Below are 51682 nucleotides of genomic sequence, written 5' to 3'. Positions count from 1 at the left end.
TCGCCGACGGGATCACCCAGCTTCAGGGGGTCAAAATTGGACGCCGATAAGGGGTCAAACTTCCGCGCCGATTGACAGCCATCGCCCGCACGGTCGTGCGCCTGGTCAACGAGAAGTCGGACGAGCCGCTCACCGTCGGCGTGCACGGCGATTGGGGTGCCGGAAAATCGAGCGTGCTGATGATGGTGGAGGAGGCGTTCGCGACGAATGATCGTGTCCTCTGCGTTCGATTCAACGGATGGCTGTTCCAGGGTTTCGAGGACGCCAAGGCGGTCCTGATCGAAACAATCGTCGAGGAACTACTCCGCAGCCGCTCCACTTCGACCAAAGTCGTCGACCAGGCGAAGGCGGTCTTGCGCCGGGTGGACTGGATGAAGCTGGCGCGCAAAGTGGGAGGCTTGACCTTCACGGCAACGGCGGGCATCCCGCACCCGGACACCCTCAAGGACCTCTATGACGCGGCGTCAGGTTTGCTGGGCAAGTCCGCAGAGGCGATCACGCAGGCTGACCTGCAGTCCGTTGCCGCGCAAGCCGGACAGTACCTGAAAGAGGCCGAACCGGAGACCGCCCCGGAACAGATGCATGCGTTCCGGGAGGAGTTCGAGGAGCTCTTGCGCCGTGCGGACATCGATCGTCTGGTGGTTCTGGTCGACGATCTCGATCGCTGCCTGCCAGAGACGGCGATAGAGACACTTGAGGCGATCCGTCTGTTCCTGTTCGTGCCGAAGGCGGCTTTTGTGATCGCTGCCGACGAGGGCATGACGGCCCGTTCGTGGAACGGTCTGGCCAGCCCCTTGGTCCGGGAGAGGTTCTGCCAGTCCTGGGCGAGATCGCGAACATGTGGGGCGTCGACTCTGAGACTGTGCGGAAACGGGTCGTCCGGAGTTTGGGGCGTCTGCTGACGAATAGCGCGGATGGCTAGTTGTGGGCCTGTCCATATGCCCCCGGGGCAGGCGTGATGATTGCTAGGTCGGAGGGCTGGCGGTTTCGGCTCGGAGGATGTCGATAGGTACTTTGTAAGACTCCTCATTGATCCACGGCGGCGAACGTTCCTCGATGCATTGCCAAATTGCGAGATCGTCCGCCGTTCGGATCCCGTGCGCCACATTCCTGAAGAAGTAATCCTCATTGCGGTCGCACTGATCGGCCCACGCGTTGGAGACTGCGCGGACTGTGGGGCGCCGAACCTCGGGTTTCGTCGCCGTGGCCAGTACGACGTCAAAGTCGGCGGGCACGCCATTGAGGCCGTTTGGCCAGCCGATGTTGAGAAGGCCGTCGGCATTGACGATTGAGACCGGCTGGGCGTTGACCTTTCGAAAATGACGGGACCAGTTGGCCGAGAGTTTCGCGTGCCTTTCGGTCTGGCCAAATTGTGCGCCAACGCAACCCCAAGATTTGTGCAGCTTGCCGGCCTCTACGTTTGCATCTTCTGCTTGCCAAAGCGCCTCTGTTTCCAAAACAAGGTCGTCAACCGAGTCGATCTCTCGAACACAGGGGACCAGAACACCCTGACCGGATGCCTCACCGAGTCCGAACGCCATCGTGTAGGTGTTGCCGCGCGAGCTGGACTTGCGTCCATAATAAATGGAAACGCGCACTGGCTGCCGCTTGTTGATGTCCAATCTGTTCGTTCGCCATTCGGCTCGTCGATTCCCGACGCCGTCGTCCCAAAGTAGAGATCCGACAATCAGTATCCCACACCGCATCGCTCTCGATTCCTTGACTGGCAGCACGAAAGAGAGCATTCGCCGGCCCTCTGGTCGGCGGATTGGTCAATTCGACTGAAGCTGCCGTCAGGCGGCAGTATCGACATCTCGATTTTCCGTTTCCGGTTTGGGCGCACCGGCAAGAGCCGCCGCGATCGCGTCAGACACGGCGTCAGCTGCCGTGCGAATTGGATCCGTCTTGAGATGGGCGTAGCGGGCGGTCGTCTGCACCTGCGTGTGACCGAGTAGCTTTCCGATCATCGTCAGGTCCTGGCCGAGCTGCAGGGCGTCCGAGGCAAAGGAATGGCGCAGATCGTGAATACGTAGACCATCTAACTCCGCACGCTTTCGCAGCCGCCGCCACGGCTTCTGCATATCGGTGAGGTGCTGTCCCTCGACCCTACCGGTGATGACGTAGGGGTTGTTCTTCACCTTGGGAATAGACTTCAATACCTCGATGGCGGCCTGGCCGATCGGCACCAGCTTGGCGCCGGTTTTGGAATCGGGCAATCGAAGCACACCGGTTTTCAAATCGACATAGTCCCATTTGAGGGTCTGGATTTCCCCGAGCCGGCATCCGGTCAGCAACAGTAGGCGAATGCAGTTGGCGGCTTCGGGCTCCTCATCGGCCTCACGCAGCACTTTGCCAAGGCGGGCGAGTTCATCTGCGGTCAGATATCGCTCGCGCTTCACCTCCTTGTACCGCTTCACCTTCCAGCACGGGTTCACGCCGTCGGTTCGCACGCCCCAGGTGTGGGCGACGGTGAACATGATTGAGAGCACACCGAGGGTCCGGTTCGCTTGGTAGGGGATGTTCTTCATGGACTGATGGAGCCCGACCACATCGGCTCGCGTGATGTCGATGATGCGATGCGACCCCAGCTTGGGATTGATGAACAACTCGACGGACCGTTTGTATTCGCCATAGGTCGAGGGCTTGCAGTGAAGCGCGACATGCTCGGCGAGGAAGCGCATGCCGAACTCCTTCATCGTGGGCGACGCCTTACGGCGGTCCCGATCGTTTGCCGGGTCGCCGCCAAGGCGCACTTGCGAAAGATGCTTCATCGCCTCGGTGCGCGCGAGCTCGGGGGTGAGGGCGCCATGAAGGCCGATATTGATGCGGCGGAGCCGTCCGCCGGCTCTGAACTGCGCGAGATACATCTTGCGGCCTGACGGATAGACCCGCAGCCCGAAGCCCTTCAACTCATCATCCCAGATGAAAAATTCCTTGTCTCCAGGGACCGCGGCGTCGACGGAGCGCTTCGTGATCTTGGTCATGGAACACCTCGTGAACGCCGGAATCTCCGGAATCAAATCGGAATCATTTGGGAGAAAACCGCAGAGTTTTCAATCGTAGATAAGCGTAGACCGATTTCCAAAATACGTCAATTAAAACATTGAGTTATGCGGCATTCGGCGGTGTTAGCGGAGAGGCGGATAGTGTGGCGAAAACGGCCTGGAGCAAACTCATAACCTGAAGGTCGCAGGTTCAAATCCTGCCCCCGCAACCAGCAGATTTCAGCGCTCCCGAGGAAGCCCCTCAGGGAGTGTTTGCTTTTTGAGCACTTCCCAAGTGCTTGCCGCTCCGACCTCTCCAGAATCAGCCCCGGTTCGCAAAGCGTGACATCGATCTCGCCGCGGTTCGGGCCGGGTGTGAGGACGAGCTTCACAATCAGCATCTACAGGGCCGCGGCCGCTTCCTGGCGCTCTGCACCGCGGTTCAGCGCTTGTGTGAGCTTCGCGGACAGTAGGCTGCCGAAGCCTACCGCCGAGTCCTTGCCGCAGCAGGCATCGCATCCTCCATGAGCTACAGGGGCAACTGCCTCGACAGGGCGCCGATGGACAGCGCTTCCGCACCTTCAAAGTCGAACGTGTGCATCACCGGTTCTGGCCGACACGAGACGCCGCACGACGCGACCTGTTCCGGTTACCTTGAAGGCTTCACCGATCCCCATCGCCTTCACTCCGCCCTCGGCTGTCGATGAGCTGCCGACGCCGAGCGAACGGAGGCACAGCCTCGTTCACTTTTCGAGGCGGGATCAGCCGGACGGTTACTTCAGCGGCCAGACTTCGACGACGCCGTGTGCAACGGCGCACGGAACCCGCGAGACCTTGTCGATGGCCTCTTCCAGACTGGCGGCCTCGATCACCGCGAAACCTGCGATCGGGAGATCCGAGGTCATGAACGGGCCATTGCGTGTTTCCATGCTGGCGGCATTGGGGTTGCGCACCTGGACCGGGGCGCCGGCAATCCCGACCAGAGCGCCTTCCGAAACCAGTTTGGCGTCCTGTGCATGCGCGGCGTCCCTGACAACTTGGGGCGTGCGGTCGTAGTCGGCCGGGTCGCCGTAGCCGATGGTGATGAATTTCGCCATGACGCTAACTCCTTTCTCTATCTTGCGAGGACGATGTGGGTCGCGGCGTCGGTCGCGGCATGCCCAGTGACGGAAAAGCCGAGCGACGGCAGGTCGATCCCTGCGAAAATCGCCTCGCCGCGCCCGAGAACCACCGGCGCGATGACGAGATGCATCTCGTCGACAAGACCGGCCTGAAGATATTGCCGCACCGTCGAGACACCGCCGGCAATCTTGACGTTCCCGTCGCCCGCGGCCTCCCTTGCCCGATCGAGCGCAGCCTCAATCCCGTCCGTGACGAAGCGAAAGACTGTGCCGCCTTCCATCTCGACAGGGTCGCGCGGATGGTGGGTGAGCACGAACGTCGGTGCATGGTACGGAGGATTGCCGCCCCACTAGCCCTTCCAAGTGTCGTCGGGCCAGTCGCCGCGAATGGGGCCGAACATGTTGCGGCCCATGATGAACGCGCCGAAGCCCTCCATCGAGCGGGTCGCATACTCGTTGTCGACGCCCGACGAGCCGCCATCCTTGCCGAGCATGTCGTGGAACATGGCCGTTTGGACCATCCACTTATGCAGTTCCTCGCCACGCTTGCCGACCGGGTGTTCGGGGCTCTGATCCGGTCCGGCGCCATAGCCGTCGATCGAGAGCGAGAACCCGGAAACGATCACCTTGCTCACGATCATCTCCCCAACTGTATGCGGTTTGCAAGCAGTTGTGGAATACCAGAACCGCATGCATATTGCAAACAGTCTGCGGAGGCCCCGAGTGGACAAACCAGTTCGGTCCGGTTGCCCGATCAACCTGACGCTCGAGACGCTCGGCGATCGCTGGAGCCTGATCGTCATCCGCGACATCATGTTCGGCAATCGCCGACACTATCGCGACCTGCTCAACAATTCCGAGGAAGGCATCGCCTCGAATATCCTGGCCGACCGGCTGAAGAAGCTGACGGAAGCGGGACTGCTGTCGACTAGCCCGGACCCGGCACACAAACAGAAGACGGTCTACAGCCTGACGGAGCCGGCGATCCAACTCGTACCGCTGCTTGCCCAGATGGGCGCTTGGGGCCGGCGCTTCACGCCGGCGACGCGGGAGCTGTCGATCCGCGCGCAGCTGCTCGAAGAGGGCGGTCCGGAGATGTGGGAGGCGTTCATGGCGGAATTACGCAGCCTGCATCTCGGAGCGGAGCCGCCGGCACGCTCGGTGATTGGGGAACTGACTGAGGCCTATCGGGCGGCACTCGCCGAATGACCGGCGGGAGCTAGAGAAGGCTCGGATGGAGCGCGACATTGGCGGCACAAACCCGTCCACATATTCAGCGCACGATCATCCGCGCAGAGAACTCCGACCCGACGCGAGGGAATCTAAGACGCGAGGGAATCTAAGAGGAGCGGACCATACCGGACTAGCGGTCGTCGTCGACCTCGGCGACCGAATGGACCTTGGAGACGACGCGGACGGGAACGACGATGTTCACCGCAAACTGGTCTTCGTCGACCTGCCTTTCGATCGTTCCGCTGAAGGCGCGTTCGACGAGGAAGTCGATCAGGGTCGTTCCGAAGCCGCCGTTCTGCTGGGACGATGAGGGGGCGGGCCGTTGTCCGCCGCGCTCCAGCCACTCGACCACGAATTCCTTTTCGTCCGCGCTCCAGCGCAGCGTCACGACGCCTCCGGGCACTGCCCAGGCACCGTATTTGGTGCAGTTGGTCGCCAATTCATGAAAGATCAGTCCGAAGGACTGCGCGGCGCTCTGCGAGATCAGGAACTCGTCGCCGTCCAGTTGAATCTGCTCGTCCCGCGTAATGAAAGGGGAGAGTTGCGTGCGGGCGAGGAGTTCGAACGGGGCGGCCTCGACCGTACGGTTCGTTATGATGTCGATGGAGCGCCCGAGCGCCGTGAGGCGCCGCGTCAGGTCATCCTTGAGCTGTGTCACATCCGACGCGCCGTGGGCCGACAGGCGCAGCAGCGAAATCGTGATCGCCAACTGATTCTTCGCCCGGTGCGCGGTTTCGCGCAGAAGGAGCGCCAACTCCTGGTCCTTGGCGAGCTTTACCTCCGCAGTCCGGCGCAGGGCCGCCATGACATCGTTGATCTCGCGAATGGGTGAGGAAAGCTTCGGCGGCGGCAGTCCTGCGTCGATGGCATTTGCGACTTTCGCCGTGTCGGCGATCGAGCGGCTGATCAGATAGCCGATGACAAGCGCCGCGCCGATCACCAGGCCTGACCACAGGAGGAGAAACGAAAACGGCTCGTTCATTCCCGCGATCGAGCCGGAGGGGCGCCTGGCCCAGACGCAGACGCGCCAATCGGACAGCGTCACACTGCGTTGAAGGAGGTAGAGCCGCGGGGCATTCGCGCCGGAGGTTCCGGCGAGACTCGAGCAATCGTTCCGTGTTCCGGCGGCTTCATCGCTGAGCCGCGGCGACGGATAGACAAGCTGGCCATCGCCATCCAGAACCGCGACGTTCCAGTCGCCCGAGGCGTGCCCGCGGGTGAGGACCGCCCCAAGGTCGGTCGCATCTCTCGTCAGAATGAGGCCGCGACGCTCGCCGTTCGGCAGCTCCGACCGCGCAATGACATTGTAGACTGGAATGTTGGCGACGCCGCCGCGGAACAGGTTGGAGACCGATGGCGTGCCGGTCTCCATCACGCGCGGAAGCGTCACCTGGTCGGAGGACTTACCCAGCGGGGTGTCGAACGGAACGCGCGTGTTGAGGAGCTGCTGTCCGGTCTCGTCGACCACGATCAGATAGCGTTCCGTGCCGCGCAACGCTTCCTGTGCCCTGGCGTGAAGCCGCTCGTACAGACCCGCTCCGAGCCAGCCGCTGGAACCGAAGATCGCGAGCATGGTCTGGGCCGATTGGAATTCGCTGCTCAGCCGATGGGCGATCTCGCCCGTAAGGTCGGCACCGCTCCGCAGCACAATTTCAGTGCGTTCGCGCTCGCGAGCGTTGACGTAGAGGATGAGGGCCGTCACCGCGGGCGCCAGAAACGCCAGCGCCATGATGACCATCAGAACGCTAAACGAGATTTTTATTCGCATTCAACGAGCTAGAATAATGCAGTGACGACGGTATGGCCAACCCATTCGGTCAGGATGCATCCCGCTGCGCAACGAATAGGTCGTCGTGGGGGACGGACGTGCCGTCTTGCAGCGCCGACATCGGAGGGCAGGGGGACTCGACCAGCCGGAATTCACCATCCGCTTCGAATGCCCTGCAGGACGCCCGATCACAAGAACGATTTTCGTGGCGGTACCGCGCGGCGCCGGGGAGTGCAGGGGCACTCTTCACAGCGCGGCCTTCGGCAGCATCATGTGGCACCCCTTCTCGCCGTCGACGGTCTGCGTCACACGCAGGTCGCCCTGCAGCGAGCAGAGCATGTAGGCCTGTTCGCGGGTCAGCCCGGTCCGGCGGCAGATGTGGTCGATCATCTCGCGGACGGCGATCCGCGCCGCCTCGTCGAGGTCCTCGTCGAGGCCGATGCTGATGAGGTGGGTGGCATTCTCGGCGAACGGGTAAGTGTAGCCGAGGTCCTTGCGGACGGTGAGCCGGAACGAGCCGGAGAGGCCGGTCTCCAGCGCGGTGAGGCAGACTTCGCCATCCCCCTGGACGCCGTGACCGTCACCGGCCGAGAACAGCGCGCCGTCGACGAAGACCGGCAGGTAGAGGGTCGAGCCGGCACGCAGCTCCTTGTTGTCCATGTTGCCGCCGAACTTGCGCGGCTGGACACTGGAAAGGCGCCCCCAGTGCGGTGGCGGCGCGACGGCGATGACCCCGAAGAACGGATCCAGCGGGATCTCCCTGCCCCAGGGCAGCCGCGCCGTGCGCCGCTCGATGTCGATCTCGGGGTGGATGATCGTTGCGCTGTCGAACTCCCCGGGGAGTGTCCCGCGCAGCGGCAGCGTGCCGACATATCCCCATCGGTCGACGGGATCGACGTCGAGGATGTCGACCTGAAGGACGTCGCCCGGCTCCGCGCCCTTGACGAAGACCGGCCCGGTCAGCATGTGGCTGGCGCCGAGTTTGGCGCATCGCTCCATGGCGTGAAGGTGTTCCCGCCGGACGAGGGTCCGATCGGGCGGCAGGTCGTCCGGGTCGGCCGCGGCCCAGCTCGTCAGCGTCACCGTGTCGCCGGATGCCACATGCAGAACCGGGGGCAGGGCCGCGTCGTGAATTCCCCAGTGGATGTTCTCCGGGAGAGCATCGAGTCGGTGTTGCCGCGACATTCGCCCTCCGGCGGCTCGGGTGGATAGATCACGTCTGCAACACGATAGCATGCGCGCGGTCGCGAATTGTGATCATCTGACGAATACAGAAAATGTGCTGAGCCGTGTGTGCCTTGGCACTGTCCAGCGGTCGCACGCCGACGCGCCGATCCGCCGCGAACGGCGCGCGATGCTGCCATGGAAGGGGCATGGGTCGACCCTTCCCCTGTCGGCCTGATGGCGGCATGCTTCCCGGCCGCCGCGGTCCTGCGGTTTGATGCGCAACGCGAGGCCAGGAATGGGCGACGCTTCCCCCCATCGCTTCCGGACACCGACGGACGCCGATCTCGGCCTGCGCCATATCGCCAATGGCGCGGGGCTGAACGTCTCCGTCCTTGGAAACGGCGCCGTCTTCGCGCTGACGCGGCAGACCGGGCGGGGGCATCTCATGCTGGGCCAGATCCTCGGTTCCGGCATCGGCGGGGGCCTTCTGCGGCTGTTCGTGCGGACCGATTCCCGGCCCGGGGCGATCCCGCTCATCGGTCCCGGAGGCGCCGATCGCGTCGGCGTCCTCGAGGACCGCGTTGTCTGGGAGCGCGAGGTCGGGATCCTGCGCTGCCGCGTCACGCTCGTCCTGGCGCCATCGGAGCCGCTTTGGCTGTGGCGCGCCGTGATCACCAACCTCGGCTCCGGCCCGGTTCGCGCGGACGCCGTCCTCGTGCAGGACCTCGGCCTCGGCGAACGTCCGTTCCTGATGAACAACGAGGCCTTCGCCTGCCAGTACATGGACCATCACGTGGCCGTGCATCCGACCGCCGGCCCGGTGATCATGTCGCGGCAGAATCTGATGCAGCTGGGCGGCCATCCCTGGGCGGCCCACGGCTGTCTCGACGGTGCGGTCGCCTACGCCACCGATTTCCGGCAGGTCGCCGGTCCGGCCCATCGGGCGACGGGAGAACTCGACCTCCCGTTCGGAACGGCCCTGCCGTCTCAGCGGATGCAGGGCGAGGCCGCCTGCGCCGCGTTCCAGTCTCCGGTCCGTGACATCGCCCCGGGCGAAACGGTGCGTACGACGTTCTTCGGCGTCCTCCATGCATCCCACGCCGGCGCGTCGGACGACGGCGACCTCTCCGTCGTGGCGCTCGCCGAACGGGCCGCGTCGGAGCTCGTCGAGCGGGACGTGCCCCTTGCGCCGGTCGTGCGGAGCATCGTCGAGACCGCTCCGGCGCTCCGCGCCGAAGATGCGGCCGGAGCCGCGCTGGCGACGCGATACCCCGACCGCACGATGGTCGAGGAGGAGGACGGGGCGACGCTCTCGTTCTTCGTGCCGGACGGCTCGAAGAACCGCCATGTGGTGCTGCGCGACAAGGAGACGGCCGTCCTGCGGCGCCACGGCACCATCCTCGTCAGCGGGACCGACTGGCTGCCGGGCGACGGGACGCTCAGCCTGACCACGTGGATGCACGGGGTGTTCGCCGCGCAGCTCAGCCTCGGCAACACCTCGCTCAACAAGCTCTTCTCGGTCGCGCGGGACGGTTACGACCTGATCCGCAGCGGGGGCCTGCGCATGCTTGTCGACACCGGCGAGGGTTGGCAACGACTGGCGGTCCCGTCCGTCTACGAGATGGGCATCTGGGACTGCCGATGGGTCTATCTGCTGGCCGACCGGACCATCACCGTCTCCGTCGCGGTCTCGCCGGAGAACCGGGCCCTCGCGACGTTCTCGGTGACGGTCGATGGCGCGCCATGCCGCTTCCTCGTCTACGCCCAACTCGTCCTCGGCGAGCATGACCTCGCCCACCACGGTGAGGTGGAGGTCGATGCGGATCGCTCGCGGATCATCTTCCGCCCGGATCCCGGCAGCGCCTGGGGCGGACAATATCCCGACGCGGCGTTCCATTTCGTGGTCGGCACGCCCGGCGAGATCGACGCGATCGGCGGCGAGGAGCTCCTGTTCGATGGCGCGCCCGCGACGACGGGTGCCTTCGCCGCGATGCGGACGCGGCCCACAGGGGGCTTCCGCTTTGCCGTCGCCGGCTCGCTCGCCAGCGACGGCGAGGCGAATGAGGCGGCGGACGCCTGGCGTGCCAGACCCGACATGCCGGACGAGATGGCATTCACCGCCGCCTGGCAGCGGCTGACGAACGGGATCGCCGTCGCTGGCAGCGACGACCCGGACGCCGGGTCCGCGCTGACGCTGCTGCCGTGGATGATCCACGACGGCCGGGTGCATGTCGCGGCGCCGCACGGGCTGGAGCAGTACAGCGGGGCGGCCTGGGGGACGCGCGACGTGTGCCAGGGGCCCGTCGAGCTCCTCCTCGCCCTCCGTCAGGACGAGACGGTGAAGGCGATCCTCGCCACGGTCTTCGCCGAGCAGGACGTGAACAACGCGGACTGGCCGCAGTGGTTCATGCTCGACCCCTACGCCTGGATCCGCAGCAGCGACGCGCACGGCGACGTCATCGTCTGGCCGCTGAAGGCCCTTTGCGACTACGTCGAGGCGACCGGGGACGGGGGCATCCTCGAGCAGTCGGTGGGATGGCGCGACGGCGGGGCGAGGGCGGCGGACCGGACGGACCCCGTCGCGGTCCATGTCGACCGCCTGCTCGCAGCCGTCGAGGCGCGGTTCGTGCCCGGTACGCACCTCATCCGCTACGGCGAAGGCGACTGGAACGATTCCCTCCAGCCCGTCGACCCGGCCATGCGCGAGCGGATGGTGAGCGGCTGGACGGTGGCGCTCCTCTACCGCCAGGCCCGCCGCTACGCCGCGATCCTGGCCCGCTTCGGCCACGACAGGCGCGCGGCCGAGGTGTCGACCCTCGCGGGGGCGATCCGCGAGGACTTCCGCCGCCATCTCATGCCGGGCGGTATCGTCGCCGGATACGCCGACTTCGACGCGTCGGGTGGCGCAAAGGTACTCTTCCATCCCGACGATACCGTGAGTGGCATCCACTATTCGCTGATCGCGATGACGGAGGCGATGCACGCCGGCCTCCTCAGCCCGGAGGAGACGGAGCGCCACCTCGACCTGATCCGCGAGCACCTGTCCTTCCCGGACGGGGTGCGGCTGATGGAGCGGCCGCTCCCGTACCATGGCGGGATCGAGCGGATCTTCCGCCGCGCCGAGTCCGCCGCATACTTCGGCCGCGAGATCGGCCTCATGTACACCCATGCGCATTTGCGGATCGCCGAGGTGCTGGCCGCCACCGGCGACGCCGCCGCGTTCTGGGACGCCCTCGCCCAGGTCAATCCGGTCGTGGTGACGGAGCGGGTGGCGAACGCCGCGCCCCGGCAGCGCAACGCGTACTTTTCGAGCAGCGACGCCGACGTCCTCGACCGCTACCAGGCGAGCAGGGATTGGGACCGCGTGCGCGCCGGGACCCTGTCGGTCGAGGGCGGCTGGCGGATCTATTCGAGCGGCCCCGGCATCCTAGTCAGCCTCATCCTCGGCCAACTCAATGGCCGGCGAGGCGCCTCACCCGGTGCGACGCAGGTCTGACCGGCGCCGTCGCCGGGCGACGCGGACATGACGGCACCCGTGCTCCCGGGCGAGATCGCGAACGCGCAGTACCCGCCCGTGACGCACACTTCGTACGAATTCGTAGAGGGTCATCCGCGGCCTCAATGGACAGGAGCAGCCTCGCCCGCCATCGCACGGGCGAGGCCGCGAAAGATCACGGCAGACGGGGAACCCGCCTCCATCAGCATCGGCAGAGCCGTCGCCGAAAATTAGAGGTCGATCGACTTGACCGGGGCCGGTCGGTGGGGCGCCCACGCGCTCCAGCATTTCCGGAGGCCGTGACAGTGACCGACCGCCTCGGCGGACTTTCGACGAGTGTCGAAGCCGGCTGGACGGACCGCCGCGATGCTGCCGGTTCCGCACCGTATGCGGTCGGCTGGCTGGCTCGGGTGATCCACATCCTGCGACGACCGTGCATTGGACCTTCAGCCGAGTGCTGCGAGAGCGGCGTCGACGTCCGCCTCGGCGGCGGCGCAGCAGGCCTCGTCGGGCGGGTCCGCGGCTTCGGCCTGGCCGACCCCCTCGCGCGGGTTCTGGTTGACGGCGACGATCGCCGCGAAGCGCTCGGGGTCGATCCGGACGTCGCGCTTGCGGGTCAGGAAGCGTGCGAGCGGGAGGAAGGTCTCCATCCCCGTCAGCTCGTCCATCGCGATCTCGAACGTCCGGCAGCCCGCCTTCGGCAGGGTCTCGCTGTAGTGCCTCTGGCGCCGCTCGATCTCGCGCGCATACCAGTAGCAGAGCTGATAGTCGCTCCACGCCCTCCAGTCGGCGGGCGCCACCACGCCGGGGTCGTCGGGCCCGACGAGGACCAGGTGCCCCGACACCGTGCGCGCGGGGACGCTTCCGATCGCCAGCATGCTGAGCGCGACTTCGCGCGCGGGCCGCGTCAGGAGGATGACGCTGGGCCGGAGGCCGAGATCCAGAAGCGGCTCGATGAACCCCTTGCAGTAGAGGTGCGAGATGTCGGCGTAGGGACGCTTGCCCTCGAGGCGGGAGGCGATGGCGGGGATCTTCTCCGAAACGAGCCACCAGCGGGCCGCGATCGGGGCGAACTGCACGGTCCGCAGGACGAAGTTGAGGCGCGGTGCGGCCTCGTGCTCCGCCTGGATGTCGAGGCATTCGGCGAGGAGCCTCGTGAGGAGCTTTGTCCCGCTGCGTCCGGGCGTCACCGTCAGGATGAGACCCGCGGCTCTCAGGGCCTTCAAGGCCGTGGGGCCTTTTTTCATGCTCGGGTGATTCCGCGTGGTTTCGACCACAACCTATGTCGCGGGTGCGCTCCCGTCGAGCCGACGGGGAACGCGAACCGCGATTGCGGTCAGGGTCTTGGCCCGTGTCGCGGATATCCACGGCCATGCCACTGCCCGGGCGCCGGCCGGCGCTGCCGCCGCCTTCGCCCCTTGCCGCGGCAGGCCGTCGACGTCGGTCCGCGGTCCGCTCTCAGGCCGGCGCAGCGGAAAAGTAGTCCGGCTGCTGGGCGACGATGGTCGGCATCCGCTCGATCGTGCCGGAGAGGTGGCGGCGCATGGCGTCGGTGGCGGCGTGGCGGTCGCCGGCCTCGATGGCCGTGAGGACCGCGGCGTGCCCGTCGAGCACCGACTGCATCTTGCCCGCGCTCGGCAGGTCGAGGGTGCGCAGCCGGGCCATCTGGCTCGTGCGCTCGATGACGAGGCCGTGCAGCGCGTCCTGACCGGCGGCCAGGAAGAGGGCGCGGTGAAAGTCCTCGTCGAGGCGGCGGAAGAGCTCGATCTGCGCCGAATCGTCGGCGAGCGCCTGCTGCATCTTGAGGATGCCGCGCGCCTCGAGAAGCGCCGACTTGTCGTGCAGGGCGGCGAGGCGGTTCACCACCTCGCACTCGAGCCCGGTGCGGAAGAACTGCTCGTGCCGCACCGCCACCTGGTCGATCAGCGTCACCTCGGTGCGGGACTGGCGATAGGTGGCGACGAGGCCGAGCGTTTCCAGCCGCTGCAGCGCCTCGCGCACCGGCGACTGGCTGACGCCGAAGGCCGTCGCGAGGTCCGGGCGCGACAGGCGGCTGCCGGGCGGCAGGTCGAGCGAGACGATGCGGGCCCGCAACTCGTCGAAGACGCGCGCGGACGTGGGCAGGTAGGCGCTCGTCGCCGGCGGCTTGGCGATGATGTCCGCATCCGGACGGGGTCGAAATCCAGCGCCCACGCGCCCTCCCAACGTCACATCAACAGCCGCGGCAGCGAGGTGGAAATCCCCGGAACCAAGACGAGTAGGATGAAGAAGACGAATAATGCAAGGAAGAAAGGCATGGATGCCCGGGTATAGGCACCCGTCTTCACGTCCAGTATCCCGCACACCGAAAACATGATCACCCCGACCGGCGGCGTTAGACCACCGAGGTTGATGAGAAACACCATCAGGATGCCCATATGGATCGGGTCGAACCCGGCTGCGGTGACCACGGGCATGATGATCGGCGTCACGAGCAGGATGTTCGCCGCCCCCTCCAGGAACATCCCCGACACCACGAGGACGCCCATCACCAGCACCAGGATCACCGCCGGGTTGTGGGACAGGTGCGTCACGAATTCGGTGATCTGCTGCGGCGCGCGCTCGATGGTGATCGCGTAGCCGAGCACGCCTGCCATCATGATGAGGAGCATGATCATGCCGAGGTCCGACACCGACGCCCTCAGGGCCTCGAGCGCCCGCGCCACCGTCAGCTCGCGGTACACGAACACGCCGACGGCGAGGGCGTAGACGACGAGGAAGGCGCCCGCCTCCGTCGCGGTGAAGATGCCGAAGCGGAAGCCGACGATGAGGATCACCGGGAACATCAGCGCCCAGACGCTCTCCTTGAAGCTCGCCCACAGCTCGGATCCCCTCGGCAGCGACGCGAGGTCCGGCGCGTAGCCGTTGCGTCGCGCGACGAGCCAGGTGGTCGCCATCAGGACGATGGTCAGGACGATGCCCGGCAGCACGCCCGCCAGGAACAGGCGGCCGATCGAAACCTCGTTGATGTAGCCGAATAGGATGAGGCCGATCGACGGCGGGATCGTCGCCGTGATGATCGAGCCGAACGCCAGGATCGCGGCCGTCACGGGCCTGGAATAGCCCTGCGCGATCATCGACGGGCCGAGGAGCCGGCTCTCCATCGAGGCGTCGGCGACGGCGGAGCCGGAGATGCCGCCCATCATGAAGGAGAGGACGATCGAGACCTGCGCCAGCCCGCCGGCGAGCCAGCCGGTGAGGAGGCGCGAGAACGTCACCAGTCGGTCGGTGATGCCGGTGACGTTCATGAGGTTGCCGGCGAGGATGAAGAAGGGGACGGCGAGCAGCGGGAAGCTCTGCGTCGCGGCGACCATCTTCTGCACCGCCACCGTGGGCGGCATCGTGCCGGAGAGGATGAAGACGGGGATGGCGGCGAGCCCCAGAGCGAAGGCGACGGGCTGGCCGATGAACAGGAAGAGCGCGAACAGCGCGGCGATGAGGAGGAGCATCAGGAGACGCTTTCCGAAGCGATCGGCAGCGCCGGCACCTTGCCGCGCGCGACGCCGTAGAGACGGGCGAGGGTGGTGCGCAGCATCAGCGCGAAGCCGAGCACCATGGAGGCGTGGGTGTAGGAGCCGTGCATCTGAGTCGCGCCGAAGAGGCGAGGGTGCATCAGCGCCGCGTTGCGCACCGCGTAGACGAGCAGGAACGCCAGCAGTGCGGAGAGGACCGCGAGGTTGAACATCTCGACCCGCCGGTAGCCCTTCTCGCCGAGTGCCTCGGCGAGAAGGGCGAGGCCGAAGTGGCGGCTCTCCTGGAGCGCGAGGTCCGCCGACAGGACGCACAGCCAGACGAACAGGAGCTGCGCGATCTCGATCGACCAGATAATCGGCGATCCGGCCGCCCGCGCCAGCGACGCCGCCGCGACCAGGAGGACAATGGCAATCAGGAGGCCGATGGCGGCGGCGGCCTCCAGGCGGTGGAGGAAGTGGCTCAGGCGGGACGGCATGGCGCTCTCCGCGACTCTTGCGCGGGCGGTCAGTCGGCGATCACCGACTTCGCGATCTCGGCTTCCTTCTCGAGGTTCAGCTTGGTGTAGACGCCGGCGACCGCCTCCTTGAAGGGCGTGAGGTCGATCTCGTCGATCTCGACGCCCGCCGCAGCGACGTCCTTCAGCGCCTTTTCGCCGAGCTCGATGGTGAGGCCGGAGGCGTAGCGGCCGTTCTCGACCGCGAGATCACGTACGATCTTCTGGTTCTCCGGAGAGATGTCGTCCCAGGTGTCGGCCGAGATCACCAGTGCCGTGACGAGCTGGATGTGGCCGGTCTTGGTGACGTGCTTGACCACCTCGAAGAGCTTGGCGCCGGTGATCGCGGTGGGCTGCGCCTCGGCCGCGTCGATGGTGCCGAGCTGCAGGGCGGAATAGACCTCGCCCCAGGCGATCGGCGTCGGCTCTGCCCCCATGGCGCGGATCGTCTCGATCCAGACGGGCGCGCCGATGGTGCGCATGCGCACGCCCTTGAGGTCGGCCGGGGTCTTGAACGGCTTCTGCGTCAGCGCGTGGCGCGGACCCTGGTACCAGTTGGAGGCCAGCATCACGAGCCCGGCCTTCTCCTTCAGTTCCTCGCCCCAGCCCATGTAGGCGTCGGACAGGGCGAACTTGTCGGCCTCCTCGTAGGTGTCGAACAGGAACGGCGCCGACATGATGGCGAGCGAGGGGACGAACGAGGAGAGGCGGGCGACGTCCGTCACGGTGCCGACGTTGGCGCCGGCGCGGGCCTGGTCGAGCATCTCGGTCGTGTCGCCGAGCTGGCTGTTGTGGAAGACCTCGACGACGACCTCGCCGCCGGTCTTCTCCTCGACCTCCTTGGCGAACTTCTCCAGCCCCTGACCCATCGGATCGCCGGGCGCGAGGACGGTGCCGATGCGCAGCGTCGTTTCGGCGCTGGCGGGGCCGGCGAGGGCGATGCCGGCAACGAGCACGGCGAAACAGCGACCTACGGCGGTCATGGTCATTGGTATTCCTCCCAAATTGAAATTTTAGTTGTAGTGAAAGATTAGAAATGCAATCCAACTTGTGTCAACATAAAATTGCGTAGCCGCTGCGGCGGAGAATCGCGGCGGCCAGGGGAGGAGACAGACGTGGACCGGCAAGACCCAGCGCTGAGGCAAAGAATCCGCAAGACCCCGGACCAGCTCCGCTCCGCGCGTTGGTTCGCACCCGACGACCTCAGGAGCTTCGGTCACCGCTCGCGGATGATGCAGCTCGGCTTTTCGGAGGACGACTTTCGCGGCCGCCCGATCATCGGCGTCCTCAACACCTGGTCGGAGCTCAACACCTGCCACGCCCACTTCCGCGACCGCGTCGTCGACGTGAAGCGCGGGGTGCAGCTCTCCGGCGGGCTCGCGGTCGAGATGCCGTCGCTCTCGGTGGACGAGAGCTTCACCAAGCCGACGTCGATGCTCTACCGCAACATGCTGGCGATGGAGACGGAGGAGATGATCCGCTCCCACCCGCTGGACGGCGTCGTCCTGATGGGGGGCTGCGACAAGACCACGCCCGGCCTCGTCATGGGCGCGATCTCGGCGGGAGTGCCGATGATCTATCTTCCCGCCGGGCCGATGCTGCGCGGCAACTACGCCGGCAAGGTCCTCGGCTCCGGCTCGGACGCGTGGAAGTACTGGGACGAGCGACGCGCCGGCAATGTCTCCGACGCCGAGTGGCTGGGCGTGCAGGGCGGTATCGCCCGCTCCGCCGGCACCTGCATGACGATGGGGACGGCCGCGACGATGATGTCCATCGCCGAGGCGCTGGGGCTGACGCTGCCCGGCGCGTCGTCGATCCCGGCGGTGGACTCCGGCCACCAGCGGATGTCGGCGGACTGCGGCCGGCGTATCGTCGACATGGTGTGGGAGGACCTGACGCCTGACGAGATCGTCACCCCCGCCGCGGTCAGGAACGCGGCGATCGTCGCGATGGCGACGGGCTGCTCCACCAACGCGGTCGTCCACCTCATCGCCATCGCGCGGCGCGCGGACGTTGACCTGACGCTCGACGATCTCGACGCGCTCGGCCGCGTGACGCCGCTGATCGCCAACGTGCGCCCCTCCGGCAAGGACTACCTGATGGAGGACTTCTATTACGCCGGCGGCCTTCGCGCGCTGATGAAGGAGCTGGAGGACCGGCTCGACGGTTCGGCGCTCACCGTCACCGGACGGCCGATGGCCGAGAACCTCGTCGGCGCCGAGGTCTACAATCCGGACGTCATCCGCTCACTGTCGAACCCCGTCTACAGCGAGGGGTCGCTGGCCGTGCTGCGCGGCAACCTGTGCCCCGACGGCGCGGTCATCAAGCCCGCCGCGTGCGACCCGGCCTTCCATGTCCACGAGGGGCCGGCACTGGTCTTCGATTCCTATCCGGAGATGAAGGCGGCGGTGGACGACGAGACGCTCGACGTCACGCCGGACCACGTCATGGTCCTGCGCAACGCGGGGCCGCAGGGTGGGCCGGGCTTTCCCGAGTGGGGGATGCTGCCGATCCCCAAGGCGCTGATCAAGAAGGGCCATCGCGACATGCTGCGGATCTCGGACGCGCGCATGTCCGGCACGTCCTACGGCGCGTGCGTGCTGCATGTGGCGCCGGAAAGCTACGTCGGCGGTCCGCTCGCGCTCCTCAGGACCGGTGACATCGTGCGCCTCGACCTGCCGGCCCGGCGGCTCGACATGCTGGTCGACGAGGCGGAGATCGAGCGCCGCCGCGCCGCCTGGACCCCGCCCGAGCCGCGGTTCGAGCGCGGCTGGGGCTGGATGTTCTCACGCCACGTGACCCAGGCGGACCAGGGCTGTGACTTCACCTTCCTGCAGGCCGACTTCGGCCGCGCGGCAGGCGAGCCGGATATCTACTAGAGGCGGGCCGAGGCCCGCCGCTCATCGGTCGGGATGCGGATCAGATGCGCCGCTTCGCCCGGGTGCGGCGCGCATCGAAGATGGTCAGCGCGAAGACGGCGATGCCGAGGACGCTGAGGCCGGCGCCGACGTACCCAGATGCGTTGGCGAAGCTGTAGCCGGCCTGGATCGCGGTCGCCGCCGCGAACGGGCCGAGCGCGTTGGCGAGGTTGAAGGCGGAGTGGTTGAGCGCGGCGGCGAGCTGCTGCGCATCGCCCGCCACGTCCATCAGCCGGGTCTGCAGCACCGTCGAGAGGCCGCCCGCGGCGCCGATCGTGAAGACGACCAGAAGGTAGGTCGGCAGCGACACGATGGCCGAGGGGTAGGCGATCATCGCCAGCAGCGCGACGGTCATGAGCGCGAAGGCCGAGACCGTCTGGTTGCGGTCCGCCGCCCAGCCGGCGATGAGCGCGCCGGCGGTCATGCCCGTGCCGATCACCGCGAGCGCCAGCGGCACCATCTCCTCGGCGAGCGACATGTCGGTGATCATCGTCGAGGCGATGTAGGTGTAGACGGCGAACATGCCGCCGAAGCCGACCGCGCCGGTGGCGAGCGTCAGCAGCACCTGGCGGTTGCCGAGCGCCCCCAGCTCCTGCAGCGGGCTGCTCTGCTTGGAGACGCGACCGGCCGGCACCGTCAGGTAGACCGAGAGCGCCGTCGCCGCCGCGAGGCAGGACACCACGCCGAACGCCGCGCGCCAGCCCACCGTCTGGCCGAGGATGTTGGAGAACGGCACGCCGATGATGGTGGCGAAGGTGAGTCCCAGCATCACCCGCGCGACCGCCGAGGAGCGGCGGTTCGGCGCCACCTGCCGTGCGGCGACCAGCGCCGCGACGCCGAAGTAGGCGCCATGGGGCAGGCCGGAGAGGAAGCGGGCCGCGATCAGTGTCTCGTAAGTGGGCGCGAGCGCGGAGAAGCCGTTGAACAGCGCGAAGGCCCCCATGAAGCCGATGAGGAGCCACCGCTTGGGCAGCCGCGCGCCGAGCACGACGAGCACCGGCGCGCCCACCACGACGCCGAGCGCATAGGCGCTGATGACGTCGGACGCGTCCGCCTGGGTGACGCCGAACGCCGCCGAGATGTACGGCACCAGCGCCATCGACGCGAACTCGGAGGTCCCGATCGCGAAGCCGCCGAGCGCCAGCGCGACGATGACGAGCCACGCCCGCGCGTCGTGTCCTTCCGCGACATGCGGGATTGCGGTCGGCGAAGCGGCCAGTTCGTGGGTCATAGCGGATCTTTCGAGCGTCGTGTCGGCCGGTGGCCGGGTGTCGTGAGGTCGCGGCCGTGTGCGGCGGGGTCGTCCGCGCCGGCCGTGAGAAGGGGGGCGCCGTGTCGGCCGCCCGTGTCGGACGGGCGGTCTTCCGGCGGGGTTGAGGTGCGCGCAGCAAGGAGCGCAGTGGCCAGACGCTGGGCTTGCCCGGCGGCCGTCCGCTGCGCGCGAAGGCTCCTGTTCGGATTCGATCATCCAACGATATCGCAACGCACAACTGGCGCCAGCGAAAGCCGCTGCAAGGCGCGTCGGGGCTGCTATGCGCGCCCGTCGGTCTCGACTGCCGCAGGGACCGCAGGCTCGCGCCGATCCGGATGGCGGCTGCCCGCGCCGCTCATGGCTCCCGGCACGTCCCGACGCGTGGCGCCGTCAGGGCTGGCCCATCCGGTTCCAGGCGTCGAGGCCGGCGACCTTGTACGCCTCGGCCAGCGTCGGATAGTTGAAGGTGTTCTCGACGAAGAAATCCACCGTGCCGTGCAGGTTGATGACCGCCTGGCCGATGTGGATCAGCTCCGTCGCGCCCTCGCCGACGATGTGCGCGCCCAGGAGCCGCCGCGTGTCGAGCGCGAAGATGAGCTTCAGGAAGCCCGAGTTCACCCCCATGATGTGGCCGCGCGAGGTTTCGCGGAACCGGGCGATCCCGCACTCGTAGGCGATCCCCGCCTCGCGCGCCTCCTCCTCCGACATGCCGACGGTGGAGATCTCCGGCACGGCGTAGATGCCGTAGGGGAAGCTCTCCGGCGCCGGCGGGAGCGGGATCCCGAAGGCGTGGCACGCCGCCACGCGGCCCTGCTCCATGGAGGTCGAGGCGAGGCTCGGGAAGCCGATGACGTCGCCGGCGGCGTAGATGTTCGGGACGTCCGTCTGGAAGGTCTTCGGGTCGACCTTCAGCCGTCCCCGCCGGTCCGCCGCAATGCCGATCGCGCCGAGGTTCAGCGCGTCGACGTTGCCCGAGCGGCCGGCCGCGAACAGGAGGATCTGCGAGCGCACCCGCCGGCCGTCGGACAGGGCGACGTCGACACCGGTCGCCCCCGCCTCGATCCCCTTCACCTCGGTGCCGAGGCGGATCGTCATTCCCCGGTCGCGCATCTGGTGGATGAAGTCGGCGACGATCTCCCTGTCGACGAAGTCGAGGATGGAGCCGCGCGCCTCGATCAGCGTGACCGGCACGTCGAGCGCGGAGAAGATCGTCGCGTACTCCACCCCGATGACGCCGCCGCCGATCACCGTGAGGGTGCGCGGCAGCGCCTCGATCTCGAGGATCTCGTCGCTGTCGAAGACGCGCGTCCGGTCGAATGGCACGTGAGCGGGGCGGAACGGCTTCGTGCCGGTGGCGATCAGCGCCTTGTCGAAGCTCACCTTGTGGGTGTCGCCGTCCTCGTCGGTCAGGAGCACGGTGTTGGCGTCGACGAAGCTCGCCTCGGCGAAGGCGCTGCGCACCATGTTGCGCATGAACTGGTGCTGCAGGACCTCCACCTCGTGGTCCAGCGTCTTGTGCAGGCGCTGCATCAGGTCGAGGGCGGAAATGTCCTTCTTGACCCGGTAGCTCTGCCCGTAGAAGCCGCGCTCGCGCCAGCCGGAGAGGTTGAGCACGGTTTCGCGCAGCGTCTTGGAGGGGATCGTGCCGGTGTGCACGGAGACGCCGCCGTGCCGCTTGCCGCGGTCCACCACCAGAACGGACTTGCCCAGCTTGGCGGACTGCACGGCGGCCCGCCGCCCCGCCGGTCCGCTGCCGATGACCAGCATGTCGATTTCGTCCAACGGCCCCTCCCTTCGCGTCGTCTCGGGGCGCCGGGCCGCCAGGCCCGGCCGATACCCTTCGGCCGCTGGCGAATGTCGTGCCACTTGCATGTGTCGCGCCGACGAAGGCGACCCGGGACCCGGCGGAGGTCCGGTTGTGAAGCGCCCGAAGCAAGGGTCGGGCAAGGCAGGTGCTCGGCGTCCCGGCGGGTCACGGCGTAGATTTGTCTGGATAAGTTCGGGGCGACAAATTCGCGCCGCACCACACGCGGCGCTTGCAATCGTGCCGCCGCGCGCGCGACGGCTCACGCGGAGCGCGGCCGTCCGGACGGCGGGTGGCGGTCCGTTCGAGGCGGTTTCGCCGGCTGGATGGCCGGCGGGCACTTGACCCGCCGCCACCCCCGCGATGAGCTGATGTCCATGAACCTCAACTCGACTCAGATGCTGGAACGGCTGGTCGCGTTCCCGACCGTATCGGCTCGCTCGAACCTCGACCTGATGGACTTCGTCAGGGACTACCTCGCGAGCCATGGCGTCGAGGCGAAGGTCTTGCCCAACGCCGCCGGCGACAAGGCCAACCTCTATGCCACCGTCGGGCCGATGGTGGAGGGCGGCATCGTCCTGTCCGGCCATACCGACGTGGTGCCGGCCGAGGAGCCCAACTGGACCGCCGGCCCCTGGTCGCTGACGGCCCGGGACGGCCGCCTCTACGGTCGCGGCGCCTGCGACATGAAGGGCTTCGACGCGCTCGTCCTCGCCGCGGTGCCGCAGATGGTGAAGGCCGGACTCAAGGTGCCGATCCATATCGCGCTCTCCTACGACGAGGAGGTCGGCTGCCGCGGCGTGCCGGAGATGATCGAGGTGATGAAGACCGCGATCCCGACCCCGCGCGCCGTCGTGGTGGGCGAGCCGACGCGCATGCACCCGGTCTCGGGGCACAAGGGCTCGTACTCGTTCTTCACGAAGGTGCATGGCTATGCGGTGCATTCGAGCCGGATCGACATCGGTGTCAGCGCGGTGATGACGGCGGCGCGGCTCATCACCTGGCTGGAGGACCGGATGGAGGCGAACCGCCTCGCCGCCGACCCGGCCAGCCCCTTCACGCCGCCCTACACGACGATCCACTGCGGCATGGTGCACGGCGGCACGGCGGCCAACATCGTCGCCGACCAGTGCCAGTTCGTGACCGATTTCCGCGTCATTCCGACGGACGACCCCGACGCGCTGCGGGCGGAGTACGAGCGCTACGCCTTCGAGGTGATCGAGCCGGCGATGAAGGCGAAGTCGGCGCAGGCGGGGATCGAGATCGAGACGCGCAGTGCCGTGCCGCCGCTGATGCCGGAGCCGGACGGCAACGCCGCCGCGCTGTTCGCCGAGCTGGGCAAGTCCGAAGCCCCGCTCGCCGTCTCCTACGGGACGGAAGCGGGGCTGTTCCAGAAGGCGGGCTGGTCGGCGATGGTGTGCGGGCCGGGCGACATCGCCCAGGCCCATCAGGCCGACGAATACGTCGAGGAGAGCGAGATGGCGGCGGGCGAGCGCTTCCTCTCCCGCCTCATCGGCCAACTCGCCAGCTAGTTCCCGTATCCGGGTGGGCGCGCCCGCGCGGGGGTATGCCGGGTGCTTCGGGAACGGGAGCCCGCCGTCCGCCCGGTCCTGGACGGATCGGGCGGGTCGCACCGGTGGACGCGTCCGGGCTGCTGCCGGCGCGTCGCCCTGTCGTCAGCGTCCGGCGAAGAGGCGCTTCTCGACGACGCCGTGGACGCCCCAGTTGCCATCCACCACCTGCGTCACGCCGAAGTCGGACGCGACCGACATCAGCGAGATCGCCTCGTCCTCGTTGAGGCCGTACGCGGTCATCAGGAACGAGCGCATCTTGCGGAAGGCGTCGCGCATCGCCCCGTCGACCGACGACTTGGAGTAGATCTCGCTCTGCGCCGCGTCGCCGAGGTCCTTGAGGTAATCGGCGTAGGAGAAGCCGTGCACCACCCACTCGTGCGCCGTCTCGAGCAGCGGGAAGTCGAGACCCTCGACCGGCGTGCCTTCAAGAGCGTCCGACTTGAGGAGCGTGACGCGCACGAGGCCGGTGAGCGAGGTCTCGATCGCCGTGCCCGCGAGCTCCGAGTCGCCCTGCGCCGCGTGCGGGTCGCCGGCGGAGAGGAGCGCTCCCTCGACCGCGATCGGGTAGTACATCGTCCCGCCTGCGCCGACGCGCCAGTTATCGATGTTGCCGCCGAAGGACGAGGGCGGGATGGAATCGACGAAGTCCGCGTCGGCCGGCGCGACGCCCATGGTGCCGAAGTGCGGCCGGATCGGCACGCGGACGCCGGTCAGAGCCGGCTTTTCCTCGACCGTCGCGTGGTCGACCGGCACGCCGGGATAGTCGATCGTCTCGTGCACCACGCCGTCGGGGTCGGTCTGCGGGGTCCACTGGAACGAGTAGACCGCCTGCGCCCAGTCCTCCTTGCCGGTGGAATCGAGCTCGTAGATCGTGATGACCTCGCGCTTCTTCGGTTCGGTCAGGAGGTCGTTGTAGTGGTAGCCCCACCACGCGGCCGCGTTCGAGCCGAACGTCTTGCCCACGTGCTCGGGGTTGGCCGAGGGGCGCGGCTTCAGGTCCAGGATCTCGACCTTGAGGACATCGCCCGGCTCCGCGCCGCACACGTAGATCGGCCCGGTGAGGATGTGGACACCGAAGCCCTCGCCGGCGCCGCGGCCGTGGATCGAGGCGTCGACCGGGCCGGCACCGCGGCGGTTCACGCCCTTGTCGCCCGCCTCCCAGTGGAAGACGCTTTCCGCGCCCGGGTCGCCCGTGACCATCCGCGACGCATCGTCATTGGCGTGGTGCGTCAGCGTCTCGATCGTCACGAGATCGCCGGAGTGGATGGCGACCGCAGGCTCCAGGGTCTTGGAGAAATAGCCCCAGTGGACGGTGTCGGCGCTCGCCTTGACCGTGTGGTGGGCCGGGGCGTCCGGAGCGGCGGCGCAGGTCTCGGGCGTGCCCTGCGCGAGGGCGCCGCCGGTGGATGCGGCCAGGAAAAGTGCACCAATTGCGCCGGCGGTGGGGAAGGGCCGGTGGAGGCGGCGACGGTTCTGATGGGTCATCGGGGTCTCGATCGGTCTGAAAATACCGTACCGAAGCAAGTGGAATGCCACTTGGGGGGCCGCCTGCGACCTAAGTTCAACCCGATTTGTTCCGTTTCTCTCCCATATTCTTGCGAGACGACTGGCAGACATCTTGAGAGGTTGAGTCTGGTTGTGGTATAACCTCTAATTGTTTTGGCTCTGTCGACCTGATCATCGGTTGTGTTTTAGGTGTGAAATGATCGCGAAAGGTGCATCTTTCGACAAATAGTTGTTGCGTTTGTTCGAGTTTGCCCTTTTCGTGAGGTCATGCGCGCCCATGTAGCCCCGAATATGGACTCTCGGGACCGTGGCAGAGGGCCCTATGGAGAACGGTGAGTACGCTCGATTGGGACAGTTTCTGACGGACCGCCGAAACGAGGTGGATCCGCAGACGCTTGGTTATTGCTCTCCGCAGCGCCCCGGTCCGGGCCTGCGGAGGGAGGAAGTGGCCGAGCGCGCGCACGTCAGCGTTGCGTGGTACACGTGTTTGGAGCAGGGACAGGAGAAGCCGCCCCCGGTCGACGTGCTGGACCGCCTGTCGCACGCCCTGATGCTGACCAAGTCCGAGCACGACCGGCTCCATACCATCGCGTACGGCCGCTCCCACTCGGCGAAGCTGCGCCAGCGGATGGATGCGGGCGCGCGCCTGTGGACGCCGCCGCCGACCGACCGGCTGAAGCACGCGCTCGACTCCCTGCAGCTCTGCCCGGCCTATATCCGATCCCCGGCGTGGGACGTGCTGGCATGGAACCGCGCCGCCCGCGAGGTGATGGGCGACTATGCGACGCTCGCGCCGGAGCGGCGCAACGTCCTGCGCATCCTCTTCTGCGAGCCCATCGCACGGGTGAAGCTGAAGAACTGGGAGATGGTGGCGCGCAACGCGGTCCAGACCTTCCGGATGGAGAAGGAGCAGTACGGCATGCCCGACGCGGCCCGCCGCCTGGTCGACGACCTGATGGTTGAGAGCCCGATGTTCGCCGAGATGTGGTGCGAGAGCGGCGTCAACAACCTCGGGGAAGGCACCCGCGTCTTCGACGACCCGGAACTCGGCCTGATCCTGCTGGACTACGCTACCTACAATGTTGACGAGCAGCCCGGCATGGGGCTCGTGGTCTTCACCCCGGCCACCTCCGGCGACGGCGAGCGCCTCCACACGCTCCTGTCGATCCGCAGCAAGGTCGCCGCCTCACACTACGCCCACTTCCACGCCGCCAAACACTCGTAGGTGCTTCCCGCAACCGGTGTCAGGCCCGGAATCGGCCGCCCGAGGGCGGCTCAGCGGGTGGTGCCGCGCCCGTCACGCGGTGCGCAGGGCGCCGGCCGCGCCATCGACGCGCGCGACCAGGTGGCCCGGGCCGACCTCGATCATCTCGTGCCGGACGGGCTCGTCGCCGACCTTCCTGACGGGGCTGGGAATGTCGCCGAGGAGCCGGACGCCGTGCCGCCGCTGCGCCGGGTCGGCGACCGGGACCGCGGCGAGGAGGCCTTGCGTATAGGGGTGCCGGGGATTGTCGAACACCTCGGCGCGCGGCCCGATCTCGACGATCTGCCCGAGGTACATCACAGCCACGCGGTGCGCGACCTTCTCGACGACGGACATGTCGTGGGTGATGAAAAGGTAGGAGACGCCCCGCTCGTACTGGATGTCCATGAGCAGGTTGATGACCTGGGCCTGGATCGAAACGTCGAGCGCGGAGACGGACTCGTCGGCGATGACGAGGTCCGGCGATGAGGCGAGGGCGCGCGCGATGGAGATGCGCTGGCGCTGCCCGCCCGAGAACTCATGCGGATAGCGCGACGACATGGCGGGCGACAGCCCGACGCGTTGCAGCAGCGCGTGGACGCGGGTCTCGACCGCCTCGGACCGAGCCAGCAGGTTGTGCACGATGATGGGCTCGGCGATCGAATAGCCCACCGTGCGGCGCGGATCGAGGGACGCGAACGGATCCTGGAAGACGTACTGGATCTTCTCGCGCAGGGCGCGCCGCTGGGCCTCCGGCATCGCGGCGATGTCCGCGCCGCGATAGGTGATCGTTCCGCTGTCCGGCTTGAGGAGCTGCTGCAGGGTCCGCCCGATGGTGGACTTGCCCGACCCGGACTCGCCGACGAGCGCCAGCGTCTCGCCCGGATGGATCGTGAACGAGACCCCCTCGACGGCGTGAACGCGATGGGTGGCGCGGCCGAGGAGGGTGTGGCCGACGTCGAAGCGGGTGACGAGGTCGCGCACCTCGATCAGCGGCGCCTTGTAGTTCGCCGTGTCCTGCAGGCGGCGCTCGCCGACCTCGCGCGCCTCGTCGCCCTCCATGACGATGACGGGCGTGCGCTCGGGGAGCGGCTCGCCGCGGCGGCTGCCGAGGCGCGGCACCGCGGACAGGAGCGCCCTGGTATAGGGGTGCGCTGGAACGGCGAAGATCGAGCGCACGTCGTTCTCCTCCACCTTGCGGCCCTTCCACATCACCACGACGTCGTCGGCCATCTGCGCGACGACGCCCATGTCGTGGGTGATGAAGACGATGGCGGTGTCCATCTCGGTCTTGAGATCCTGCAGGATGGCGAGGATCTGCGCCTGGATGGTGACGTCGAGGGCGGTCGTGGGCTCGTCGGCGATGATGAGGCGCGGCGAGCAGGCGAGGGCGATCGCGATCATCACGCGCTGGCGCATCCCGCCCGAGAGCTGGTGCGGATAACGCTTCATCATCGCGTCCGCGTCCGGCAGGCGGACCATGCGCAGCAGGTCCAGCGCGCGGGCGCGGGCCTGCCGCTCGCTCATGCGGTCGTGGATCCGGAGCGCCTCGCCGATCTGCGCGCCGACCGGGAACACCGGATTGAGCGAGGTCATCGGCTCCTGAAAGATCATCGCGATATCGCGGCCGCGGATGTGGCGCATCCTGTCGGAGGGGAGGGTCGCGAGGTCGATGCGCCCGCCCTCGCGGGGCCGGAACAGGATCTCGCCCGAGGTGATGCGCCCCCCGGAGTAGTCGATCAGCCGGGTCGTCGCGAGGGAGGTGACGGACTTTCCCGAACCCGACTCGCCGACGATGGCGAGGGTCTGGCCGGCGCGCACGTCGAGCGACACGTCGTGGACGACGGTGGTGCCGCCGAAGGCCACGGACAGCGACCGGATCGACAGGAGGGCATCGTCGCCGGTGGCGGTCGGGGCGGGGGTCGCGCCGGCGGGGGCAGTGCCGACGGTGGCGGGGGCGATCTCCGTCAAATCGGGTCCTCTGGAGGTTGGGATGCGCCGGCGCGTCGTGGACTTACGATGCGGTTCCAAGCAATGGCCGACATGTCATCGCTCACGGCCGCGGGATGGCGGCGTGCCGCCGTGTATTCGCCAAGTCAAAACGTTGCGCACGTCCTGACGCTGCGACCGCGTGAGGGTTCGGCGCGCCGGGATGGGAAGTCAAGGACAATCGGCGTGCACCGCTGCCGACAAAGCGGGCAATCGCTCGGAATCCGGATATAACACATTGAAAATTATGGGGGTTTTCTTGCTCGACAGGGGCGTGCGGTCGATCCGCACTCTAGTAGCATTGCTAATAGACCCCACGAAAACGTTTAATTTGACGTTTCGATAATCCATCGCGAACATCTCGCCACCGTCGTATAGACGCAGAAAACATCTTCGGACGACATGGCGACTACTCGCATTTCTTATGGTCTCCTCTATGGATGAGGCCGGTCTCGTCGTCGGCGTGGACGTCGGCGGCACCTTCACCGACGTGGTCAGTGTCGATCGCGCCGGCATGTTCGAGGTGATGAAGCTCCCGACCACCCGGAGCGCGCCGCAAAAGGCCGTCGCTCAGGCGCTGGAGCAGCTCACCAAATCCGGCGTCACCCCCGACGCCATCGAGAAATTCGCCCACGGCACCACCGTTGCGACCAACGCCGTGCTGGAGCGCAAGGGCGGGCCCATCGGCCTCCTCCTCACCGAAGGCTTCCGCGACATCCTCGAGATCGGCCGCTCCTACCGGCCGGACATGTACGCGATGTTCCTGAAGCGGACGACGCCCGACTTCCTCGCCCACGGCACCTGCGTCCAGACGGTGCGCGAGCGCATCACCTCCGGCGGGCGCGTCGTGACCGAGATCGACGAGGCGTCGCTGCGCAGCGCCATCGCCGCGCTCGTCGACGCCGGCGTGAACGCGATCGCGGTGTCCTTCATCTTCTCGTTCGACAACCCCGCCCACGAGCTCGCCGCCAAGGCGATGATCGCGGAGATGGCGCCCGGCATGCCGGTGTCGCTCTCCCACGAGGTGGACCCGATGTTCCGCGAGTACGAGCGGACGTCGATCACCGCGTTCGACGCCTACGTGAAGCCGCTCCTCGTCACCTATCTCGGCGAGATGAGCGAGGACCTGCGGCGCGCCCGGGTGACCCCGCCGCTGCAGGTCATGCAGTCGCGCGGCGGGCTGACGGCGGCGAACGTCGCCTCCAGCCGGCCGGTGCGGCTGTTCCTGTCCGGGCCCGCCGGCGGCGTCATCGGCGCCAAGGCGGCCGGCGAGATCGTCGGCGCCAAGAACCTCATCTCGTTCGACGTCGGCGGCACGTCGTGCGACATCGCGCTGATTCAGGACGGCGAGCCGATCGTCAAGTCGACCGGCTCGATCGGCGGCTACACCGTCCGCGTGCCGATGGTCGACGTGAACGCCATCGGTGCCGGCGGCGGGTCTATCGCCTGGATCGACGCCGGCGGCGGCCTTCGCGTCGGCCCGCACTCGGCGGGCTCCGAGCCCGGCCCGGCCGCCTACGGGCGCGGCGGTGAGGACGCGACCGTCACCGACGCGTCCATCGTCCTCGGCTATCTGGACCCCGGCTACTTCGCCGGCGGCACCATGACCCTCGACCCGGACCTCGCCTTCCGCTCCGTCGAGGAGAAGGTCGCGCGGCCCCTTGGCCTGTCCATCGAGGACGCCGCGCTCGGCATCCACCGCGTCCTCAACGCGCAGATGGCCGAGGGCATCCGCCTCGTCTCCGTGCAGCGCGGCCTCGACCCGCGCGACTTCGCCCTCGTCCCGCTCGGCGGTGGCGGCGGTATCCACGCCGTGCCGCTGGCGCGCGACCTCTCCATGCCGCGCATCATCGTGCCGCGCCTGCCGGGCGTGCTGGCGGCCTGCGGTCTTCTCGCCGCGCCCGTCGAGCACGAGCTCTTCGCGGCCTTCAACCGCGACCTCTCCGCCGTTCGCGACGCCGACATCCTGGCCGCCTTCGATGCGCTCGAGGCCAAGGCGGCGGCGCTGATGGAGGCGGAGGGCTTCGCCGGGCGCTACGACGTCCGCTACGCCCTCGACATGTGCTACGTCGGCCAGGCGCACTTCGTCGAGGTGCCGGTGGCGCGCGCCGAGATCGACGGCGTCCTCGAGCCCATCGCCGCCCGCTTCCGCAGCCTGCACGAGACCATCCACGGTCACGGCGAAGGCGGCGAGACGCGCGTCGTCAACGTGCGCATCGTCGCCTCGGCCGCCTCGTCCGTCGCGTCCGCCACCCCGCAGCACATCCCGACCGACGCGCCGCTCTCGCGCGGCACCCGCGCCGCCCGGTTCGAGACGGTCGGCGCGCCGGTCGCCGCGACGCTCTACGACCGCGCCGCGCTGCCGGAGGGGACCACAATCGACGGTCCCGCCATCGTCGAGCAGAGCGACACGACCACCCTCGTCGAGCCGGGCTGGAGCGCTACGGTCGCGGCGGGCGGCACCCTCATCCTGACCCGGACCTGAGCCGATGGACATCGCCCCCACACCCTCGGACGAGATCGACCCGATCACCCTCGAAGTGGTCCGCAACAAGCTCGACGGCATCGCCAACGAGATGGAATGGACGCTGCTGACCAGTTCCTTCTCGCCCATCGTCAAGGAAGGCATGGACGCCTCGGCGAGCCTCTTCACGGTGGACGGCACGACGCTGTCGCAGGCCTCGGCGATCCCGGCGCACCTGACGATGCTGATCCCGTGCGTCGAGAACATGCTGAAGGAGTTTCCCCTCGCCACCATGCGCGAGGGCGACCTCTACTGCATGAACGACCCCTACGCCGGCGGCACCCATATCCCGGATATCGCCGTCCTGATGCCGGTGTTCCACAACGGCCGTCCGATCGCGCTGTCCGCGGCGATGACGCACCATCAGGACATCGGCGGCTCCGCGCCCGGTTCGATCCCCACCAACGCGACGGAGCTCTACCAGGAGGGCCTCGTCATCCCGGCCCTGCCGCTCGTCCAGGGCGGAAAGTACAACGAGACGCTCATCAAGATGATGCGCCTCAACACGCGGATCCCGGACACGCTGATCGGCGACCTCAACGCACAGATCGCCGCCTGCCGCGTCGGCGCAAAGCGCATGACCGCACTGGCCGACACCACCGGGGCCAACGAGCTGTCGGCGATCTTCGACACGCTGCTCAACCGTTCGGAGGCGCTGACGCGCGCCGCCCTCAGGACGCTGCCGCCCGGCACCTATCACTCGGTCGACTACCTCGACAACGACGGCGTCGAACTCGACAAGCGCGTCCGCGTCGAGGTGGCGGTGACCATCGGCGACGGCACGCTCCACGTCGACTTCACCGGCACCAGCCCGCAGGTGCGCGGGCCCTTCAACGTGGTGCCGTCGGGCTCGATGGCCGCCGTCAACTACGCGGTGCGGGCGCTGACCGACGCGACGATCCCCACCAACGGCGGCTGCTTCCGCCCGGTGACGATGAACCTGCCGGAAGGATCGCTCGTGAACCCGCGCCATCCGGCGCCGGTGAACGCGCGCAGCGCGGTGATCAAGCTGATCGCCAACAACATCATCCACGCCCTGGCGGAGGCCGTTCCGGATCGCGTCACGGCCTTCAACGCCAACCAGCACATCCTGATGTTCGGCGGTATCGACGCGGGCGGCAAACCCTTCGTCGTCGGCGAGGGCGTCTGCGGCGGAACCGGGGCCCACTCTCATGGCGACGGCCTCGATTCCTTCGACAGCGACACCACCAACGGCATGAACCTGCCGGTGGAGGCCATCGAGATGGACTTCCCGCTGCTGATGCGGCGCTCTGAGCTGCGGCGCGACTCGGGTGGTCCCGGCCAGTACCGCGGCGGCCTCGGCCTCCTGCGCGAGTACGTTGCGCTGCAGGACGACATCACGTTCACGCACCGCGCGGAGCATCACTATTCCGACCCGCGCGGGATCGCCGGGGGCGGCAACGCGATGCGGGCACGCACGATCATCACCCGTGCCGACGGCCGGGAGGAGATCGTCCCCTCCAAGACGGTCACGCGGCTCAACACGGGCGACGCGGTCCTCATCCAGACGCCGGGCGGCGGCGGGTGGGGGCCGGTGGCACGGCGCGACCCGGCGGCGCTCGCCCGCGACGTCGACGACCGCAAGGTGAGCGCGGATGCGGCCGCGCAGGACTGGGCGCCGGCCTGAAGCTGCCGCCGCGCCTCGCACCCAAGACCCTCGAGACCCAAGACGCACGAAGCCCCGCGACGCCTGTCGCCCCTCACCGGAGATTCCGATGAAATTGAACCGACGCACATTCATCGCCGGCACCGCCGCGAGCGCCGCGCTGACGGCGATGCCCTTCTCCAAACTCCGCGCGCAGGACGGCGGCACGCTGACGATCGCCCACGGCTACGACCCCCGGTCGCTGTGGCCGAACGACTTCACCGCGCAGGAGATGCTGAACGCGGCCAACGCGATCACCGAGTCGCTGTGCTGGGGCGATCCGGAAACCGGCAAGGTTGTGCCGATCCTGCTGGAGAGCTTCGAGCAGACCGAGCCGACCAAGGTCGTCATGAAGGTGCGTCCGGGCATCACCTTCACCAACGGCGAGCCGCTCGACGCCGACGCGGTCGTCAACTCGCTGACGGTGTTCGCCGACATCAACCAGGCGCCGGCCTACGGCTTCTTCGGCAAGTCCATCGACACCATCGCCAAGGTCGACGACATGACCGTGGAGATGACCACCAAGGAGCCGTATCCGGCGATGGGCCTTCTGCTGGCGCAGGTCTACGTGACGCCGCCGAAGTACTGGACCGAGGTGGGCGTCGACGGCTTCCGCACCCAGCCGATCGGCACCGGCCCCTACAAGCTTGTCGAATGGGTACGCGACAACAAGCTCGTGATGGAGCCGAACGCCGACTACTGGGGCGGCGCGCCCGAAGGTGTGACGCAGCTCGTGTGGCGCCCGGTGCCGAACGACATGGCGCGCGCAGCCGGCCTTCAGGCGGGCGAGTTCGACATCGCGACGAACCTGCCGATCGCGGCCGTCGGCATGCTGAAGGGGGCGGGCATCGAGATCATCGCCGTGCCGAGCTTCCGCATCTACATGCTGACGCTGTCGATGCTGCCGGAGGAGGACACCCCCCTTCACGACAAGCGCGTGCGCCAGGCGCTCAACTACGCGGTCGACAAGCAGGCGATCGTCGACGCCCTCTTCGCCGGTGAGGCGAAGGTGCTGAACGGCCAGCTCCTGCGCCCGGCCCAGGTCGGCTACAACCCGGACCTCTCGGACTATCCCTACGACCCGGAGAAGGCCAAGGCGCTGCTCGCGGAGGCCGGCTATCCGGACGGGTTCGAGATCCAGTTCAAGTTCCCCTCCGGCCGCTACGCCCAGGATCGCGAAGTCGCGGAGGCGGTCTCCGGCATGCTGTCCGAGGTGGGCGTGACGACGAACATGGTTGCGCTCGAGGCAGGCGAGTTCCTGGCCCAGCTCGACGCCAAGAAGCTCGGCCCCCTCGCGATGCTGGGCACCGCTCCGGCGGACGATCCGGACGCCATGTTCGCCCAGTTCCGCTCCGACTGGCGCTATTCGTACACCCAGAGCCCCGAGCTCGACGCGCTGATCGACGCCGGCGCCAGCGAGATCGACCCGGAGAAGCGCGGCGAGACCTACGCCAAGCTGAGCCAGCTGATGTTCGACGAGGCGTTCGTCCTCTACCTCTACCAAGGCGCCGACTTCTACGGCACGTCGCAGCAGGTGAAGGGCTTCGCTCCGCGCGGCGACCAGCGCTACCTGCTCGCCGATATCGACCTCGCCTGATCGGAGCCCGGCACCGTCGACGGTCCGGTCGGGCGCCCCCCGGCCGGACCCGGTCGAGCCCTGCAGAATCCGACGGGGTGGCGCGCAAGCGTCCCGTCCGCAGGCGTTCACAATTCCGGCACAGTTGGTTCAAATAGTGGAACGTTCAACGGAGGCATCGATGTGCTATATGCGTGAATTCCGCATTTTCGTTGCCGTCTACGAGGAACGATCCTTCTCCGCCGCCGCCAAGCGGGAGAACGCCACCCAGTCGGCGATCTCCCAGCGGATCCGCAAGCTGGAGGAGGTGCTCGCCGTGCGCCTCTTCAACCGCACCAGCCAGCGCGTCGAGCCGACGCCCGCCGGGACGACGTACTACGAGTACGCCATCCAGCTCCTCGACAAGTACAACGAGGCCAACGTCGCCCTGCAGCGCTATCGCGGGGTCGAGGGGATCGTGAACGTCGGGATCCCGCCCTGGATGTCACGTCACGTCGTGCCCAACATCCTCAGCCGCTTCATGGACGAGCACCCGAACGTCGTCGTCAACGTCACCGACGGCAACAGCGTGCTGTTGTGCGAGATGGTCAGCCGCGGGGAGCTGTCCCTGGCGGTGATCGCCGCCTCGGACCTTCGCGAGGAGGACAAGACCCTCGCCGTCTCCGAGGGTGTCCTCGTCTCGCGCGGGCCGGGGCGACCCTGGGGCGTCGGGCGCATCCAGCGCGATCCGGCCGACCTCGCGGGCATCCGGCTGATCGTCCCGAAGCGCGGCCAGCCCTACCGCACGGTGGTCGATTCCTTCCTGGAGCTGCACGCCGTCCGGCCGAAGCAGGTGCTGGAGCTCGATTCCGTGTTCGGCACGCTGGGCCTCGTCGCCAAGGGGGACTGGCACACGATCCTGCCCGCCTTCGTCCTCGCCGCCGATCCCGACCAGGAACTCTACAACGTCCAGACGCTGATGGAGCCGCCGCACTTCCGCCTGTCCTGCGTCACCTCCGCGAACGGGGACACCGCAGCCTGCCGTTCGTTCATGCGCATGCTCGAGGGCGAGCTGTCGCGCATCACCCTCAACGCTCTGCCTCTGTCGCGCCCCCTCCTCTCCATCTGACGGGGGAGCGCTGGCGGGGACCACCCCGAAGGACCCACAATGGACACCCAAGCGCCCTCAGCGCTCAGTTCGATCGACCTGCAGATCCAGTGGAGCCGACTGATCTCCATCATGGACGAAGCCGACATCGCGATGCTGCAGTCGGCCTTCTCCACGATCGTCAGCGACTCGCGCGACTACGCGGTGATCCTTCTCGACAGCCAGGCGCGCTCCATCGCCCAGGCCCAGGTCTGCGTGCCTGCGTTCACGACGTCGCTCCCGGTGGCCGCCCGGACGATGCTCGCCGAATATCCGCCGGAGACCCTTTCGCCCGGCGACGTCCTCATCACCAACGACCCGTGGATCTGCCACGGCCACCTGCCGGACTTCTACGTCATCATTCCGCTGTTCCATGACGGGGAGATCGTCGCCTACTACGCCGCTGCCGCGCACATGTCCGACATCGGCGGCCGGCTCGACGAGCTGATCGCCCGCGACGTGTTCGAGGAAGGGCTGCGTGTTCCGCCGAGCAAGCTCTACGAGGCGGGCGTCCCCAACCGGCAGCTCTTCCGCATCATCGAGAGCAACGTGCGCCATCCGCGCCTTGTGCTCGGCGACGTCGGCGCCATGGTGGGCGCCGGCAAGGTCGTGGCCGACCGCTGCGCCGAGTTCATCGCGGACTACGGCCCCCGTGCCATCGACATGGTGGGCGCGGAGATCCTCACCCGCTCCGAGGCGGCGATGCGCAAGGCGATCGCCGACCTGCCGGACGGCGTCTACCGCAAGACGGTCGACGCGGACGGCTTCCACGAGCCTGTGACCATCGCCCTGAAGCTCACCATCGCGGGCGACACGCTGGAGATGGACTTCGAGGGGTCGAGCCCCCAGCGCGAGGGCGCGTCCATCAACTGCGTCTACAACGTCACCCACGCGCACTCGATCTTCGCGCTGAAGTGCGCGCTGGCGCCCGAGCTTCCCAACAACGAGGGGCTCTATTCGCCGATCTCCACCGTCGCGCCGCTCGGCTCCGTCCTCAACGCTCGCTTTCCCGCTCCGGTGAAGGCGCGCTCCATGACGAGCTTCCACCTCCACACCGCGATCTTCGGGGCGATGGTCGACATCATCCCCGATCAGGTCCAGGCCGCCGCCGGCTCGTTCTGGGTGATGGCCTGCACCGGCACGGACGACGAGGGCGAATCCTTCGCCATCCACGTCCTGCCGAACGGCGGCACCGGCGCGGTCTCCTACGCCGACGGACAGCCGACCATGTCCTACCCGGGGCAGGGGACGATCACCCCCGCCGAGATCATCGAGAACCGGGGGCCGATGCTCGTCACCGAGCGGTCGCTGCGCGCCGACTCCGGCGGCGCCGGACGCCGGCGCGGCGGCCTCGGGCAGACGATCCGCCTCACCACCCTCGGCAGCGCATCCGCCCGCGTCACCCTGCGGGCGGACAAGGTCACCCACCCGCCGACCGGGCTGAAGGGCGGCGGCCTCGGCGGCGCGGGCCGGGTGGAGCTCGACGGCAGGGAATTCCCGCTCGACCCGTTCATCCTCAAGCCGGGGCAGGAGCTGGCGCTGCACCTGCCCGGCGGCGGCGGCTTCGGCGATCCCGCCGACCGCGACCGCGACGCGCTGAAGCGTGACGTCGACCTCGGCTTCGTCTCCGAGACCGAAGCCAGCCGCACCTACGGAGGGTTCTGAGGATGGCCGACATGCCTCACGCCGCGCCCGACTGGCGCCTCGGTTTCGACATCGGTGGAACCTTCACCGACATCGTCCTCGTCGAGTCCGGAACCGGTGAGACACACCTCGGCAAGAGCCTGACGACGCCACAGGACCCGAGCGTCGGTGTCGCCAACGGTGTCGCGCCGCTCTTCCAGCGGCTCGGCATGGGCGGGTCGGAGGTCTCTGTCGCGATCCACGCCACGACGCTGATCACCAACGCGCTGATCGAGCGCAAGGGCGCCCGGACGGCGCTCCTCGCCACGCAGGGGTTCCGCGACACGATCGAGATGGCGACCGAGCTGCGCTACGACAACTACGCCATATCCCTCGCGATGCCCGAGCCGCTGGTCTCGCGCCGGCTGCGCTTCGACGTGCCCGAGCGGCTCGACCGGGACGGCAATGTCCTCGTCCCGCTGGACGAGGCGAAGGTGCGCGAGATCGCCGGAACCCTGAAGGCGGAAGGCGTCGAGACGGTCGCGATCGTCTTCCTTCACTCTTTCCGCAACGCCGCGCACGAGGAGCGCGCGGCGGAGATCGTCCGCGAGGTTTGCCCGGATATCCTCGTCAGCCTGTCGAGCCACGTCTCGCCGGAGATCCGCGAGTACGAGCGCTCGGTCACCACCTGCGCCAACGCCTTCGTCCAGCCGCTCACCCCGCGCTACATCGACAAGGCGCTGCAGGGGCTCGCCTCGTCCGGCTACGCCAACCCGCTCTACGTGATGGTCTCGTCCGGCGGCATCGCCAGCGCGGAGGTGGCCAAGGACCTCCCGATCCGCCTGCTGGAATCGGGCCCGACGGCCGGCGTGATGGCGGCGATCTACTACGGCAAGGCGCTCGGCATCGGCGATCTCGTCACCTTCGACATGGGCGGCACGACCGCCAAGATCGGCCTCGTGTCCGACTACAGGGCGCAGAAGTCGAACGTCTTCGAAGTCGGGCGCGTGTCCCGCTTCCAGAAGGGGAGCGGCCTCCCGGTGCGCATCCCGATGGTGGAGCTGATCGAGATCGGTGCCGGCGGCGGGTCCATCGCCAAGGTCAACACGGTCGGCCTGCTCGACGTCGGTCCCGACAGCGCTGGCGCGGTGCCGGGCCCCGCCTGCTACGGTCGCGGCGGCACCCGGCCGACGGTGACGGACGCCAACGTCGTGCTCGGCTACCTCAACCCTGACTATTTCCTCGGCGGAGAGATGCAGCTCGACGCCGCGGCGGCCCGGGACGCGATCGCCACCCTGTCCGCCCCGCTCGGCGAGAGCGTGGAGGCGTGCGCGCGGGGGATCGCCTCGATCGTCAACCAGAACATGCTGGCGGCGAGCAAGATCCACATCGCCGAGCGCGGCGCCGACCCGCGCAAGCTCTACCTCTTCGCCTTCGGCGGCGCCGGGCCGGCCCATGCCTACGAGCTCGCCCGCTCGCTGCACATGAAGGGCGTCATCGTGCCGCCGGGCGCCGGGGCCACGTCGGCGATGGGCCTCGTCACGGCGCCGGTGTCGTTCGACTTCGCGCGCTCCTTCATGGTGCGGCTCGACCGGGCCGCGCCGGACGAGCTCACCGCCGTCTTCGCGCAGATGGAGGCGGAGGGGGCCGAGACGATGGCCCAGGCCGGCGTCCCCGCCGGGGACATCGTCGTCGAGCGCACCATGGACCTGCGCCACGCGGGGCAGGGCTATCAGGTCAACGTCGCCATGCCCGACGGGCCCATCGACCGGGCCATGCTGGACACCATGGGGCCGCGCTTCTACGCGGCCCACGAGGAGCGCTTCGGCCACGCCCATACGATGATCCCGGCGGAGCTGGTGACCTGCCGCGTCACCGTCTCCGGCCGTGTCGCCTCCATTCCGGTGCCCGACATCGCCGCCTCGACGGACGAGGCGGCGCCGGTGAAGGCCTGGCGGATGGTCTACTTCCCCGAACTCGGCACCGAGGTCGAGACGCCCGTCTACGAGCGCAGCCAGCTCCGCCACGGGCACCGGATCCCCGGCGCGGCGGTCTTCGAGGAGCGCGAATGCACCATCGTCGCCGGCCCGTCCGCGACGACCACGATCGACCGCTACGGCAGCGTCCGGATGGATCTGACGGCAGACGGCTCCGCATGACGGAGCGCGCCGCGGCGGAAGGAGGCCGGCCATGCTGAACTACCTCGCCCGCCGGATCGGACTAACGGTGATCTCGCTGGCCGGAGTGCTCCTCATCTCGTTCGTGCTGACGCGCATGAGCGGCGATCCGACGAGCCTCCTCCTGCCGGTGGACGCCACGGACGAGGCCCGGGCGGCGCTGCGCGCACGGCTCGGCCTCGACCAGCCCTACGTGACGCAGTTCATCCGCTACGTGGGCGACGCGATGACCGGCGACTTCGGCAACTCGCTGCGCTTCTCCGAACCCGTCACCAAACTCCTGATGGAGCGCCTTGGAGCGACGTTCGAACTCGCCATCGCGACGATCCTCCTGGCGCTGGTCATCGGCATCCCGTCAGGGATCCTCGCGGCCTATTGGCAGCGCACGCCGGTCGACTCCGGCCTGCAGTCGGTGGCCGCGTTCGCCCAGGCAGTGCCGACCTTCTACTGGGGCATCCTCGGCATCCTCCTCTTCTCGGTGTGGCTCGGCTGGCTGCCGACGGGGGGGCGCGGAAGCTGGCTCCACCTCGTCCTGCCGGCGGTGACGCTCGCCTCCACCATCATCGCGCTCATCATGCGCATCATGCGCTCGTGCATGCTGGACGTCCTGAGGCAGGACTATATCCGCACCGCCCGCGCCAAGGGCGTTCCGGAATACCTCGTCGTCATCAAGCACGCCGGGCGCAACGCGATCATCCCGCTGGTGACCGTGGTGGCGCTGCAGTGCGGCGTCCTGATCGGCGGCGTCGTCGTCACCGAGACGGTGTTCTCCTGGCCCGGCATCGGTCGCCTCGCGATCCAGGCGATCTACGCGCGCGACTACCCGGTCGTGCAGATCGTGGTGATCTTCTTCGCCGTCGTCTTCGTCATCCTGAACCTCGTCGCCGACATCCTGTCCGCCGTTCTCGACCCGAGGATCCGCCTGTCATGAGCGATGCGACCGTCGCCTCCGCCGTCGCGATGCCCCGGCGCGCGTCCGCCCTCCTGCGCGAATTGAGGCGCCCGACGGTGCTGGTGAGCCTGACGTTCCTGGCGCTGCTCGTGGCGTGCGCGCTGGTGCCGGGCCTGATCGCGCCGGCCGACCCCTACAAGCAGAGTCTGATCCACCGCTTCGCCAAGCCCCTGTTCCTCACCGACCGGGCGTCCGGCTATCTGCTCGGCGGCGATCAGGTCGGGCGCGACATCCTCTCGCGGATGATCTACGGCGCGCGCATGACGCTCCTCATCAGCCTCGGCGCGGTGGCGATCGCGGGGAGCCTCGGCACGCTGCTGGGCGTCGTCGCCGGCTACTTCGGCGGCTGGATCGACAGCATCGTCCTGCGCCTCATCGACATGCTCCTCGCCTTCCCGATCATCCTCCTCGTGATCGCGCTGGTGACCGTCGTCGGCTCGTCCGTCCCCTCGCTGATCCTCATCATGGGTCTCGCGTCATGGCCCCAGTTCGCGCGGATCACCCGGTCGTCCGTGCTCCAGGTGAAGATGCTCGACTACATCGAGTCGGCGCGGGCGATCGGCTCCTCGAGCCGGCGCATCCTGCTGGCGCACGTCGTGCCCAACATCCTGTCGGCGCTCATCGTCTTCACGACCTTCGAGATCTCGCGAATGATCCTGATCGAGGCGACGCTGAGCTTCCTCGGCATCGGCGTGCAGCCGCCGGCCCCGACCTGGGGCGGGATGATCTCGGAAGGGCAGCAGTACCTCTACATGTCCTGGTACGCGTCGTTCTTCCCCGGCATCGCCATCGCCACCACGATCCTGATGTTCAACACCCTGGGCGATGCGCTGCGCGACGCGCTGGACCCGCGCATGAGCACGTGAGGGGACCGGGCACCTGAGCGGGCCGGCCCGTCGTCACTGCGACGATTTCCGGACGCGGGTGACACCGGCGGCCGAGTGATCGTCCTCGCCGCCGGACCGCCGTCGTGCCCGGCGACTACCCGACGTGGACGCCCAGAAGCTCGTGCATGAGCGTGGTGTTGCCGCTGAGGTCCGCCGGCGTCCCCTCGTAGACCACGTGGCCGTTGTTGAGACCGTAGACCCGATCGGAGAAGCTCAGCGCGGCGGCGACGTTCTGCTCGACGATCACCACCGTCCGCTTCTCCGCCACCAGCCGCCGCGTCACGTCGACGAGGTCGCGCACGATCAGCGGGGCGAGCCCCTCGAACGGCTCGTCGAGCAGGATGATACGGGCGTCGCGGATCAGGGCGCGGGCGATGGACAGCATCTGCTGCTCGCCGCCCGACAGGGTCCGCCCGCTGGATTTGCGCCGCTCCCTGAGGCGCGGGAACACGTCGTAGATCTTGTCCAGCGACCAGGCGTCCTTCGCCGTCAGCGCGGCGACGCGCAGGTTCTCCTCCACCGTGAGCCCGCCGAACACGGCGCGCTCCTCCGGGACCAGCTGGACGCCGAGCCCGGCGATCCTGGCCGGCGCCATTCCCTGGATCGGCTTGCCGCGCAGCCGGATCTCGCCGCTCGCGGGGGCGAGGACGCCCATCAGGGTGAGGAGCGTCGTCGTCTTTCCCGCGCCGTTGCGGCCGAGGAGGGCGACCACCTCGTTCTCCTCCACCCGCAGCGAGACGTCGAACAGGATGTGGCTGTCGCCGTAGAGCGTGTTGATGCGGTCGACTTCAAGCAGGCTCATCGGCGTGCAGCCCTCCGAGATAGGCGTCGTGGACGGCGGGGTCGCGGCGGATCACCTCCGGCGAGGCGTCGGCGAGGAGCCGGCCCTCGTAGAGCACCGTGATGTGCTGGGCGAGGCCGAACATCGCGTCGAGATCGTGCTCGACGATGACGAGGGTGCGCGACTGGGCGATGTCCTTGATCAGCGCCCGCGCGTCGAGACGCTCGGCCGGGCTCATGCCGGCGAGAGGCTCGTCGAGCAGCAGCACGTTCGGGCTCGTGGCGAGGGCCATGCCGATCTCGAGGCGGCGCTTCTCGCCATAGGCCATCACGTGCGCCTCCTTCTCCGCGTTCTCGGTGAGCGCGAGCGTGGCGAGGAGGCGCTCGACCTGCTCCTCCACGTCCGGGAAGCTCGCCGCCGGGCGCAGCATGTCGAGCCGCAACGCGCCGCGCCGCCGGGCGAGCGCGGCGATGCGCAGGTTCTGCCGCACGGTGAGGTTCAGGAAGAGCTGGTTGAGCTGGTTGCTCTTGGCGACGCCGAGCTGGGCGACCCGGCTGGGCCCGAGGCCCGAGATCGGCTTGCCGAACAGCCGCACCTCGCCGTGCGAGGGCCGCACCTCGTCGAGCAGCATCTTGAAGAGCGTCGACTTGCCGGCGCCGTTCGGACCGATCACCCCGTGGATGGTACCCTTGCGGATCTTGAACGAGACGTCGTCCACCGCCTTCAGCCCGCCATAGTGCCGCGAGAGGCCGACCGCCTCGAGCGCCACCTCGCCGGAGGCGCCCTCGGGGCTGGCGAGGGGAAGGGCGAGGGCGGGCGCAGCGGCGGGCCGGCCGGTGGCGGGCCGTTCCGGCGCGGCCTTCGCCGCGCGTGCCGCGCGGCGGCGCTGCACGAGGTAGACGATCTCGCCGCAGATGCCGCGCCGCAGGCCGATGACCAGCGCGATGAAGACGATGCCGAGGATCAGCTTCCAGGCCGCGCCGATCCCCTCGATGAGCTGCAGGTTGTCGCGCAGCCACAGCCACAGCGTCGATCCGACCACCGGGCCGATCAGCGTCCCCGCGCCGCCGATGATCGTCTGGATGACGAGCTGGCCGGAGGTTTCGAGCGAGAAGGCGTCCGGCGGCATGTAGCTCTGGAACGAGCCGAGCATCGCTCCGGCGAGACCGGCATACAGCGCGGCGACGACGAACACGGTGATCTTGTAGGCGCGCACGTCGTGGCCGAGCATGGCGACGCGCGGCGTGTTCTCCTTGATGGCCCGCAGCACGGCGCCCACCGGGGAGCGCGCGATCCGCCGCGCGATGACGAAGCCGACGAAGAACACAACCGCGAGGAGGATGTACATCGGCCATCCGGCGGTGATCGCGATGGCGGACTCGCCGAAGCCGATGCGCGGCACCGGCACGCCCGCGATCCCGTTCTCGCCGCCGGTGTAGTCCGACAGGGGCGAGTTCTCCATGAAGTACGCCATCTGCCCGAAGGCGAGGGTGATCATGGTGAAGTAGATCCCGACCCGCCGAACCGCGAGCCAGCCGACCAGCAGCGCGAAGACACCCGCGGCGAGGGTGCCGATCAGGAAGGCGAGCCACACGCTCCCCACCGAGCCCGAAACCAGGAGGTAGGCGGCGACGAAGCCGCCGGTGCCGTAGAACGCCGCCTGCCCGAAGGACAGGAGCCCCGTCAGGCCGAACAGGAGGTCGAAGCCGAGCCCGAAGAGGCCCCAGTTGAGGACGCGCGACAGCAGGTCGACCGAGAAGCCGAGCGGCGGCAGCACGACCGGCGCGAGGATCAGGACGGCGAGCAGAGCGATCTCGGGCCAGGCGGCACGAAGGGGCTTCGTCACGCCCGCCCCTCCGAACCGAACAGTCCCTGCGGCCGCAGCACGAGCAGGAGCGCCATCAGCGCGTAGAGCATCACCTCGGAATAGGCGGAGTTGAACGCGCTGGTAAGGCTGATGATCTGCCCGGCGAGGATCCCGCCGACGACGGCCCCGGGGAACGAGCCGAGCCCGCCGAGGACGATCACAACGAACGACTGGACCATGAAGTTGGCCCCCATGTCCGGCGTCACCGCGACGACGGGGGCGTAGAGCATGCCGGCGAGGCCGACCGCCGTGACGCCCAGCGCGAAGACCAGGAAGAACACCGGGCGAAGGTCGATCCCGAGGATGCCGACCATCTTCGGGTTCTCGATCCCGGCGCGCACCACGAGGCCGACCGAGGTGCGGTAGAGCACCAGGTAGAGGACGAGCAGCAGCGCCGCGATGATGAAGATGAGTTCGAGCCGGTAGGTCGGATAGATCAGGAAGCCGAGCCGCGAGGCGCCCTCGCCCCACCACGGCACCGGCACGCGTTGCGCGTTTCCGCCGAAGACCACCCGGATGGTCTCCACCAGCACGATGCCGATCCCGTAGGTGACGAGGATCTGGTCCTCGTGCGGGCGATTGTAGAACAGGCGGATGATGCCGCGCTCGAGGACGATGCCGAGCACCATCATGACGGCGCAGCCCGACAGGATGATGAGCAGGAAGGAATCGGTATAGCCCGCCGCGACGAACGCGGCGTAGGCGCCCACGGTGAAGAGGGCGCCGTGGGCGAAGTTGAGGACGCCGAGCGTGCCCAGGATGATGGTGAGGCCGCTGCTGACGAGCGCCAGCAGCGTGCCGAGGGCCAGGCCGTTGAAGGCCTGGGACAGAAGGATCGGCCAGCTCGGCATCACGGCCTCAGATGTACGGGCCGAGTTCGCAGCCGAAGTGGTCGGGCGAGTTCATGACGCTCTCGCCGTCGACCACGTCGACCACCTCGTAGTAGTCCTCCTCGTTCTCCATCTGGTCCGGCGACTTGCCGACGAGAATGGTGATCGGGCGGACCATCTGGTGGTCCTCGGCGCGGAAGTACACGTCACCGATCGTGGTCGTGTACGGGTTCTCCTTGGAGGCCTCCATCGCCTTGATGACGTCGACCGGGTTGAAGCTGCCCGCACGCTCCACCGACAGCGCCCACAGGTGGGTCTGCATGTAGCCGATGTGCGCGCCCCAGCGCGGGTAGTAGCCGTTCGCCGCGTGGAACGTCTCGACGAACGTCTTGGCGAGCGGATAGCGGTCCTCGAGGCGCCACCAGAAGTCGCAGCTGCCGTAGACGCCCTGCATCAGGTCCGCGCCGAGCTCGCGCGCCTGGAAGCCGGAGAGGTTCGGCACGACCAGCTTCATGGAGTCGAGGATGCCGAACTGCTGCGCCTGCTTCGTCGAGGCGACCGCGTCACCGCCGAAGGCGATGTTGACGAAGACGTCCGCGCCCGAGTTGGCGATGTTGAGGAGCGCCGAGGAGTAGTCCTGCGTGCCGAGCGGGACGACCTGCTTGTCGACCTCGGTCCACCCTTCGGCCTTCGCGAACTCGGCGAAGCTGTCGTAGACGGTGTGGCCGTAGGTGTAGTCCGGCACCAGGAACGCGGCCTTGACGTCCTTGCCGAGCGCCTTGGCGACGACCGGGGCGAGGGCCTTGGCCGCCATGTACGCATTCTGCTGCGAGCGGAAGCCGTAGCGCCGGCAGCTCTTGCCCGTGACGTCGTTCGAGCCGGCGATGCCGACCATGTAGAGGACGTGCTCGCGCGAGGCGAGTTCCTCGAGGGCGATCGCCGTGGCGCTCGACACCGAGCCCGAGACCATCATCGCCTTCTCGTTCTGGATGAACTGCGTCATGCCCTGGACGGCCGCGTTCGGCTTGCCCTCGGTGTCGACGACGCCGTAGCGGATCTGCTTGCCCAGCACGCCGGCGCCCTTGAGGCCCCACGCCGCCGGGAGCTCGCCGCCGGCATTGATCTGCGAGATGGCGAGCTCGTAGCCGAGCTTGAGGTCGTTGCCGTCGCCGGAGAAGACGCCCGTCAGCGGCACGGTGAGGCCGACGAAGACGGAGTCCTCGCCGACGCCGGCGGGGAAGGTGCCGATCTCGGACGGGCTCTGGGCGAAGGCGGGGCGCAGGCCCTGAAGGGAGAGGCCGGCGGCGGTGAGGGCCGAGCCCAGGAGAAGCTGTCTGCGGTCGAACGTCATCGGGTTCCTCGTGGCGGGAGGGGCGTGGAAAAGGCGGGCGGAGGGGTCAGTCGTCGGTGAGACGGTCGTTCTCGGCGCCCTCGCGCGGGAGAGCGGGCGCGGGGTCTCGATGCACGACGTCCTCGAACGTCGCGGGCTGGAGGCGCTCGCGGTGCACGGTGAGGTCGAAGATGTCGAACCGGTTGTAATAGCCGACGAGGTCGTGGAACTGCTTCGGCTCGACGCACCGGTTGAGGTCGATGTCGGCGTAGACGATGCCCTCGTCCTCGGTCAGCGCCTCGCCCATCTGCTCGCCCGTCGGGTCGATGAAGAAGGAGGAGGCGCGGGGCGTGCCGTCTATCACGTCGGCGGCGGCCGGGTCGCGGTCGACCAGCATGTCGCGGGCGTCCCGGCCGAGCACCCCGGCGGTGACGAGGCCGAACACCTTGGCCTCGAAGGAGTGGGCGGCGGCGCGGATGCGCGCGGCGTTGGCTATGTGGTAGTTGCCGCCGACCTTGGGCCGGCGCGTCGGCCAGACGGCGGGCCAGCTCGAGATGTGGAACTGCTCGCCCTGTGCCATCAGCGAGAAGCGGGCGAGGGGGTTGGTGTTCTCGCCGCAGATGAGCTGGCCGATGCGGCCGAGGCGGGTTTCGACCACCTTCAGCCCCGCGCCGTCGCCATTCGACCAGATGAGCTTCTCGAAGTAGGTCGGCACCAGCTTGCGGTGGTGGTTGAGGATCGAACCGTCGTCACCGATCAGGACGAAGCTGTTCCAGAGGCCGCCGACGCTGACGGGCGAGCGCTCGCTGATCCCCATGGAGACGACGACGCCGTTGGCGCGTGCCTCTTCCCTCAGGCGCTGGATCTCGGGTCCGTCGATCCGCACGGACTGATCGGCCATCCGCTCGAAGAGGTCGTGGGTGTCGATGGGGGCGAAGAGGGCCGCCCACACCGGGAAGGCCGGGATGAAGGTCTCGGGAAAGGCGATCAGCTCGGCGCCGTTGCGGGCGGCCTCGCGGATCAGCGATATGGCCTTCTCGAGGGTCGCCGCACGGTCGAGGAAGATCGGTGCAGCATGGACCGACGCTGCTCTGAAGCGGCTCAACAAGTTTTAACTCCGGCTATAAGTCATTGTTGCCGCGTATATTTCTGCGGCCCACACCTGCCGGCTGTTCTCGTCTGACAATCGCTCCTTGTCAAAGTTTATGCATGAGCAAAATGTGCCTACAAAACGGTCAGATCGGGCAATCCACGGGCGGTGGATCGACGCGATTTGCCTGTCCGGTCGCGGCCCGAAGGGCCGTCAGCCGACCGCGACGCCGCGAACCGGCGCGTTGTACGGCGGACGGGCGGGCACGATTGGCGGTGCAATGGGCTGATGGATCAGGGCGTTAGCGCGTCAGGAGATTGGCCGATCGTGCGACCAAGCCGGGCGCCCGCCGTGTCCGCTCACCGGCACGCGGGGAAATCCGCCGGGACCCGGCCTATCGCAGCGCTGGCGGCGCGGGCTGCGGGAATGGAGACAGTGCCCGGCGTGCCGGCGCCGGCAGATCGGCTCAGTCGCAGGGGCTGAGGCGGACCGGATCGGCGTCGGCGGGGACGAGGGTGCCGACGGGGACGCACTCGCCGTCCCGGCAGACGCGCCAGTCGTCCGTCGCGCCGGAGCGCCGCAGGATCACCTCGCCGAGCGGGCCGAGGTGCGGCGTCCACCGCCAGAAGCCGTCCTTGAACGTCGCCTCGGGCGGCGGGTCCATGCCGGCGCCCGACCCCTTCACCCGCGCTTCGACGAGATGCAGGCCGTCGGGCGCGTCCTGCCACGTCTCCTCCCAGCGCACATGCTCGACCGAGTGCGACCAGGCGAGCGTGACCGTGTCCGCCATCAGCGGCACGGCCAGCGCGCCGGCGAGGAGGCAGAGGCTCATGCCGCCGCCGGTGCGGCCCGTCCGACCCGCCACCAGTGGAGGCCGAACACCAGCGCCGCGAGGGCGAAGCCGATGGGGTCGGTGATCGGGCTCGCGACGACCAGCGAGACCGCCGCCGCGACCGCCAGCAGCCGCTCCCAGCCGAGCATCGCGCCGCGCAAGTAGCCGACCGCCGCCGCGCCCCAGAGCCCCACCGCAAGCGCCGCCTTGAGGATCATGAAGGCGACGTCGAGCGCGAACCCGATGTCCGACACGCCGCCGACCTGCTGGACCATCAGCGCCGGGTCGTAGACCGCCATGTAGGGGATCACGAACCCCGGGAGCGCGATCTTCATCGCCTGCATCGAGATGCGGAAGCCCGACTCCTTGGCGATCGGCGAGGCCGCGAAGCAGGCGAGCGCCACCGGCGGCGTCAGGTCCGCCATGATGCCGAAGTAGAAGACGAACATGTGGCTAACGATGAGCGGGACGCCGAGGTCGAGGAGCGCGGGCGCCGCGAGCGACGAGGTGATGATGTAGTTGGGGATCGTCGGGATGCCCATGCCGAGGATCAGGCTGACGATCATCGTCAGCACCAGCGACAGGATCAGCGAGCTCTCGCCGACCGAGACCACCCAGCTGCCGAAGATCGTGCCGATGCCGGTCAGCGTCATCGTGCCGATGACGATGCCGACCGAGGCGCAGGCGAGGCCCACCGGGAGCGCCTGCCGCGCACCGTCGGCGAGCGCCTGGCGGCAGACGGCGAGCGTCTCGCGTCCGCCGCGCGTGAGCGCGCTGACGATGGCGACGACGACGACGAGCCCGAGGACGAGAGTCACGCCGAGCCACAACGCCGCGGCGGCGAGGAGGCCGACGCCGACCCAGAATATCAGCCGGACCGCCTGCGCGCCGATCCCGAGGGCGACCGACCCCGCGAGGATCAGCAGTGCCGTCAGCGCCAGCCCGACCGACCCCGCGAACAGCGGCGTGTACCCGGCGAAGAGGAGGTAGACGAGCGCGGCGAGCGGCAGGATGAGGTGCCACTTCTCGCGCACCGCCTGGCCGGCGCTCGGCAGCTCCGCCCTCGGCAGCCCCGAGAGACCGCGCTTGCCGGCCTCCAGATGCACCGCGAGGAAGGCGGAGGCATAGTAAAGGACGGCCGGGATGATCGCCGCCTTGACGACCTCGACGTACGCGACGTCCAGCGTCTCGGCCATGATGAAGGCCACCGCGCCCATCACCGGCGGCATGATCTGCCCGCCCATCGAGGCCGTCGCCTCGACGCCGCCGGCGAAGGCCGGGCGGTAGCCGAAGCGCTTCATCAGCGGGATCGTGAACTGGCCCGTCGACACGACGTTGGCGACGCCGGAGCCCGAGATCGTGCCCATCAGCGCCGAGGAGAAGACCGCGACCTTCGCCGGTCCGCCGCGCGCGCCGCCGAAGAGGCCCATCGCGATGTCGGTGAAGAGGCCGATCATGCCCGCCCGCTCGAGGAAGGCGCCGAACAGGATGAAGAGGAAGATGTACGTCGCCGAGACGTAGGTGGCGACGCCGTAGATGCCCTCGGTCCCGTAGGTCATGTGCTCGATCACCTGCTCGAACGGGTAACCCCGGTGGTCGAACGGGGCCGGCAGGTGCTGGCCGAAGAGGCAGTAGGCGAGGAAGAGCCCGGCGACGATCACCAGCGCCGGTCCCATGATCCGCCAGACGAAGAAGAACAGCAGCAGGATCGCCACCGAGCCGACCGCGAGGTCGAGCTCCGTGGGGTATCCGGCGCGCAGTAGGAGCGGCTCGTAGAACGCCCACTGGTAGAGCCCGACGCCGAACGCGGCCGCGCCGCACACCCAGGTGAGGATGCGCCCGATGCGCGTGTGGGCGCGGTGGTTCGCCAGCATGCCGCCCGCGACGAGGCCGAGGAAGCCGACGTGGAGCGCGCGCACAACCTGGCTCGGCAGGGCGCCCGCGAAGGCGTCGATGAGCCCCGCGACGGCCGCCAGCGCCACGAGCGCGATGGCCCCGTCCACGACGGAGCGGCCGCGCGAGGCGCCGATCACGAGCCACACCGCCCACACCGCGAGAGCGGCGTAGGCGAGCCGCATCGGCGTCACCGCGACGCCGAGCGCGCCCCCCAGCAGCGGCCGGTCGAGCGGCACGCCGAAGGCGGTGACGATCTGGAAGACGGAGAAGGCGACGGCGATCCAGAAGAGGACGCGGCCGGCGAGGCCGGCGCCGAAGCTCTCCGGCAGGCCGTGCTCGGGGTTCTGGAGTTCGGCTTGCCCAGCCATCTCGGGATGGGTGTTCCGGTCGTCCATTCGTAAGCTCTCGGAAGGTTGCCGTGTACGCGGGCGGAGATCCGGCGTGCCGGACCTCCAGTTGACCGGCAGCGTGCTACTTGATGACGCCGGCTTCCTTCAGATAGCGCTCGGCACCCGGGTGCAGCGGCACGGGCATGCCGACGGTCGCGTTCTCCAGCGAGATCCCCTTCGCCGCGGCGTGGGCGGCGACCAGCTTGTCGAGGTTCTCGAACAGCGTCTTGGTCATCGCGTAGGCGAGATCGTCGGAGACGCCCTCGTGCGTGACGAGGTAGTTCAGCACGGCCGCCGTCTCGACGTCCTCGGTCTGGCCGTCGTAGGTGCCGGCCGGGATCGTCTGCTTCACGAACGGCGCGCCGGCGGCCTCGACGACGGCGGCCGGGATCGGCACGACCGTGATCGGCACGGACGTCGCGAGGTCGCGGATCGAGGCGACGCCGAGGCCTGCGGACTGTAGCGTCGCGTCGAGCTGGCGGTTCTTGATGAGCTCGACCGACTCGGCGAACGGCAGGTACTCGACCTTGCTGAGATCGTCGTAGCTCATGCCGGCCGCCGCCAGGATGGCGCGCGCGTTGAGCTCGGTACCCGACTTCGGCGCGCCGACCGAGAGGCGCTTGCCCTTCAGGTCCTCGAGCGAGGTGATGCCGGAGTCCTTGGAGGCGACGATCTGGACGTAGTTCGGATAGATCGCGGTGAGGCCGCGCAGCTTGTCGAGCTTGCGGGGGAAACCGGCCTCCGCGTTGCCGGCCCAGGCCATCGCCAGGCTGTCGCCGAGGGTGAAGGCGAGCTCGCCGCGGCCCTGCTGGAGGAGGTTCAGGTTCTCGACGGAGGCCTTCGTCGACTGCACGGACGGCCGCGAGCCCTCGATGTCCTGGGTATAGATGTTCGAGATCGCCACGCCGAGCGGGTAGTAGACACCGGAGGTGCCGCCGGTGAGGATGCCGATGAAGTCCTGTGCCTTGGCGGGGACCGTCGCGGCCATCATCGCGAGGGCTGCCGTGGCTACGAATGCGTGGCGGAAGGGACTGCGCATGTCTTGGGCCTCTCTGGATGCGGCTGCATTCCTGCGCCGCGTTATGGTCTTAGCCGCATTCTATCGGCGACGCGGGCCGCGAAGTCACGCCCTGTTCTGAGGCGCGGTCAACGGTCCGGACACCGGCGGCGGCGTCCTTCGGACCTATCGCGCCGGCACGCGGGCGTCACCCTCCCGGCGCAAATCGGGGCGTTCGCGGCGCCGTTTGCCGCACGCCGCCGCGCCCTGTGGTGGAGGAGGGGCATGGGTCCCCAACCGCCGGGTGCGACAAGTTGGGCGTGCGTTGTCCTCCTCCGCTGATCCCCACGGCCCCCGACGCGGGGCGGACGGCCATCGGCCGCGGCGACTTTGTATTCGTCTGTCGCCGTGGCGCGGGCGGCGACATCTGGCGACAAAACAGGAGGTGAGGCGGGCGGCGGGCGACACTACGGTCGCGCCAGCGTCATTGCCCGGAGCCGGGCGCGGCCGGAGGGGCCGGAGTTTGCGAGGATCCATGTCGATACGCCGCCTCATCTTCTGGCTGCATCTCTCCGCGGGTGTCAGCGTCGGGCTCGTCGTCCTCCTGATGTCGGCGACCGGCGTGCTGCTCGCCTACGAGCGCCAGATCATCGCCTTCGCCGAGCACCGCGCGTTCGCCGTCGAGGCGGCCGGGCGGCAGCCGCTCGGTCCCGACGAACTGGCGGATGCCGCCCGCCGGGCGCTCGGCGAGGATGCCGCGCTGGTGCTGACGAACGATCCGGACGGCCCGGTTAAGGCCACGGCGGGGCGACGCGAAGGGGCCTACCTCGATCCCTACACCGGCGAGGTGCTGGGCGCCGGCGTCGAGGGCGTCGAGCGCTTCTTCGGGTCCGTGACGGCGCTCCACCGCTGGCTCGCGCTGGAGGGGGAGGCGCGCAGCGTGGGACGGGCAGTCACGGGCGCGGCCAATCTCGTCTTCCTGTTCATTGCCGTTTCGGGGCTGGTCCTGTGGTGGCCGCGCCGCTGGCGCTGGCCGCTGCTCAAGACCCATCTCGTGTTCCGGCGGGGTCTGCCGACG

Annotated in this window: 37 protein-coding genes and 1 pseudogene (1 of these 38 cut by a window edge); 15 read left to right on the top strand and 23 right to left on the bottom strand. The window is 68.3% G+C overall.

The window, feature by feature from the left end:
* Window positions 1–71: 71 nt before the first annotated feature.
* Window positions 72–902 (top strand): KAP family P-loop NTPase fold protein, encoded by an 831-nt coding sequence (locus tag DLJ53_RS14270; protein WP_111346147.1) that lies wholly within the window; start codon window positions 72–74, stop codon window positions 900–902.
* Between the two features lie 63 nt (window positions 903–965).
* Here the strand turns inward: DLJ53_RS14270 and DLJ53_RS34710 are convergent, their stop codons facing one another.
* The 4 genes and pseudogenes from DLJ53_RS34710 to DLJ53_RS35745 form a co-directional block, all read right to left on the bottom strand.
* Window positions 966–1622, bottom strand: a complete 657-nt coding sequence (locus tag DLJ53_RS34710; RefSeq protein ID WP_146619953.1) for a hypothetical protein — start codon at window positions 1620–1622, stop codon at window positions 966–968.
* A 171-nt stretch (window positions 1623–1793) separates the two neighbouring features.
* Complete coding sequence (locus tag DLJ53_RS14265; protein ID WP_111346146.1) at window positions 1794–2984, bottom strand: tyrosine-type recombinase/integrase; 1191 nt, start codon at window positions 2982–2984, stop codon at window positions 1794–1796.
* 773 nt (window positions 2985–3757) lie between these two features.
* Window positions 3758–4081, bottom strand: coding sequence for a YciI family protein (locus DLJ53_RS14260; protein ID WP_111346144.1), 324 nt, complete (start codon window positions 4079–4081; stop codon window positions 3758–3760).
* A 17-nt stretch (window positions 4082–4098) separates the two neighbouring features.
* Window positions 4099–4740 (bottom strand): annotated as a pseudogene (locus DLJ53_RS35745) (dihydrofolate reductase family protein).
* A gap of 88 nt (window positions 4741–4828) precedes the next feature.
* Between DLJ53_RS35745 and DLJ53_RS14250 the strand changes: the two are divergent.
* A complete protein-coding gene (locus DLJ53_RS14250; RefSeq protein ID WP_111346143.1) occupies window positions 4829–5314 on the top strand; it encodes a winged helix-turn-helix transcriptional regulator in 486 nt (161 codons plus the stop codon).
* A 154-nt stretch (window positions 5315–5468) separates the two neighbouring features.
* Here DLJ53_RS14250 and DLJ53_RS14245 read toward each other — a convergent pair whose 3' ends face one another.
* The gene (locus DLJ53_RS14245; protein ID WP_162409197.1) at window positions 5469–7067 is read right to left on the bottom strand and encodes a sensor histidine kinase; all 1599 of its coding nucleotides are present in this window, start codon (window positions 7065–7067) and stop codon (window positions 5469–5471) included.
* Window positions 7068–7352: 285 nt separating this feature from the next.
* On the bottom strand, window positions 7353–8291 hold the full coding sequence (locus DLJ53_RS14240; protein WP_111346139.1) for an acetamidase/formamidase family protein: 939 nt from the start codon (window positions 8289–8291) through the stop codon (window positions 7353–7355).
* Between the two features lie 277 nt (window positions 8292–8568).
* On the opposite strand from DLJ53_RS14240, the gene DLJ53_RS14235 reads away from it, so the two are divergent.
* Window positions 8569–11769, top strand: a complete 3201-nt coding sequence (locus tag DLJ53_RS14235; protein ID WP_162409195.1) for a GH36-type glycosyl hydrolase domain-containing protein — start codon at window positions 8569–8571, stop codon at window positions 11767–11769.
* A 446-nt stretch (window positions 11770–12215) separates the two neighbouring features.
* Here the strand turns inward: DLJ53_RS14235 and DLJ53_RS14230 are convergent, their stop codons facing one another.
* The 5 genes from DLJ53_RS14230 to DLJ53_RS14210 form a co-directional block, all read right to left on the bottom strand.
* Entirely contained in the window at window positions 12216–12995 is a 780-nt protein-coding gene (locus DLJ53_RS14230; protein ID WP_111346136.1) for a hypothetical protein, read from the bottom strand.
* Between the two features lie 232 nt (window positions 12996–13227).
* On the bottom strand, window positions 13228–13962 hold the full coding sequence (locus tag DLJ53_RS14225) for a GntR family transcriptional regulator (RefSeq protein ID WP_202913137.1): 735 nt from the start codon (window positions 13960–13962) through the stop codon (window positions 13228–13230).
* Between the two features lie 14 nt (window positions 13963–13976).
* A complete protein-coding gene (locus DLJ53_RS14220; protein WP_111346134.1) occupies window positions 13977–15257 on the bottom strand; it encodes a TRAP transporter large permease in 1281 nt (426 codons plus the stop codon).
* Window positions 15257–15757 carry a TRAP transporter small permease gene (locus DLJ53_RS14215; protein ID WP_111346133.1) on the bottom strand — a complete coding sequence of 167 codons (501 nt, stop codon included), beginning with the start codon at window positions 15755–15757 and terminating at the stop codon, window positions 15257–15259. Before DLJ53_RS14215 ends, DLJ53_RS14220 begins: the two co-directional genes overlap by 1 nt.
* Before the next feature lie 29 nt (window positions 15758–15786).
* Window positions 15787–16764: a C4-dicarboxylate TRAP transporter substrate-binding protein gene (locus DLJ53_RS14210; protein WP_202913136.1), complete on the bottom strand. Its 978-nt coding sequence runs from the start codon at window positions 16762–16764 to the stop codon at window positions 15787–15789.
* Between the two features lie 126 nt (window positions 16765–16890).
* Between DLJ53_RS14210 and araD the strand changes: the two genes are divergently transcribed.
* Window positions 16891–18654: an L-arabinonate dehydratase gene (araD, locus tag DLJ53_RS14205; protein ID WP_425320960.1), complete on the top strand. Its 1764-nt coding sequence runs from the start codon at window positions 16891–16893 to the stop codon at window positions 18652–18654.
* Between the two features lie 40 nt (window positions 18655–18694).
* Here the strand turns inward: araD and DLJ53_RS14200 are convergent, their stop codons facing one another.
* Together DLJ53_RS14200 and sthA are read right to left on the bottom strand one after the other, a co-directional pair.
* Window positions 18695–19924, bottom strand: coding sequence for an MFS transporter (locus DLJ53_RS14200; protein ID WP_111346131.1), 1230 nt, complete (start codon window positions 19922–19924; stop codon window positions 18695–18697).
* Window positions 19925–20335: 411 nt separating this feature from the next.
* Window positions 20336–21712, bottom strand: coding sequence for a Si-specific NAD(P)(+) transhydrogenase (gene sthA / locus DLJ53_RS14195; protein WP_111346342.1), 1377 nt, complete (start codon window positions 21710–21712; stop codon window positions 20336–20338).
* A gap of 408 nt (window positions 21713–22120) precedes the next feature.
* Here sthA and argE point away from each other — a divergent pair, with 408 nt between their 5' ends.
* On the top strand, window positions 22121–23281 hold the full coding sequence (gene argE / locus DLJ53_RS14190) for an acetylornithine deacetylase (RefSeq protein ID WP_202913134.1): 1161 nt from the start codon (window positions 22121–22123) through the stop codon (window positions 23279–23281).
* Window positions 23282–23425: 144 nt separating this feature from the next.
* Here the strand turns inward: argE and DLJ53_RS14185 are convergent, their stop codons facing one another.
* Window positions 23426–24808, bottom strand: coding sequence for an acetamidase/formamidase family protein (locus DLJ53_RS14185; protein WP_111346130.1), 1383 nt, complete (start codon window positions 24806–24808; stop codon window positions 23426–23428).
* Window positions 24809–25151: 343 nt separating this feature from the next.
* Here DLJ53_RS14185 and DLJ53_RS14180 point away from each other — a divergent pair, with 343 nt between their 5' ends.
* Window positions 25152–26054 carry a helix-turn-helix transcriptional regulator gene (locus DLJ53_RS14180; RefSeq protein WP_111346128.1) on the top strand — a complete coding sequence of 301 codons (903 nt, stop codon included), beginning with the start codon at window positions 25152–25154 and terminating at the stop codon, window positions 26052–26054.
* 72 nt (window positions 26055–26126) lie between these two features.
* Here the strand turns inward: DLJ53_RS14180 and DLJ53_RS14175 are convergent, their stop codons facing one another.
* The gene (locus DLJ53_RS14175; RefSeq protein WP_202913170.1) at window positions 26127–28034 is read right to left on the bottom strand and encodes an ABC transporter ATP-binding protein; all 1908 of its coding nucleotides are present in this window, start codon (window positions 28032–28034) and stop codon (window positions 26127–26129) included.
* Window positions 28035–28497: 463 nt separating this feature from the next.
* Between DLJ53_RS14175 and DLJ53_RS14170 the strand changes: the two genes are divergently transcribed.
* From DLJ53_RS14170 to DLJ53_RS14135, 8 genes are all read left to right on the top strand, one after another.
* Window positions 28498–30546 carry a hydantoinase/oxoprolinase family protein gene (locus DLJ53_RS14170; protein WP_162409191.1) on the top strand — a complete coding sequence of 683 codons (2049 nt, stop codon included), beginning with the start codon at window positions 28498–28500 and terminating at the stop codon, window positions 30544–30546.
* Between the two features lie 4 nt (window positions 30547–30550).
* Entirely contained in the window at window positions 30551–32233 is a 1683-nt protein-coding gene (locus DLJ53_RS14165; RefSeq protein WP_111346125.1) for a hydantoinase B/oxoprolinase family protein, read from the top strand.
* A gap of 88 nt (window positions 32234–32321) precedes the next feature.
* Complete coding sequence (locus tag DLJ53_RS14160; RefSeq protein ID WP_162409189.1) at window positions 32322–33848, top strand: ABC transporter substrate-binding protein; 1527 nt, start codon at window positions 32322–32324, stop codon at window positions 33846–33848.
* 169 nt (window positions 33849–34017) lie between these two features.
* Window positions 34018–34935, top strand: coding sequence for a LysR family transcriptional regulator (locus tag DLJ53_RS14155; RefSeq protein WP_162409187.1), 918 nt, complete (start codon window positions 34018–34020; stop codon window positions 34933–34935).
* A gap of 39 nt (window positions 34936–34974) precedes the next feature.
* Complete coding sequence (locus DLJ53_RS14150; protein ID WP_111346120.1) at window positions 34975–36618, top strand: hydantoinase B/oxoprolinase family protein; 1644 nt, start codon at window positions 34975–34977, stop codon at window positions 36616–36618.
* Window positions 36619–36620: 2 nt separating this feature from the next.
* Window positions 36621–38735 (top strand): hydantoinase/oxoprolinase family protein, encoded by a 2115-nt coding sequence (locus DLJ53_RS14145; RefSeq protein ID WP_111346119.1) that lies wholly within the window; start codon window positions 36621–36623, stop codon window positions 38733–38735.
* Between the two features lie 31 nt (window positions 38736–38766).
* Window positions 38767–39684, top strand: coding sequence for an ABC transporter permease (locus DLJ53_RS14140; protein ID WP_111346117.1), 918 nt, complete (start codon window positions 38767–38769; stop codon window positions 39682–39684).
* Window positions 39681–40571 carry an ABC transporter permease gene (locus tag DLJ53_RS14135; protein ID WP_111346115.1) on the top strand — a complete coding sequence of 297 codons (891 nt, stop codon included), beginning with the start codon at window positions 39681–39683 and terminating at the stop codon, window positions 40569–40571. The genes DLJ53_RS14140 and DLJ53_RS14135 overlap by 4 nt, the downstream gene beginning before the upstream one ends.
* 115 nt (window positions 40572–40686) lie before the next feature.
* Here DLJ53_RS14135 and DLJ53_RS14130 read toward each other — a convergent pair whose 3' ends face one another.
* The 8 genes from DLJ53_RS14130 to DLJ53_RS14095 all read right to left on the bottom strand — a co-directional run bounded on the left by DLJ53_RS14130 (window position 40687) and on the right by DLJ53_RS14095 (window position 50646).
* On the bottom strand, window positions 40687–41394 hold the full coding sequence (locus tag DLJ53_RS14130) for an ABC transporter ATP-binding protein (RefSeq protein WP_111346113.1): 708 nt from the start codon (window positions 41392–41394) through the stop codon (window positions 40687–40689).
* The gene (locus DLJ53_RS14125; RefSeq protein ID WP_111346112.1) at window positions 41381–43219 is read right to left on the bottom strand and encodes a branched-chain amino acid ABC transporter ATP-binding protein/permease; all 1839 of its coding nucleotides are present in this window, start codon (window positions 43217–43219) and stop codon (window positions 41381–41383) included. The genes DLJ53_RS14130 and DLJ53_RS14125 overlap by 14 nt, the downstream gene beginning before the upstream one ends.
* Complete coding sequence (locus DLJ53_RS14120; protein WP_111346110.1) at window positions 43216–44091, bottom strand: branched-chain amino acid ABC transporter permease; 876 nt, start codon at window positions 44089–44091, stop codon at window positions 43216–43218. Before DLJ53_RS14120 ends, DLJ53_RS14125 begins: the two co-directional genes overlap by 4 nt.
* Window positions 44092–44098: 7 nt before the next feature.
* Complete coding sequence (locus tag DLJ53_RS14115; protein ID WP_111346108.1) at window positions 44099–45421, bottom strand: substrate-binding protein; 1323 nt, start codon at window positions 45419–45421, stop codon at window positions 44099–44101.
* 46 nt (window positions 45422–45467) lie between these two features.
* Window positions 45468–46508, bottom strand: a complete 1041-nt coding sequence (locus DLJ53_RS14110) for a carbon-nitrogen hydrolase family protein (RefSeq protein WP_111346107.1) — start codon at window positions 46506–46508, stop codon at window positions 45468–45470.
* A gap of 448 nt (window positions 46509–46956) precedes the next feature.
* Window positions 46957–47322, bottom strand: a complete 366-nt coding sequence (locus DLJ53_RS14105; RefSeq protein WP_111346336.1) for a DUF1850 domain-containing protein — start codon at window positions 47320–47322, stop codon at window positions 46957–46959.
* Window positions 47319–49613 carry a TRAP transporter permease gene (locus DLJ53_RS14100; protein WP_244935067.1) on the bottom strand — a complete coding sequence of 765 codons (2295 nt, stop codon included), beginning with the start codon at window positions 49611–49613 and terminating at the stop codon, window positions 47319–47321. Before DLJ53_RS14100 ends, DLJ53_RS14105 begins: the two co-directional genes overlap by 4 nt.
* A 76-nt stretch (window positions 49614–49689) precedes the next feature.
* Complete coding sequence (locus DLJ53_RS14095; RefSeq protein ID WP_111346105.1) at window positions 49690–50646, bottom strand: TAXI family TRAP transporter solute-binding subunit; 957 nt, start codon at window positions 50644–50646, stop codon at window positions 49690–49692.
* A 493-nt stretch (window positions 50647–51139) separates the two neighbouring features.
* Here DLJ53_RS14095 and DLJ53_RS14090 point away from each other — a divergent pair, with 493 nt between their 5' ends.
* On the top strand, window positions 51140–51682 hold the start of the coding sequence (locus DLJ53_RS14090; protein ID WP_111346103.1) for a PepSY-associated TM helix domain-containing protein. Its footprint extends 645 nt past the window's final position; only the first 543 of its 1188 coding nucleotides appear in the window; its start codon is at window positions 51140–51142; its stop codon lies beyond the right edge, outside the window.

It is taken from the genome of Acuticoccus sediminis, from assembly GCF_003258595.1.
GTDB lineage: Bacteria > Pseudomonadota > Alphaproteobacteria > Rhizobiales > Amorphaceae > Acuticoccus > Acuticoccus sediminis.
Note: the sequence above shows the minus strand (reverse complement) of the source record. Positions and strands in the feature narration are given on the sequence as shown.

What these genes read in the sequence shown, in the direction of transcription:
- DLJ53_RS14130 (WP_111346113.1), bottom strand. Translation starts at nt 41,394, where the DNA reads ATGAGCCTGCTTGAAGTCGACCGCATCAACACGCTCTACGGCGACAGC.
- DLJ53_RS14140 (WP_111346117.1), top strand. Translation starts at nt 38,767, where the DNA reads ATGCTGAACTACCTCGCCCGCCGGATCGGACTAACGGTGATCTCGCTG.
- DLJ53_RS14210 (WP_202913136.1), bottom strand. Translation starts at nt 16,764, where the DNA reads ATGACCATGACCGCCGTAGGTCGCTGTTTCGCCGTGCTCGTTGCCGGC.
- DLJ53_RS14265 (WP_111346146.1), bottom strand. Translation starts at nt 2,984, where the DNA reads ATGACCAAGATCACGAAGCGCTCCGTCGACGCCGCGGTCCCTGGAGAC.
- DLJ53_RS14165 (WP_111346125.1), top strand. Translation starts at nt 30,551, where the DNA reads ATGGACATCGCCCCCACACCCTCGGACGAGATCGACCCGATCACCCTC.
- DLJ53_RS14260 (WP_111346144.1), bottom strand. Translation starts at nt 4,081, where the DNA reads ATGGCGAAATTCATCACCATCGGCTACGGCGACCCGGCCGACTACGAC.
- sthA (WP_111346342.1), bottom strand. Translation starts at nt 21,712, where the DNA reads ATGCTGGTCATCGGCAGCGGACCGGCGGGGCGGCGGGCCGCCGTGCAG.
- DLJ53_RS14180 (WP_111346128.1), top strand. Translation starts at nt 25,152, where the DNA reads ATGGAGAACGGTGAGTACGCTCGATTGGGACAGTTTCTGACGGACCGC.
- DLJ53_RS14240 (WP_111346139.1), bottom strand. Translation starts at nt 8,291, where the DNA reads ATGTCGCGGCAACACCGACTCGATGCTCTCCCGGAGAACATCCACTGG.
- argE (WP_202913134.1), top strand. Translation starts at nt 22,121, where the DNA reads ATGTCCATGAACCTCAACTCGACTCAGATGCTGGAACGGCTGGTCGCG.
- DLJ53_RS14160 (WP_162409189.1), top strand. Translation starts at nt 32,322, where the DNA reads ATGAAATTGAACCGACGCACATTCATCGCCGGCACCGCCGCGAGCGCC.
- DLJ53_RS14115 (WP_111346108.1), bottom strand. Translation starts at nt 45,421, where the DNA reads ATGACGTTCGACCGCAGACAGCTTCTCCTGGGCTCGGCCCTCACCGCC.
- DLJ53_RS14235 (WP_162409195.1), top strand. Translation starts at nt 8,569, where the DNA reads ATGGGCGACGCTTCCCCCCATCGCTTCCGGACACCGACGGACGCCGAT.
- DLJ53_RS14245 (WP_162409197.1), bottom strand. Translation starts at nt 7,067, where the DNA reads ATGGCGCTGGCGTTTCTGGCGCCCGCGGTGACGGCCCTCATCCTCTAC.
- DLJ53_RS14200 (WP_111346131.1), bottom strand. Translation starts at nt 19,924, where the DNA reads ATGACCCACGAACTGGCCGCTTCGCCGACCGCAATCCCGCATGTCGCG.
- DLJ53_RS14095 (WP_111346105.1), bottom strand. Translation starts at nt 50,646, where the DNA reads ATGCGCAGTCCCTTCCGCCACGCATTCGTAGCCACGGCAGCCCTCGCG.
- DLJ53_RS14170 (WP_162409191.1), top strand. Translation starts at nt 28,498, where the DNA reads ATGGATGAGGCCGGTCTCGTCGTCGGCGTGGACGTCGGCGGCACCTTC.
- DLJ53_RS14105 (WP_111346336.1), bottom strand. Translation starts at nt 47,322, where the DNA reads ATGAGCCTCTGCCTCCTCGCCGGCGCGCTGGCCGTGCCGCTGATGGCG.
- DLJ53_RS14100 (WP_244935067.1), bottom strand. Translation starts at nt 49,613, where the DNA reads ATGGACGACCGGAACACCCATCCCGAGATGGCTGGGCAAGCCGAACTC.
- DLJ53_RS14220 (WP_111346134.1), bottom strand. Translation starts at nt 15,257, where the DNA reads ATGCTCCTCCTCATCGCCGCGCTGTTCGCGCTCTTCCTGTTCATCGGC.
- DLJ53_RS14145 (WP_111346119.1), top strand. Translation starts at nt 36,621, where the DNA reads ATGGCCGACATGCCTCACGCCGCGCCCGACTGGCGCCTCGGTTTCGAC.
- DLJ53_RS14155 (WP_162409187.1), top strand. Translation starts at nt 34,018, where the DNA reads ATGCGTGAATTCCGCATTTTCGTTGCCGTCTACGAGGAACGATCCTTC.
- DLJ53_RS14215 (WP_111346133.1), bottom strand. Translation starts at nt 15,757, where the DNA reads ATGCCGTCCCGCCTGAGCCACTTCCTCCACCGCCTGGAGGCCGCCGCC.
- DLJ53_RS14135 (WP_111346115.1), top strand. Translation starts at nt 39,681, where the DNA reads ATGAGCGATGCGACCGTCGCCTCCGCCGTCGCGATGCCCCGGCGCGCG.
- DLJ53_RS14120 (WP_111346110.1), bottom strand. Translation starts at nt 44,091, where the DNA reads ATGCCGAGCTGGCCGATCCTTCTGTCCCAGGCCTTCAACGGCCTGGCC.
- DLJ53_RS14150 (WP_111346120.1), top strand. Translation starts at nt 34,975, where the DNA reads ATGGACACCCAAGCGCCCTCAGCGCTCAGTTCGATCGACCTGCAGATC.
- DLJ53_RS14185 (WP_111346130.1), bottom strand. Translation starts at nt 24,808, where the DNA reads ATGACCCATCAGAACCGTCGCCGCCTCCACCGGCCCTTCCCCACCGCC.